Consider the following 57,671-nt stretch of genomic DNA (forward strand, 5'->3'; position numbering starts at 1 on the left):
ATGATGTATCCCGTTGAAATGCTGATCCATATCCATAGACGGTTTATCGCTGTCAGGCTTGCCGACGATGCGCGCTGGTACGCCTGCGGCGGTGGTATGCGGCGGTACGGGCTGTAGCACGACCGAACCTGCGCCAATCTTCGCGCCGCGCCCGACTTCAATGTTGCCGAGAATTTTTGCTCCCGCGCCGATCATCACGCCTTCACGAATTTTCGGGTGGCGGTCACCGCCGGCTTTACCGGTCCCGCCCAGCGTGACGGATTGCAGAATAGAGACGTCATTTTCAATCACCGCGGTTTCACCGACCACAATGCCGGTGGCGTGATCGAGCATAATCCCACGACCAATTTTTGCCGCCGGATGAATGTCTACCTGGAAGGTAACGGACACCTGATTTTGCAGGAATATCGCCAGCGCCTGACGCCCCTGATGCCACAGCCAGTGACCGATACGATAGGCCTGAAGCGCATGAAAGCCCTTCAGATACAGCAGTGGAGTGGAATATTTATCGACAGCCGGGTCACGCGTGCGTACTGCCTGAATATCGCAGGCCGCTGAGGCAATCATTTCAGGATCGGCCGCGTAGGCCTCTTCTACGACTTCGCGAATCGCAATGGCGGGCATGATTGGAGAAGCGAGTTTATTCGCCAGCATATAGCTTAGCGCACTGCCGAGATTTTCATGCTTGAGCAGCGTTGCGTGGTAAAAACTGGCCAGCATTGGCTCACATTCCGCCAGTGCCCGGGCTTCCGCTTTAATGTTTTTCCAGACGATATCCAGTTCTTCACACGGCATTGCGTACTCCAGAAGGTAGCAAAACGACCGATCCGTTCTTCGCGGATCGGGTCGTTATATTCAACAGTTCCTTACAGCTAGTGGCGACTCAGCTCGTCCTTGCGTGCACGGCCTAATAACGTCAATGCTGCCTCGCGCGCGTTTTTTCCGCAATACAATACTTGATAAATTTCCTCGGTTATTGGCATCTCAACACCAAAACGGTGCGCCAATTCACGAACTTCTTTCGTATTGCGATAGCCTTCAACCACTTGGCCAATTTTGTCCTGCGCACCCTGCACGTCCATCCCCTGGCCGAGCATCATGCCAAAACGACGGTTGCGCGACTGGTTGTCGGTACAGGTCAGCACCAGATCGCCTAAACCCGCCATCCCCATAAAGGTGGCAGGATCGGCCCCCAGCGCCGCACCAAGACGAGACATTTCGGTCAGCCCACGGGTGATCAATGCGGTTCGTGCATTCGCGCCGAAACCGATGCCGTCAGACATCCCTGCGCCAATGGCAATGACGTTTTTCACCGCACCGCCAAGCTGTACGCCAATGAAATCCGGGTTGCTGTATACGCGGAAGCTTTTGCCGCAGTGCAGCAACTGCTGGAGATCGTCAGCAAAGGTGTCGTCCGTCGAGGCCAGAGAAATCGCCGTCGGCATGCCCGCAGCCAGCTCTTTGGCAAACGTCGGGCCGGAAATAACCGCCAGTGGAATTGAGTCCCCCAGCGCTTCACGCGCGACATCCTGCAGCAGACGCCCTGTTTCCGCTTCCAGACCTTTTGTCGCCCAGACCAGTCGTGCGTCAGAACGCATCAATGGTTTGATGTTACGCAGCACTTCGCCAAAGACGTGGCTCGGCACCACCACCAGAATATTACGACTGGCGGCCAGCGCTGTGGCTAAATCACTTTCCAGGCGCAGCGTGTCGGGAAAAGGCACATCAGGAAGGAACGCGACGTTGCAGCGATCGTGCTCGAGAGTCGCGATATGTTTAGGATCATGGCCCCACAGGACAACCTGATGGCCATTTCTTGCCAGGGTGATGGCAAGAGCGGTGCCGTACGAGCCGGCACCAATCACAGTCATTGAAGCATTACTTTGGTTCATCAGGCATCCTGATGTTCTTCAGTACCTTCGCCAGCCTGCTGCTGTAAATAGTTCATGAACAGCGCATCAAAGTTGACCGGCGCAAGGTTCAGTTGCGGGAACGTACCGCGTGAAACCAGGCTGGTGATGCATTCGCGGGCATACGGGAACAGAATGTTCGGGCAGTATGCGCCCAGGCAATGCGCCATTTGAGTCCCTTCGATACCACTGATGGAGAAAATACCGCCCTGCTGAACTTCGCACAGGAACGCAGTTTCTTCACCCAGGGAAGCCGTTACGGTGACACGCAGCACTACTTCATACACGTCATCTGCCAGTTGGGTAGATGCGGTATCAAGATCCAGTTTAACCTCTGGCTGCCAATCTTTCTGGAAAACATGCGGTGCATTTGGCGCTTCGAAAGACACATCCTTGGTATAAATACGTTGGATCTGGAAAGCCATTTCAGTGTTATTTTGTTCTGACATGTTGAGAAAACCCTTTAGTGTTGTCCTTTAAATACTTCGGTACGCCTTAACGCAGCAGCGGATCCAGTCCACCACGCGCATCCAACGCATACAAGTCGTCACAACCACCAATGTGCTGTGCATCAATAAAAATCTGCGGAACCGTAGTACGGCCACTGCGCTTGATCATCTCTTCACGCTTCACGGCATCACCGTCAATCGGAAGCTCCTGGAAACTCACACCCTTGCTGTTTAACAGCGCCTTTGCGCGATGGCAAAACGGGCAGGTTGCTTTGGTATAGATCTCAATATTGGCCATGACTTATCTCCAGTGTTCTTTTTACCCTGCGGCATGAAAGAAGACGGGTAAATTACTTGCCGCGAACCAGTGGCAGATTCTCACCACTCCAGCCCGCTACGCCATCTTTCAGTACAGACACCTGCTCAAAACCGGCTTTGATCAGCGCAGTTGCTGAATCCTGGCACTGCATGCCTGAACCATCAACCACAATAACAGGTTTGTTTTTGTGTTTTTCCAGTTCGCCAAAGTTGTTGGCTTTGATTTCGCTCGGCAGCAGGTTAGTGGAGCCAGCGATATGACCTTTGCGGAAGTCGTCGCGCTGACGTAAATCCACGACAACGGCGTCTTCTTTATTGATGAGACGTGTGGCTTCTCCGCGCGTAATCACCTTCACTTTGGAAGTCAGGCTCTTAAACGTGGTAAATAATACAGCCGCCAGTAACGCAATCCAGGCGATACTCAATACAGGGTGGCGACTAACAAATTGCATAATTTCTTGCATGGGGGGTAACAACTCCCGACTCAGTGATTAAAAAAACCAGGAAAGGAGTATACCTGCGCGTTGGCGCAAATACAGCCAGAGCGTGCATTGGATTGCATTTTTGCGGGGCGCTACGGAAAAAAAAACCTAAAACCACGCCCTCTGCGGCGCGCTCTGGTCGATTATTTGATCTTCCGGGGCTACTTTATCGATTCAGCTGTAGTAAAATTACGCAATTATTTTTTATCTATTAAGTGTGAGGTTGTCGCAATGTCGGTTTCTAAAAAACCTATGGTACTGGTGATTCTGGATGGCTATGGCTATCGCGAAGACAGCCAGGATAACGCCATCTTTAATGCCAAAACCCCGGTAATGGATGCCCTGTGGGCAAAACGTCCGCATACCCTGATTGATGCGTCTGGCCTGGAAGTTGGCCTGCCCGATCGCCAGATGGGCAACTCCGAAGTCGGTCACGTCAACCTGGGCGCGGGCCGCATCGTGTATCAGGACCTGACCCGTCTGGATGTAGAAATTAAAGAGCGTACTTTCTTCGCTAACCCGGTGCTGACCAATGCGGTCGACCAGGCAAAAAATAGCGGCAAAGCGGTACACATCATGGGTCTGCTCTCTGCGGGCGGTGTTCACAGCCACGAAGATCACATCATGGCGATGGTAGAAATGGCTGCTGAACGCGGGGCTGAGAAAATCTATCTGCACGCTTTCCTTGATGGCCGTGATACTCCGCCACGCAGCGCTGAACATTCACTGCAAAAATTCGAAGAGAAATTTGCCGCGCTGGGCAAAGGCCGCGTAGCGTCCATCATCGGTCGTTACTACGCGATGGACCGCGACAACCGTTGGGATCGCGTTGAACAGGCTTATGACCTGATGACGTTGGCCAAAGGCGAGTTCCAGTTCGCTACGGCGGTTGAAGGCCTGCAGGCTGCTTATGCCCGCGACGAAAACGATGAATTCGTGAAAGCGACCGTGATCCGTGCTGAAGGCCAGGCTGAAGCCGCCATGGAAGACGGCGATACGCTGATTTTCATGAACTTCCGTGCTGACCGTGCGCGTGAAATCACTCGTGCGTTTGTTAACGCTGATTTCGACGGCTTCGCCCGTAAGAAAGTCGTTAACCTCAACTTTGTGATGCTGACCGAATACGCGGCCGACATCAAAACTGCGGTTGCTTACCCACCAGCATCTCTGGCTAACACCCTTGGCGAGTGGATGGCGAAGCACGACAAAACGCAGCTGCGTATTTCCGAAACCGAAAAGTATGCGCACGTAACCTTCTTCTTCAACGGCGGCGTAGAAGAGCCATTCAAAGGCGAAGATCGCATCCTGATCAACTCGCCGAAAGTTGCGACCTACGATCTGCAGCCGGAGATGAGCTCTGCTGAGCTGACCGAAAAACTGGTTGCGGCGATTGAGAGCGGAAAATACGACACCATCATTTGTAACTACCCGAACGGCGACATGGTTGGTCATACCGGGGTGATGGAAGCAGCGGTTAAAGCGGTTGAAGCGCTGGATCACTGCGTTGAACAGGTCGCGAAAGCGGTTGAATCCGTTGGGGGTCAGTTGCTGATCACCGCAGACCACGGTAACGCAGAGCAAATGCGCGATCCGTCCACCGGTCAGGCGCATACTGCGCACACCAACCTGCCCGTTCCGCTGATTTATGTCGGTGGCAAGAACGTTAAAGCAGTCGAAGGCGGCAAACTTTCTGATATCGCCCCGACGATGCTGACGCTGATGGGTATGGAAATCCCGCAAGAGATGACTGGTAAGCCGCTGTTCATCGTGGAATAATCCCTCCCCATGAGGGGAAAGGCGATTAATACCATCACTCGGGCCGTGAAACCGCGTAAGTTTTCAGTCAGGCCCTTGTTCTACGCCAGCGCGCTTAGCGCTGGCGTATTGCTGTGCGCCTTTTCCGCCCACGCGGACGAACGCGACCAGCTCAAATCTATTCAGGCCGATATCGCGGCAAAAGAACGCGCGGTACGTCAACAGCAACAACAACGCGCCACCCTCCTCGCTCAGCTTAAAGCTCAGGAACAAGCCATCGCCGTTGCCGCAAGGCAGTTGCGCGAAACGCAAAACTCACTGGCGCAGCTGAATGCACAAATCGCAGAGATGAACGCAGCACTCGCGAAGCTGGAAAAACAGCGGGCCGCACAAGAACGCAGCCTGGCAGCCCAACTCGACGCAGCTTTTCGCCAGGGCGAACACACCGGCATTCAGCTCATTCTTAGCGGTGAAGAAAGCCAGCGCGGGCAACGCCTGCAGGCCTATTTCGGCTATCTGAACCAGGCGCGACAGGAAACTATCGCGCAATTGAAACAAACCCGCGAAGAGGTCGACTCGCAAAAAGCCGAGCTGGAAGATAAGCAGAGCGAACAGCAGACGCTACTGTACGAACAGCGCGCTCAGCAGGCTAAGCTGGAACAGGCACGTAACGAACGCCAGAAAACGCTTTCGAGTCTGGAATCATCGATTCAACAGGGTCAACAGCAACTGGGCGAAATGCGCGCCAACGAATCCCGTCTGCGCAACAGCATTGCCCGCGCCGAAGCCGCAGCCAAAGCGCGTGCGGAACGTGAAGCACGCGAGGCGCAGGCAGTACGCGATAAGCAACAGGATGCGTCACGAAAAGGCTCAACCTATAAACCGACCGAAAGTGAAAAATCACTGATGTCGCGTACCGGCGGTTTGGGTTCGCCACGCGGTCAGGCATTTTGGCCCGTTCGTGGTCCAACTCTACATCGTTATGGCGAACAGCTGCAGGGTGAGCTACGTTGGAAGGGGATGGTTATTGGCGCATCCGAAGGCACCGAAGTTAAAGCCATTGCCGATGGTCGCGTCATTCTGGCGGACTGGCTGCAGGGCTATGGCCTGGTGGTCGTCGTTGAACACGGTAAAGGCGATATGAGCCTGTACGGTTATAACCAGAGCGCACTGGTCAGCGTCGGTACGCAGGTTCGCGCCGGGCAGCCTATAGCACTAGTGGGTAGCAGCGGCGGTCAGGGCAGGCCGGCACTCTATTTCGAAATTCGTCGCCAGGGTCAGGCGGTCAATCCACAGCCGTGGTTGGGAAGATAAGTTTTGCCACAACAATTTCGTCGTCTACTACTCTCTCTCGCCAGTCTGCTGGCCTTCGCAACACCTGTATTTGCTGGCAAACTCGCCATCGTCATTGATGATTTCGGCTATCGCCCACACACTGAAAACCAGGTACTGGCGATGCCTTCTACCATCTCCGTTGCCGTTCTGCCTAACGCCCCACATGCGCGTGAAATGGCAATCAAAGCGCATAACAGCGGGCATGAAGTCTTAATCCATCTGCCAATGGCACCGCTGAGCAAGCAGCCGTTAGAGAAAGACACGTTACGCCCTGAAATGAGCAGCGAAGAGATTGAGAGGATCATTCGCGACGCGGTAAGCAAAGTACCGAATGCGGTCGGTCTGAACAACCATATGGGCAGCGCGATGACCTCCAGTCTTTTCGGCATGCAGAAGGTGATGCAGGCGCTGGAACGCTACGACCTCTACTTCCTGGACAGCATGACCATCGGTAACAGCCAGGCAATGCGCGCAGCGTCAGGTACCGGTGTGAAGGTCATCAAACGCAAAGTCTTCCTGGATGACACGCAAAACGAAGCCGATATTCGCCGTCAGTTTAATCGTGCCGTCGAGCTTGCGCGCCGCAACGGTTCCGCAATCGCCATTGGCCACCCTCACCCGTCTACGGTTCGCGTTCTGCAGCAGATGCTGTATAGCCTGCCAGCCGACATCACGCTGGTTCGCCCAAGCAGCCTGCTCAATGAACCGCAGGTGGATACCTCCAGACCAAACCTCACGCCACCGAAGAACGGTACGCCTGATGAGCCGCGTAATCCTTTCCGTGGGGTGAAATTATGCAAACCGAAGCAGCCGTTAGAGCCGGTGTACGCCAGCCGCTTCTTCAGCGTGCTCGGCGAAAGCATCACCCAAAGCACGCTGGTGCAGTATATGCGCTTGCAGTGGCAGGGCTGGCAATAATCAGTCTTTACTATCCAGCGTTAAATGGGCCAGGCGGCGCGGCGTCAATGATTTATCGCGCCACTGGCTAAAACGGATAGCCCACAACAGCACCTGATAACCCAGCTTTACGCTGCAGATATTACTCACCATACGCTTGAACATACCCGATACAAATACTTCAGCAATCATGCGCTGGCGGATCTGTGGATCGGGTTCTTTACGAATACAATGACATACTCGCAGTCCCTCATAAATCACTTGTTGCTTAAACTCAGGATAGATAGTGATGCGGTTAGCGTAGCTATGATTAAGTTCGTCCAGCAGGCGAGTGATCTTTATATAGTGCCGTTGATAGTTTAAATTCGCTTCACCCTGCCGCTTCATGTGACTAATTGAGCCATCGTGTTGGTAGTATTTATATAATGGTTTTTCCGTATATTTCGCACGAGTGGCATTAAACATAAACACCGTACTCCACATGACATCCTGATGATGTAATCCAGGGATAAATCTTATATTGTGTTCTTTAATAAGGTCATTTCTATATACCCCCATCCAGAGAACATGCGTCCAGCGGCGCGAAGCAAGCCCCATACGCAACCAGTCTGGGCCGGAGAGAATACCGGTAGAACGCAGACGATCTGTTGGAATGGATACCCAGACTCGGGATGTTTCCCGCGAACTCCAGTCTGCGTTGCTTTGTACAACGTCAAGGTTGTCCTGCAAGGCCATTCCCATCAATGTCTCATACATCTCCGGATAGACTTCATCATCAGCATCAACGAATGCGATGTAATCCCCCACAGCGACATCCAGGCCAAGGTTTCGCGCGACAGAGACACCCTGGTTGGCCTGATGCAGCAGCCGAACATGGGGATATTTTTCTGCATAGTATTGCGCAATATCGACTGAGCAGTCCGTAGAACCATCATTTACAATAATAATTTCAAGATCTTTCCAGGTCTGCGCAATTAACGACTCCATACAGTCACGAAAGTAACTACCGGCATTATATAACGGGATAATAACGCTTAATTTATATTTACTTTGCATCGTAGGGTAATCATCTAATCTATGGGATTGTCGTTACTCTATCACCCAATTATTAAGATATTATTAAGGCTTAACAAGAGGTACAATTTCCAGAGAAATAGGCCAGCATTCCTATAAATTTATATTAGCTAGATTGATAACCTATTTACTTACACGTCCGAGAAACAAAAAACAGCACGAATAGCCAACTTAGTTGTTACCTGTGTATGACAAAGGATTTTGTTATACTAACTTGATCTCTATCACAAAATGAACAGTGCAAATGTAATGATGACCAAAGCACTCTTGCTACATTGATGCTTTAAGTCATGAAATTTTCATAACGTAAAGCAATTAATCAATTACTTTCAATTAGATAGAGCATAACACTGTTGTTTATGTGTCTTTTACATAAAAGCATGTATTAACTAACCACCGTCGATACAATTTTGTATAATACAGAGCATAACTATCCACAACAGATTAATATACGAAGGCGAATTTAATGAACATTAGTAAGGTTGAATTAAATGACTTTAATGTTTATTTCAAGAAAGAAAAAATTAATTTCCCTTTGTTGATGAAAAAAATATCAAATAATGAAATAAAAGGGAAACAACTGAATGCTGAAAATGGTTTTCGCAGCGTCCATCTTGTCGAATATGAAAATAAAAAGTTTATTGTCAAGAACGATCGTGAAATAGACAATCGCTTTGAAAAAAAAGCGCTAAACTTTATTTCCGGGCCTTTTTATTCACATATGATTAAACGGCTGGCACGCTTAACTCCAGAGCAACGCGCCTGTACTGCAGATCTGTACTACGTTGCCGAAAAATGTCACTTTCGTCAATGTGTTGAAGTGTCAACCGTGCATGAATACATTGATGGAAAACCCCTTGCCGAAATCAACGAAAGTAATGCCGAAGAGGTGAAAAACTGTATTATTAAACTTCACAATGCAGGTCTTGCATCGAATGACATTCACCCTGGAAATTTTATTAGAACGCCATCTGGTGAACTTAAAGTTATCGATCTTTCATGCAAAGGCATTATGAAAATATGCCAGGCGAACGATATCCTCACGCTCCGGAATAAATACAATATCGATATTCAGGGTCATGGCTTCGTTTATAACCTGATTTTATTGAAAGAAAAGCTTCGCCGACTTTCACGAAAAATTCGCGGCAAGTAAAAAATAGCCAGATATTAATCATATCTGGCTATTCATTCTTACCGGCTTAATACTAATCCCAGCTCAGGATCACTTTCCCTGACTGGCCTGAACGCATCGCGTCAAAGCCCTGCTGGAATTCATCGATGGAGAATCGATGGGTGATGATCGGCGACAAATCCAGTCCAGACTGGATCAGTGCAGCCATTTTGTACCAGGTTTCAAACATCTCACGACCGTAGATACCTTTAATAAACAGCCCCTTAAAGATAACTTTGGTCCAGTCGATGGACATATCAGATGGCGGAATACCCAGCATAGCAATACGGCCACCGTGGTTCATGGTGTCCAGCATGGCGCGAAACGCTGGCGGCGCCCCGGACATCTCCAGGCCCACATCAAACCCTTCGGTCATACCCAGTTCAGCCATCACGTCGGTCAGATTCTCTTTCGACACGTTGACCGCGCGTGTGATACCCATTTTGCGTGCCAGCTCAAGGCGATACTCATTAACGTCGGTGATCACCACGTGGCGTGCGCCAACATGCTTCGCGACCGCCGCCGCCATAATACCGATTGGACCCGCACCGGAAACCAGCACATCTTCCCCAACCAGATCGAACGACAGCGCCGTGTGCACTGCATTACCGAACGGATCGAAGATAGACGCCAAGTCGTCGGAGATATTGTCCGGGATTTTAAATGCGTTAAATGCCGGGATCACCAGGTACTCCGCAAAGCAGCCAGGGCGGTTTACACCGACACCGGTCGTATTGCGGCACAGGTGAGTACGTCCACCGCGGCAGTTACGGCAATGCCCGCAGGTGATATGACCTTCGCCTGAAACGCGATCGCCGATTTTAAAGCCTTTAACTTCCTGACCGATGCCAACAACTTCGCCGACATATTCATGCCCAACGACCATCGGTACCGGGATGGTTTTTTGCGACCATTCATCCCAGTTATAAATGTGAACGTCAGTCCCGCAGATGGCTGTTTTACGGATTTTAATCAGCAAATCGTTATGACCGACTTCCGGTTCAGGAACGTCGGTCATCCAAATGCCCTCTTCCGCTTTCAGTTTGGATAACGCTTTCATTTCACATCCTCAGGCAATAACGCCCAGTTGTTTACCAATGCGTGTGAACGCCTCAACAGCACGCGTAATCTGCTCAGGGGTATGCGCCGCAGACATCTGGGTACGGATACGCGCCTGGCCTTTTGGAACCACCGGATAGAAGAATCCGGTAACGTAAATCCCCTCTTTTTGCAGCTCGCGGGCGAACGCCTGCGCCACTACTGCATCACCCAGCATGACCGGGATGATCGCGTGATCCGCACCGGCTAACGTAAAGCCTGCGGCAGACATTTGCTCACGGAACTGACGTGCATTCGCCCACAGACGATCGCGCAGGTCGCTGCCAGCTTCAACCATTTCCAGCACTTTAATGGAAGCCGCAACAATCGCCGGTGCCAGTGAGTTGGAGAACAAATAAGGACGGGAACGCTGACGCAGCCACTCAACAACTTCTTTGCGCGCTGCGGTGTAACCACCGGATGCGCCGCCGAGTGCTTTACCCAGCGTACCGGTGATGATGTCCACGCGACCCATCACGTCACAGTATTCATGGGAGCCACGACCATTTTCGCCGACAAAACCGACGGCATGGGAATCATCAACCATGACCAGCGCGTCGTATTTATCCGCCAGATCGCAAACGCCTTTCAGATTAGCGATCACACCATCCATAGAGAACACGCCATCAGTGGCGATCAGGATATGGCGAGCGCCTGCTTCACGCGCTTCTTTCAGGCGAGCTTCCAGTTCCACCATATCGTTGTTGGCGTAACGGAAACGTTTTGCTTTACACAGACGCACGCCATCAATGATAGAAGCGTGGTTCAGGGCATCGGAAATAATTGCGTCTTCTGCGCCCAGCAGCGTTTCAAACAGACCGCCGTTGGCGTCGAAGCAGGAAGAGTAAAGGATGGCATCTTCCATTCCGAGGAATGCCGCCAGTTTTTGCTCCAGTTGCTTATGGCTGTCCTGGGTACCGCAAATAAAGCGAACCGAAGCCATACCAAATCCGTGAGAATCCATACCCGCTTTTGCCGCTGCAATCAGTTCCGGATGGTTAGCCAACCCCAGATAGTTGTTCGCACAAAAGTTAATAACGTGGCTTCCATCCGCCACGGTAATATCCGCCTGCTGGGCAGATGTAATAATGCGTTCTTCTTTAAACAATCCTTCCGCACGTGCGGTTTCGAGATCGTTCGTTAACTGTTTGTAAAAATCCCCACGCATTTCAATTCTCCAGACTGGGCAAATTTCAGCACATATTACCCAAAGCTATACGTTGATACGAGATGACGCATCATCACTTCTTCAAAATGAAGCATAAATCACGTGTACCCGCACGGCTTATCGGTGAATGGCTGAAGCCTAAGCCATGTAGTGATATGATAGAAGTATTCGTGTCTGAGATTGTCTCTGACTCCATAATTCAAAGGTTACATTTATGATCATCGTTACCGGCGGCGCGGGCTTTATCGGCAGCAACATCGTTAAGTCTCTGAATGATAAAGGTATCACCGACATTCTGGTGGTGGACAACCTGAAAGACGGCACCAAGTTTGTTAACCTGGTGGATCTGAATATTGCTGACTACATGGACAAGGAAGACTTCCTGATCCAGATTATGGCCGGGGAAGATTTCGGCGATATCGAAGCGATTTTCCACGAAGGCGCATGCTCTTCAACCACCGAGTGGGACGGCAAGTATATGATGGATAACAACTATCAATACTCCAAAGAGCTACTGCACTACTGCCTGGAACGTGAAATCCCGTTCCTGTACGCATCCTCTGCCGCCACCTACGGCGGTCGCACTTCTGATTTCATCGAGTCTCGTGAATATGAGAAACCGCTGAACGTCTACGGCTACTCAAAATTCCTGTTCGACGAGTACGTGCGTCAGATCCTGCCAGAAGCCAATTCTCAGATTGTTGGCTTCCGCTATTTCAACGTCTACGGACCGCGTGAAGGCCACAAAGGCAGCATGGCAAGCGTTGCTTTCCACCTCAACACCCAGCTTAACAATGGCGAAACACCAAAACTGTTCGAAGGCAGTGAAAACTTCAAACGTGATTTCGTTTACGTAGGCGACGTAGCTGCGGTAAACCTGTGGTTCCTGGAAAACGGGGTTTCCGGCATCTTTAACCTCGGTACAGGTCGTGCGGAATCTTTCCAGGCCGTTGCCGATGCTACGCTGGCGTACCACAAAAAAGGCAGCATTGAGTACATTCCATTCCCGGAAAAACTGAAAGGCCGCTACCAGGCATTTACCCAGGCAGATCTGACGAACCTGCGCGCAGCGGGCTATGACAAGCCGTTTAAAACCGTCGCCGAAGGCGTCACGGAATATATGGCCTGGCTGAACCGCGACGCGTAAGTATGAAAATTTTGGTGGTTGGCCCGTCTTGGGTGGGCGACATGATGATGTCGCAAAGTCTCTATCGCACGCTCAAGGCGCGCTATCCCCAGGCGATAATCGACGTGATGGCACCTGCATGGTGCCGTCCGTTATTGTCGCGCATGCCAGAAGTCAACGAAGCTATCGCCATGCCGTTGGGGCACGGCGCGCTGGAGATCGGCGAGCGCCGTAAACTCGGCCACAGTCTGCGTGAGAAGCGCTATGACCGCGCTTATGTGCTGCCTAACTCGTTTAAATCCGCTCTGGTGCCGTTCTTTGCGGGTATTCCCCATCGTACAGGTTGGCGTGGCGAGATGCGCTACGGTCTGCTAAACGATGCGCGCGTACTGGATAAAGAAGCATGGCCACTGATGGTCGAGCGCTATGTGGCTCTGGCTTATGATAAAGGCGTGATGCTGACGGCCAAAGATTTGCCGCAGCCTCTGCTATGGCCACAGTTGCAGGTCAGCGAGGGTGAAAAATCGCTAACCTGTAGCCAGTTCTCCCTTTCAGCTGAACGCCCCATCATCGGTTTTTGCCCAGGTGCGGAATTTGGCCCAGCGAAACGCTGGCCACATTACCACTATGCAGAACTGGCAAAGCAGCTGATCGATGAAGGCCATCAGATTGTGCTGTTTGGCTCAGCAAAAGACCATGAAGCCGGCAATGAGATCCTGGCGACGCTGAGCGTTGAACAGCAGGCATGGTGCCGTAATCTGGCGGGCGAAACACAGCTGGAGCAGGCTGTCATCCTTCTCGCAGCCTGCAAAGCGGTGGTCACCAACGACTCTGGATTAATGCACGTGGCCGCAGCGCTGAACCGTCCACTGGTCGCATTGTATGGTCCAAGCAGCCCGGATTTTACGCCTCCGCTTTCCCACAAGGCGCGTGTCATTCGCCTGATTACGGGTTATCACAAAGTGCGTAAGGGCGATGCGGCAGAAGGCTATCATCAGAGCCTGATTGACATTACACCCCAGCACGTACTGGAAGAACTCAACGATCTGTTGTTACAAGAGGAAGCCTGACGGATGCGGGTTCTGATCGTTAAAACGTCGTCTATGGGCGATGTACTGCATACGTTGCCCGCATTAACCGATGCTCAGCAGGCTATTCCGGGTATTCAATTTGATTGGGTGGTGGAAGAAGGGTTCGCTCAAATCCCCTCCTGGCATTCAGCCGTTGACCGGGTTATTCCAGTGGCGATCCGTCGCTGGCGTAAAGCCTGGTTTTCAGCGCCGATTAAAGCCGAGCGTAAAGCGTTTCGTGATGCGGTGCGTTTACAGCAGTATGACGCGATAATCGATGCTCAGGGTTTGGTTAAAAGCGCGGCGTTGGTGACACGTCTGGCACGTGGCATCAAGCATGGTATGGACTGGAGCACAGCCCGCGAACCGCTGGCAAGTCTGTTTTATAATCGCAAACATCACATAGCCAAACAGCAGCACGCGGTAGAACGTACGCGTGAATTGTTCGCCAAAAGCTTGGGATATGTTAAACCGCAGTCGCAGGGTGATTACGCGATTGCGCAGCATTTTGTAAAACAGCAAACGTCCAATTCGCAGCCCTACGCTGTATTTTTACATGCGACCACGCGAGATGATAAACATTGGACAGAAGCACACTGGCGGAACCTTATTACGCTGATACCGAAGACAGGGATTCGCATTAAACTTCCCTGGGGAGCAGCGCATGAAGAGGAAAGAGCAAGAAGAATTGCGAAAGGATTTGATAATGTCGATGTATTGCCAAGGATGAGTCTTGAGGAAATTGCGCGTATCCTCGCCGGTGCTGAATTTGTAGTTTCGGTTGATACTGGCCTTAGTCATCTGACCGCCGCGCTCAATCGCCCAAACGTTACGCTGTATGGTCCCACCGACCCAGGGCTCATTGGTGGCTACGGTAAGAATCAGTTAACGTGCATTGCTCCGGAAGGAAAACTATCGTTACTCACCGCTCAGCAAGTACTAACACACCTACCGTCCGACGTATAACCCCCCGACTCGGGACGGGGGCTCTGCACGCTTATCAGAACATGCAGAGCATCGGTAAGCTTACTACAGGAATGGTTTTACATGCGCCATGATCTCTTCGCAACTCACCTTCTCTAGCGCTGAACGATACTTAATTTCATCCAGCGTCGTATAGGCTTTGTAAACCACCTTGTGCAATTGAGGGTCCTGATAGGGGCCATAAAGATAAGGTGAGGTGATCACATACATACTCACCGTCGGTACCCGCATTGCCACGGCAAGGTGCATAGGTCCTGTATCAGATGTTACCAGCAGGTCCATATTCTTCACTTCCTGAATAAGCCCTTTAAGCGTCGTTTTACCGATAAGTGGCTTCACGCGGTCATGAAAGCGGCTATCCAGCTTTTGCAAAAATTCGTCCTGCAGAGGCACTTCATTCGGCGCACCAATCAGGACGACACGCACATCATCATGAGCAAAAAGTTGGTTTGCGAAAGTGACAAATCGCTCAACAGGCCAGCATTTCTTAAAGGATGATGCTCCCATTTGAAAACCAATCCAACGCAGCTTTGAATCTTCCTCGCTCACCGTACGTTCGACAGGAAACGGCAGGTGCATACTGTTGTCTGGCTTTTCATTCAGCAACGGCATGATAAGCTCCAGCTTTCGCTGAATAGTATGCCCAACGAATTTACTGATTCTGTTGGTTGCCCATTTACTTACGAGTGGGATGTCCTGCTTATCGTTATCCACAAAGACATACTTTGTGCCAGCAATAATGGCGCTAAGGAAATCATAAGGTGTATGTGAGTGAAGAATTACCGTCAGGTCTGGCGTTCCACGTTTCTTGATCTCTTTAACCAATGCCGGGAGGGTAGTGAGTTTATTATCCCATGAGATAAGATCGTCCCAGTCACTCCCCCCTTTGAGGAAGTCATACATCTTTTTGTGGCAAATCAGGGTGATTGTCGCAGAAGGATATGTCTGGCGGAGCGCATGAATTGCTGGAGAGTTCATCATGAAATCACCCAGCGCCGTTGAAGAATAAATCAGGATATTCTTCAGCTGATTTTTATCCTGATTTTCAAATTCTTGCTGACTAAAAGAAAAATCTTTCTTACGGGTGTATATCATTAAAAAAAGATTAACCAGTAATAGCTGAATTTTTTTTCTCAATGCTCTAATCATTAAATAAAACCTATTTAATCTATCGCCAGATAGAGATCAATATATCAACTTATCTATAGCAATAAGTAAACTTATGCTTCATCCATTGCCGTATTTTTACGCACTTGCTCCTGCAGACTTACAAACCGCGTAAATACATCATCGACGCTAATATTGCGAGCATCATAATCTTTTCCTTGCAGCATTTCGTACGGCACACCCCATGGCGTCCATAGCCATGCAGCCTTGTTGCCGAACAGCGCCACCACTGGTTTACGCACCCCAGCAGCAATATGCAAGGCACCGCCGTCGCTGGTCACAATCTGATCGCATAGTGACATACCGGCCATCAGCTCACGAACGCTATTCGTTCTTACTGGAATAATCGGCAGATCGGCACATTGCGCGCTGATAAAATCAGCCTTATCATCATCACCGGGATGTAATTTATTATCTGATTTTCCTGGAGACCAGAATAACATAATATGGCACGCCTGTATGGCTGCAAGTTTATGAGCAAGCTCAACAAACTTTTCTTTTTGCCATTGTTGTTCTTCTCTTCGGGAACTTATCTGCAACCCATAAACAGGTAAATTGTCCTGTGGAAATTCTATCTTTGCTTTTATATCAGCCAGTTCTTGTGGTGTGACATACAGCTCCAGCGGACCTGGTTTAGAAGTACAGCCTAGCGGTCCCGTTAATCTATTCAATAAATTGACCAGATGAAGCTGCTCCTGAGTTTCAGGAATAGCATCGGTGACAATGTCCGGGCAGTCATTACCAATAGCGATAATTCTTTTAGCACCCGCTAATTTTGCCCACTGTAAAGGTCGTTTATCCCAATGCTCTTTGGCAATAATCGCGACATCATATTTAGCACGACGCAGATCGATAATCGTCTTCAGGCGCTGAAACAATACCTTAAGGCTAGATGTGCCTTTAGAACGGTGGTGCAGCTTGCTGTATAAGAAAACTTTACCTACATGAGGATTATTTTCGATAATCGATTGATTGTAGGTGTTAACCAACAAATCAACTTTACAATTCATGTCTTTTGCAATAGTCGAGATCAGCGGCGTTGTCAGTATCAAGTCGCCAATGTTATCTCTACGAATAATTAAAACTTTCATTTTTTAGCCCGTGATATTTTATTACTCGTAAAGATCAGACCCAGCATTAAACCTGATAACGCAAGGTTTTGCTCAAGGTAGTGATCACGCATCATGTTATCTACACCACTACGGAACAAGAAGCTCACCGTGAAAAGAGACAAGTACAGACCCGGAATTATTAAATCACGAGAGAATGCACGCCAGCCAATAAGGATCATCAACATGACGAATGCCACCCAGTTGATAAGCCCAAGGACACCGTTCTGAAGCGCGACATCAATCAACCCGTAATGGCTGTTAGATTGCTGAATAATAGGGTCGTGATATTTTTCCTGCAGAAGCACTAAGAATGCATCTTTTCGCGGACCCGCACCAAACGGATATTCAGCGATCAGTTCGTTCCCCTGACGGAAAAACGATGCCCGGCAACTATTCGAGTCATCCATTATGCGGCCAGTGCTGTCCTGCATCAACGGGCCATCAAAACCGTTATAGCAACGACTGTGCATACCCAGATCCCAGCCAGCAACCATATCCATGCTTAGGCTTTTCCAGCGGGAGTCCTGATGCCAGGAAGTGTAGCCTATAATGCCTACTACTATCGTAACGACCAGTGCAGCCAGACAGAGCTTCAGCAAGTTCTTTCGGCTAATCGCTTTTAAGGCAATAAATACGCAGATAGAAATCGTACTGCCAATCAGACCAATAGTGCCCCAGCGGGTCTTCGCTAATGCTGAACAGATGAAGCACAGCAAAATAAAGGCAGCCATCAATTTGTTGCTGAAAATTAGATACTTACGACCCAGGAACAGTCGACAGGCAAGTTCTGCCAGTAAAATTCCCGAAACCATGTTTATCTGGAAGCTCATCTCGGTACGAGTTGGCACAATCCACGTCTCACCCCAAAGTATCGTTCCTGTCTTGATATAAAAATAGATATTCTGCAGCAGGTGAATAAATATTACCCCTAGCGAACACAGAACAACTAAAGACAATACCTTATTGGCCGTTACGTTTTTAAAATGATACTTACAGATTGGATACAAAAAGAGTCCAACAAAGAATAATAGCCCCGCACGCAGGTACTGTCCCTGCCAGCTGCGCAGCATTTTCCCCACATCAACTGCAACAAATAATCCATTGGCCAGTGTAAATACGAGAAAAATAAGAATTAAAGCTATAGCATATTTCGCCAGTTGACTAAGCTCAATAGATACATATTTTCTACAAACGCAAAAGTATAAAGTTAGAGCTGCACTTAAATATATGGAGAAATTCCTATTGGCTGGCAAGATAGAATTCTGTATAGGCCAAACAAAACATAGAACACAAAATGAAATTAACAACAAATAAACTGCAATACCTTTACACGAGGCTTGCATTTGTGTATTTGAATTCATATAAACCCTATTGAAACAAAACCCGACACATATTTATAAATAAAAAATGCAAAAAGAGACATAGTATGAATTCATTCCATGAAATACAAATTCCATTTACAACATATTTTTACAGTTAAAATCACAATGATTTGCGAATTGTTCTTTCGCGAATAGATCTGGCTTTTCCTTCAACCTGTTCAATGAACACACCCTCATTCTTAATAATATCTTTCAGGCTACGATTGAAGTATACTTTTAAAAATCTATAATAATCTCGAGTCGTCAATCCAATATTATCGGATGAAAAATAAAGTCCAGTAAGATCCTTATTACGCCAACGTAATGGCACTTTATTTCTAATTTGTGCCCGATGCAGATCGATCACCGAAATTTTTAGACTATCTTCATTTTTATCATCAAATGGAAGATGAAGTAAGAAATGGCAAATATAACAATCACGATGGTTAACACCGCCAAGATGCATCGCGCGAACCATATCGGCTACGCGTTGAATCAGCATTCTTTTTACGTGCGGATGCGGGGGTTCAACACTCCAATTCGCACAATAATCTTCCAGGCTAATAGTTGGCGTTAAATCTTCGGTAATGATAAAAGAGGTTTTCTTTACCGGATTCCAACCCGTTTCGCCAAATGCAACGCCATGCATCGTATCAACGCCTAAGGAGGCTAAACGATGTATGGCATTCCACTCACGGTCGGCACCCAGTACCGGCATACGAAGTGACAGTAGGTTTTTAATGACTTCTTTATAAGTGGTACCTCGGTGCCACTTCAAAAAATAGCTCTTATCAGCAACGCTAAAACGAAGTGTGCGACGGGTTTCTAGTTCCCGAAAGACCTCACCCTGAAGCTTTCTAACCTCGATGAATGGGTCTTTTCCCTTCCACAATGTGGCAAAGGGTTCATTTAACTCAACCATGCAATTCACCTGTAATAATATCCGCTACATGTTCTGGCAAACTATAAAGATCCTGCGTATCCGCATAATGCCGCGCATTTTTCGCCCACTTTTCACGAAGAGAACTATCCGCCAGGACCTTATGCAAATCGTCATCAAGCGCATGTTGCTCAAAAGGTTCACTCAATACAACACCGCATCCTGCCGCCGCTACGTGAGGTGCGTAACCGCAGACCTCCGTCACGAGCACAGGCAAACCCGCCGCGATAGCTTCAACCAGTACAATTCCCGCAGCTTCCTGCTTCGCCGGATGTAATAACACGTCCGCAGCCGCCATCAGATGTGCAACATCATCACGCCCAGCAAAGAAATGGACGTTCTCTTTCACACCCATTCTTTCTGCCTGTGCAGCGAATGCGCGAGGTTTATCCTGACCAACAACAAAGAGCTGGGTTTGACGACGGATAGCCTCAGGCAGTGCGGCAACAGCAGCAATTGAGCGGCCGACCCCTTTTCGTGAAAAATCAGAACCAACCTGCAACAATAAGAAGTGATCCGGAGTGATGCCGATGGCTTCACGGTAGCGTTCGCGGCTACCGGGGGCCTGGCTACTGTATTTTCTATCGGGATAGATGCCGGGCGGAAGAAGCTGAAAGCGCTCGTCTTCCGTATGGTAATACATTTTAAAATCAAGGATTTGTTTTGTAGTCAGCATCAGCAACTTTGTCTTCATCCCTGGTTTAAACACAGCTTGCTCAAAGGCTGCGTAGTGACGGTATCGCGCCGTTAAGCGATACAAGAACCCCTTTTCTTTCGCTACCTTCGCCGCATAACACACATCCGCTGCGTAGTAATAATCCAGCCCCGGCATTTTATTAAAACCCAGGACACGGTCTGCCGGGTACTGAGTTAAATGCTGCTGAACCCACGTCTGATACTGTTTATCTCTTCCATGGTTGGAATGTGCGGTAACCGGGACATCAACGCACTCAAATTCCGCCGGGCGCTCCCCTTGCCAGGCTCGTGTATAGACTCGGACATGATGCCCGCGCGCCGCGATCGTTTTAGCGATACGCATAAAGTCACGCTGTAGCCCACCATAGGGAAAATATTTGTACAGACAGAGGGCAACAATCATTGTGCATTCACCTCAATTTCTGGCGCGTCGCCATTAAGCACTTGCCAGGCGGCGTTAATAACATCCTCCGCAGGGATAACTGACGGATATTTATAACTGCGGTCCAGCTGCTCTCTTGGCGGTACTGGCTGATAGTTTCCAGCCCATAGCAACGTGACATTTTCCGCCCATGGCCGCCATGCGATATGATCCGTCGCGCCAAACAAACAAATGATAGGGGTCTTCACCGCTGCGGAAATATGCATAGGCGCGGAGTCAACACCGATAAACAACGCCGCATGATCAATGAGAGCAGCCAATTCAGGAAACGTCGTTTTACCCGCAAGCGCGGTGACGGGAGATAATTTGCATCCCTCAGCAATATCATGGATACATTCCTGGTCTTCCTTCCCAGGTCCAGAGGTCAGCACAACCGGATAACCTTGTTCCTGTAAGGCATCAATAACCTCACAAAATTTCTCGTTATCCCAACATTTAAAGATCTGACGTGCGGTTGGCTGAATAACCACATAGCGCTCACCCACGCTGAGCTGTTTTAGCTGTTCATGGATATTTTTCCAATGGGAAGGAGCGTAGTGCATGGACAGTTCGTGATTGAGTGTTTTAAGCCCAAGTGGATTCAGAATCGACAGGTTACGCTCGACGATATGGTCGCCAGTAATCGGCACAAGATGCGTAAAGCTCTTCTGCCAGAAAGGCTTCTGACGGTGCGGGAAATCAGGAGAAAGTTTTGTATCAGCGGACAAAAAGCGGACCAATAGTGCAACCAGCCACTGATCGGTCAAGTTGATTACTAAATCATATTGGTTTTGGCGTAATTTTTTTATTAATGAAATGAAATTAGCGATTTTCTTTTTTGTCGTGGCGTTTTTCTTACTGATTCCATATAGCGCATTAATTTCCGGATTTTCAGATAAAATCGGCTTTGTGTCTTCGTAAAGGAGCACATCGATTTTGGCATCAGGATAGTTACGTTTTAATGTACTGATGACGGGGGTTGTCAGCAGCATATCGCCATGAAAACGCATTTTAATGACCAGGATATTTCTGAATAACTTTTCCACAAGCGGCTCTTTTGTTGAGAGTGTCCGATACCGTTAAGCAAAAAAAAGCACGCTACCGCCCCAAGCTCAACAGTTGCCTGATTACTGATATCGCACTAAAATTTTGCGCGCTAGTGTACCACTTCTTTAGTGGCAATCCGATACGAATAAAAGTTAAGCACATTTTTCTTTTCGTCTTTCCAATCAATTCATTAGCGCAGATTAATGTCAACTTTAAAACCAATTTCGTTATCCTCTCTAGCCCCTGACTTTAATTTCAAAGAGTTACGCCAGAATGTAACTTAATGGTCTATCACACGTCAGATTGACCACTTTAGCGTCTAATTGGTCCCTGAATGGCAAAAGTAATAGCAAAGCACCGGGTAAATACATAGAATCCACAGCACATCCATTAGCCAGCTAACGCCCATGCTTGAGTTGCTTTACACCACATTGCTCTACCTTATTCAGCCTTTGATCTGGATACGGCTTTGGGTGCGCGGACGTAAGGCTCCGGCCTACCGTAAACGCTGGGGCGAACGCTACGGCTTTTATCGCCGCCCGCTAAAACCCGGCGGCATCATGCTTCATTCGGTCTCTGTGGGCGAAACGCTGGCTGCAATCCCATTAGTCCGCGCTCTGCGCCACCGTTATCCCGACTTGCCGATCACGGTCACCACCATGACGCCAACCGGTTCCGAGCGGGTACAATCTGCTTTTGGCACTGACGTTCAGCATATTTATCTGCCTTACGATTTACCGGATGCCCTGAACCGTTTTCTGAATAAAGTTGACCCCAAACTGGTGTTAATTATGGAAACCGAGCTGTGGCCAAATCTGATCGCGGCACTCCATAAGCGCCACATTCCTCTGGTCATTGCCAACGCACGGCTTTCTGCTCGTTCAGCCGCTGGTTATGCGAAATTAGGTAAATTTGTTGGCAGACTACTGCGTCGAATTACGTTGATTGCCGCACAAAACGAAGAAGATGGCGCACGTTTTATTACGCTTGGCGCCAGAAGCAATCAAGTCACCGTTACTGGCAGCCTGAAGTTTGATATATCCGTCACACCGCAACTGGCCGCAAAAGCGGTGACATTACGTCGTCAATGGGCGCCTCACCGCCCGGTATGGATTGCAACCAGCACCCACGACGGTGAAGAAAGCATCATCATTGCCGCTCATCAGGCGTTATTAAATCAGTTCCCGAATCTTTTATTGATTCTGGTTCCCAGACATCCAGAACGGTTCCCGGATGCCATTAACCTTGTACGCCAGGCTGGACTAAGCTATACCACTCGTTCTTCGGGTGAAGTTCCATCATCAGGCACTCAGGTTGTGATCGGCGATACCATGGGTGAGCTGATGTTGCTGTATGGCATTGCCGACCTTGCTTTTGTCGGCGGTTCACTGGTTGAACGTGGTGGACACAACCCGCTGGAAGCGGCAGCGCATGCTATTCCGGTGTTGATGGGACCACATACGTTTAATTTTAAAGATATTTGCGCCCGTCTCGAACAGGCAAGCGGATTGATCACCGTCACCGACGCAACTACGCTGGTGAAAGAGGTCTCTTCCTTACTGACCGATGCAGATTATCGTAATTTTTATGGCCGTCACGCAGTTGAAGTTCTGTATCAAAATCAGGGCGCGCTACAGCGTCTGCTGCAACTGCTGGAACCTTACCTGCCACCCAAAACGCATTGAGGCAAGTCATGCAAAAACGGGCGATTTATCCAGGAACCTTTGATCCTATTACTAACGGCCACCTTGATATCGTGACGCGTGCTACAAGCATGTTTGATCACGTAATTCTGGCGATTGCCGCAAGCCCCAGTAAAAAGCCGATGTTTACTCTGGAAGAGCGCGTTGAGCTGGCACAACAGGCAACGGCGCATCTTGGCAATGTGGAAGTGCTGGGATTCAGCGATCTGATGGCAAACTTTGCCCGTGATAATCAGGCGAACATTCTGATCCGTGGCCTGCGCGCGGTAGCCGATTTTGAATATGAAATGCAGCTGGCCCATATGAACCGCCATCTTATGCCGCAACTGGAAAGCGTTTTTCTGATGCCATCTAAAGAGTGGTCTTTTATCTCATCGTCACTGGTGAAAGAAGTTGCCCGCCACCAGGGTGACGTGACACACTTTTTGCCGGAAAACGTCCATCAGGCGTTAATGAGTAAACTGAAGTAATGCACCTGGCCGGATGCAGCATCCGGCCAGCAATGACACTATTTCTGACAGCGACGGCAATAGAACGTTGTACGCTGGGCGTGTTTTGTCGCAACAATCGGTGCGCCGCATGCACGACACGGTTCACCTTCTCTCCCATAGACCTGCAGCTCCTGGGCAAAATAGCCAGGCTTACCGTCACTTTGCAGAAAGTCTTTCAGCGTCGTCCCGCCCTGCTCGATAGAACGCAGCAACACCGCCTTGATAACGCGTACCAGCAATTCACACTCATCTTTCGACAGCGATGACGCAAGACGGTCAGGATGAATCCCAGCCGCAAATAGCGACTCGCTGGCGTAGATATTACCCACACCCACCACCAGCTTGTTATCCATCAACCAGGGTTTAATCGCCGTTTTCTTCTTTGCACATTTCTGCTGTAGATAATTGGCGTTGAAATCGTCGCTCAGCGGCTCAGGGCCAAGATGGGCGAGGACATTATGTCCATCCAGTTCTTTAGTCCACAGCCAGGCGCCAAAGCGGCGGGGATCGGTATAACGCAGAACTTTGCCGTTGCTCATCACTAAGTCAACGTGGTCGTGCTTGTCTGCCGGAAGCTCTTCAGGAAGGATACGCAAGCTACCCGACATCCCCAGATGAATGATTATCCAGCCATCCGCCAGTTCTAGCAGCAGGTATTTCGCGCGCCGCTGTACGCTGAGGACAGGTTGATCACTCAGACGATAGATTTCCTCAGATACTGGCCAACGCAAACGACCGTTACGCACCGTCGCGTGCATAATCGTTGCTCCCACCAGATGCGGCTCAATACCACGGCGGCTGGTTTCGACTTCAGGTAATTCAGGCATAGTATCTCCGGCGGTATGTCAGGTCTCATTAATATGGGGACGGCCAGAAAACAAAAAACCCCGCCGAGGCAGGGTTTTTCTTTACATCAAAACGAAAATTATTTGATTTTCGCTTCTTTGTATAAAACGTGCTGACGAACAACTGGATCGAACTTTTTCAGTTCCAGTTTTTCCGGCTTAGTACGTTTGTTCTTCGTAGTGGTATAGAAGTGACCAGTACCAGCAGAAGAAACCAGCTTGATTTTCTCACGAATACCTTTAGCCATGATTTATTTCCTCTTAGTACTTAGTACTTTTCGCCACGGGCACGCAGTTCAGACAGAACTGTTTCGATGCCTTTCTTATCAATAACACGCATACCTTTAGCAGATACACGCAGGGTGACAAAACGCTTCTCGCTCTCAACCCAAAAACGGTGAGAGTGCAGGTTAGGCAGGAAACGGCGTTTAGTCGCGTTCAGTGCGTGGGAACGGTTGTTACCGGTCACCGGACGCTTGCCAGTAACTTGGCAGACTCGGGACATGTCTATTCTCCAAAAATCAAATTAGCTCGAGCTTCGTATGGGGTATTGGCGCCTCGTCAGGCTTCTCAGCCCGGTTATCGCAGTTCAATACACTTAATCTTTCAATGTTGCCTCGTCATTGGACGCAACAAGAATGATTTTGCGTATTTGCGAACTCTCGATTGCCAGGCCCAAATGCCAAACCCGAGATTCTCAAAGGTGGCGTAGTATACGCTGAGTCAGCGATGTGCTCAAGTCCCGAACAGACAAAGATCCCGATGGATCGCGTAAAGTGCGTTAAATCCAACCGCGTTCCGCAAAAGAAACGTACTCTCCGCGCCCAATGACCAGATGATCAAGCACCCGGATATCCATGAACTGACAGCATTTCACAACACGCTCGGTGATGAGTTTATCTGCTTTACTCGGCTCTGCACACCCCGAAGGGTGATTATGCGCAAGGATCACCGCAGAAGCATTCATTTTTATCGCTTCCCGGACAATTTCTCTCGGATGTACCTCGACATGGCTAAGCGTACCGGAAAAAAGTTTGCTGTGTTTAATCACGCGATGTTGAGAATCCATAAAGATCACCAGAAAGATCTCGCGTTCCTCTTGCGAAAGCTGGCTTTGCAGAAATTCTCGCGCCATTTCCGGACTAAGTAGAGCACGCTCCTCTATCACTCGCACTTTGTAGTAGCGTCTTGCCAGCTCCGCAATCCCCTTCAACTGTGCGTACTTCGCGATACCGATTCCCTGAACATAGCTAAAATCCATGTAATCAGCAGACAACAGGCCATACAGCGACTCAAAATGCTGAAGCATCTCTTTCGCCAGCGTAAGCACATCTTTACCCTGCATGCCGGTACGTAAAAAAAGAGCCAAAAGCTCAACATCGGTCAGAGAACTGGCCCCCTGCGCCAACAGCTTTTCCCGGGGCATCATACTTCCTGTATTTTCCATGCTTCTCCCTCCTCTCGCGTCCGCATAGTGGCATAACACCGACGGTGAATCGACGTGCTGTTTTCACTTCTTCGTAGCGCCTCGCAAAGTGGAGTACGGTCAAAAGCACGACAAATTGCGGATTGTGATAAAATATCCGCCTTCTGGTGAAACCCAACAGGAAAGATCATGATGAGCCTGGCCGGTAAAAAAATCGTACTTGGCGTCAGTGGCGGTATTGCTGCGTACAAGACCCCTGAGCTGGTGCGTCGTTTACGGGAACGCGGCGCTGATGTCCGCGTGGCGATGACCGAAGCGGCAAAAGCATTTATTACTCCCCTGAGTTTACAGGCGGTTTCAGGTTATCCCGTTTCCGACAGCCTGCTTGACCCCGCAGCCGAAGCCGCGATGGGCCACATTGAGCTGGGGAAATGGGCCGATTTGGTCATCCTGGCACCCGCTACAGCAGACCTGATTGCTCGTGTCGCCGCAGGTATGGCCAACGACCTGGTGTCAACGATTTGTCTGGCAACGCCTGCTCCTGTTGCTGTACTGCCAGCCATGAACCAGCAGATGTACCGCGCTGCCGCGACCCAGCACAATCTGGGTATTCTTGCCTCACGCGGTTTACTCATTTGGGGTCCTGACAGCGGTAGTCAGGCATGTGGTGATATCGGCCCTGGGCGCATGCTGGATCCGTTAACGATTGTGGATATGGCGGCAGAACATTTTTCACCTGTCAACGATCTGCAACATCTCAACATCATGATTACGGCAGGTCCGACGCGTGAACCGCTTGATCCCGTGCGTTATATTTCCAACCACAGTTCCGGGAAGATGGGGTTTGCGATCGCGGCCGCTGCCGCAAAGCGCGGGGCAAACGTCACACTGGTATCGGGTCCGGTTTCGTTATCCACACCACCATTTGTTCAGCGGGTTGATGTGATGACCGCGCTGGAAATGGAAGCCGCTGTGCAATCTGCAGTGCAACAACAGCATATTTTTATCGGTTGCGCTGCAGTCGCTGATTATCGCGCTGAAACTGTCGCCCACGAAAAAATAAAAAAACAAGCGACGCAGGGTGATGAATTAACAGTAAAAATGGTCAAAAACCCGGACATTATCGCCGGTGTTGCCGCACTGGATGTTAACCGTCCTTTTGTCGTTGGGTTTGCCGCCGAAACAAATAATGTGGAAGAATATGCCCGGCAAAAGCGCATCCGCAAAAACCTTGATGTGATCTGTGCGAACGACGTTTCACTGTCAACTCAAGGGTTTAACAGCGATAGCAACGCATTACACCTTTTTTGGCAGGATGGAGACAAAGTCTTACCGCTTGAGCGTAAAGAACTCCTGGGCCAATTATTACTCGACGAGATCGTGACCCGTTATGATGAAAAAAATCGACGTTAAGATTCTGGACCCGCGCGTAGGGCAACAATTTCCGCTCCCGACGTACGCCACTTCTGGTTCTGCCGGACTTGACCTGCGTGCTTGTCTTGATGACGCCGTAGAGCTGGCGCCGGGCGCAACAACGCTGGTGCCAACCGGGTTAGCTATCCACATTGCCGATCCTTCTCTGGCAGCGGTAATGCTCCCGCGCTCCGGGCTGGGCCATAAGCACGGTATCGTGCTGGGCAATCTGGTTGGTTTGATTGATTCCGACTACCAGGGCCAACTGATGGTGTCCGTCTGGAACCGTGGTCAGGACAGCTTCACTATTGAGCCGGGCGAACGTATCGCGCAAATGGTATTTGTACCGGTCGTGCAGGCTGAATTTAATCTGGTGGAAGAGTTTGAAGCCACCGATCGTGGCGAAGGTGGCTTCGGCCATTCCGGGCGCAAGTAACCCGCAGAAAAGTATCCCATAGCGTAATAACGCAATAACACACCGCAAACATCAGTTTGCGGTCGCTGTGTGGATGCCTGCCTGGCAAGAGCTTATTTTCAGGGGTATTTTGTAACATGGTAGAAAAGCAAACTGCGAAAAGGAATCGTCGCGAAGAAATACTTCAGTCTCTGGCACTGATGCTTGAGTCCAGCGATGGTAGCCAACGCATCACCACAGCAAAGCTGGCAGCCTCAGTTGGCGTATCCGAAGCGGCATTGTATCGCCATTTCCCCAGCAAGACCCGTATGTTCGATAGTCTGATTGAGTTTATCGAAGATAGTTTGATTACGCGTATCAATCTGATTTTGAAAGATGAAAAGGACACCAACGCGCGTCTGCGCCTGATCGTTCTGCTGATTTTAGGGTTTGGTGAGCGTAATCCTGGCCTGACACGAATTCTGACCGGACACGCGTTGATGTTCGAGCAAGACCGTCTGCAAGGTCGCATTAACCAACTTTTTGAGCGCATTGAAGCGCAGTTGCGCCAGGTTCTACGAGAAAAAAGAATGCGTGAAGGTGAAGGCTACACCGTGGATGAAACGCTGCTGGCCAGCCAGTTACTGGCTTTCTGCGAAGGTATGCTGTCCCGGTTTGTACGTAGCGAATTTAAATACCGCCCAACGGATGATTTTGACACCCGCTGGCCGTTGGTTGCCGCTCAATTGCAGTAGCGATTTCGTCTTGTCCGGCCTACGGGGTTACGTAGGCCGGATAAGCGCAGCGCCATCCGGCAGTTATTAAACGCCGTACGTTTCGCGATAGGCCCGTACTGCCACCAGATGCTCCGCCATCTCTGGTTTCTCTTCCAGATACGCAATCAGATCTTTCAGGGTAATGATAGAAATCACCTTGCAGCCATAATCACGTTCCACTTCCTGAATCGCGGAAATCTCGCCGCGACCGCGTTCCTGACGATCGAGAGAAATCAGTACCCCCGCCAGAGTGGCGCCATTCGCCTGGATAATTTCCATCGACTCACGAATCGCCGTACCTGCGGTGATAACATCATCCACCAGCATCACGCGTCCCTCTAGTGCGCTACCGACCAGATTCCCGCCTTCACCGTGGGTCTTCGCCTCTTTACGGTTAAAGCAGTACGGCAAATCTTTATCGTGGTGTTCCGCCAGCGCAACGGCCGTTGTGGTCGCAATCGGAATACCTTTGTAGGCAGGACCAAACAGCAAATCGAACTCGATACCGGAATCCACCAGCGCTTCGGCATAAAAACGGCCTAACAGTGCCAGGTCGCGCCCGGTATTAAACAGCCCGGCGTTGAAGAAATAGGGGCTTTTGCGCCCGGATTTCAGCGTAAATTCGCCAAACTTTAGTACCTGCTTGCTAAGCGCAAACTCAATAAACTGGCGCTGATACGGTTTCATGGATTCGCTCCTCATCTCACTTTATTACAGACAAAAAAAAGGCGACTCATCAGTCGCCTTTAAAATCAATTTTCTAACGCCGCCTTCTGCGTCGCTACAATGGATTCGATTCCCCCTCGAGCCAATGCCAGTAGGGTGAGAAGTTCTTCATGGCTGAACGGTTCGCCTTCCGCCGTGCCCTGAACCTCTATAATGCGACCGTCCTCAGTCATCACTACGTTCATGTCGGTTTCAGCAGCAGAGTCTTCAACATACTCAAGGTCACAGAGTGCTTCACCATTCACAATGCCCACGGAAACCGCGGCGACCATCCCTTTCATCGGGTTAGTTTTCAGCTTACCGCTCGCCACCAGCTTGTTCAGCGCATCAGCCAACGCAACGCATGCGCCGGTAATTGAAGCGGTGCGCGTACCACCATCGGCCTGAATAACATCGCAGTCCAGCGTAATTGTGAATTCGCCGAGCGTTTTCAGATCAACAGCTGCGCGCAGCGCGCGGGCGATCAGACGCTGGATTTCCATGGTACGACCGCCCTGCTTACCTTTTGCCGCTTCACGGGCGTTACGGGTGTGCGTAGCGCGTGGCAGCATGCCATATTCTGCGGTGATCCAGCCCTGGCCCTGACCTTTCAGAAAACGCGGTACGCCTTCATCAATAGAGGCGGTACACAGCACTTTGGTATCACCAAATTCGACCAGCACGGAGCCTTCAGCATGTTTTGTATAATTACGGGTCAGGGTGACGGGACGCACCTGATTGGCACTACGACCTGCTGGACGCATGATAAAATCTCCGGCTTGAAACGAATGTGGCTGCGCATTATACGGACTTCCGACTGTTATTCCTATCCTGACAAGACGCTGATGGCTATAATCCTCCCATCTCATCTTTAAAAACAGGAACGTCTATGATCCGCAGCATGACCGCCTACGCCCGGCGTGAAATCAAGGGTGAATGGGGTAGCGCCACCTGGGAAATGCGCTCGGTAAACCAGCGTTATCTGGAAACTTATTTTCGCCTGCCGGAGCAGTTCCGTAGTCTCGAACCCGTTGTTCGCGAACGTATTCGCACGCGTCTGACGCGCGGTAAAGTCGAATGTACGCTGCGTTTTGAGCCTGATGCCAGCGCGCAAGGCGAGCTGATTCTGAATGAAAAACTCGCTAAACAGCTCGTTAGCGCTGCTAACTGGGTCAAAATGCAGAGCGATGAAGGTGAAATCAACCCGGTTGATATCCTGCGCTGGCCAGGCGTAATGGCTGCCCAGGAGCAGGATCTGGACGCCATTGCCGCCGAAATCCTCGCCGCGCTTGATGGTACGCTGGATGACTTCATCGTTGCGCGTGAAACCGAAGGTCAGGCGCTGAAAGCGCTGATCGAGCAGCGTCTGGAAGGCGTCAGTGCTGAAGTCACAAAAGTGCGTGCTCATATGCCGGAAATCCTGCAATGGCAGCGCGAGCGTCTGGTTGCCAAACTGGAAGACGCCCAGGTGCAGTTGGAGAATAACCGCCTTGAGCAAGAACTGGTGCTGATGGCGCAGCGTATCGATGTGGCAGAAGAATTAGATCGTCTGGAAGCCCACGTCAAAGAAACCTACAACATTCTGAAGAAAAAAGAGGCCGTTGGCCGTCGTCTGGACTTCATGATGCAGGAATTCAACCGTGAGTCGAACACTCTGGCATCCAAGTCTATCAATGCCGAAGTGACGAATTCCGCGATTGAACTGAAGGTACTGATCGAGCAAATGCGCGAGCAGATTCAGAACATCGAATAAGTAGTCATTCAACGTAGCCCGCCAATAAATGGCGAGGCTACGTGTTTTTCCCGCCGCTTTAGTACTCTCCCCATTCAGTCCGAATTATATTTTCTCATCATTCATTATCACTACCCATAACACAAAGCGCATATCACCACGTATTTTCAGCACAGTCGCATTAGCTGTAGTTATTAAAATCACTTCACCTTAGAAAATCTCAATCGTGACAATGCGCACAAATCGCTAACCTTAGCCCCCAGCAAATCAGGGGGAATACATGCTGTTACACGTTTTATATTTAATTGGTATTACTGCCGAAGCCATGACCGGTGCGCTTGCAGCTGGGCGTCGTCGTATGGATACATTTGGCGTCATTATCATTGCCACCGCGACGGCCATTGGCGGCGGATCGGTACGCGACATTCTTCTCGGCCACTATCCGCTTGGCTGGGTAAAGCACCCTGAATACGTCATTATCGTGGCGACCGCTGCGGTACTCACCACCATTATTGCTCCCGTCATGCCCTATCTGCGCAAAATATTCCTCGTACTGGATGCGCTGGGCCTGGTGGTCTTTTCTATTATCGGTGCTCAGGTGGCACTGGATATGGGCCATGGACCGATTATCGCCGTGGTCGCTGCGGTCACCACCGGCGTCTTCGGTGGCGTATTACGCGACATGTTCTGCAAACGCATCCCGTTAGTGTTCCAGAAAGAGCTGTATGCCGGAGTTTCATTCGCCGCTGCAGTGCTGTACATCGTGCTACAGCACTATGTCTCCAGTCATGATGTGGTGGTTATCTCTACCCTACTCTTCGGCTTTACCGCCCGATTACTGGCACTGCGCCTGAAGTTAGGTCTGCCGGTATTTTACTATCGCCATGAAGGCCATTAAGATATAAAGCCCGCTATCCGCTGAGCAGCCAACCAGTTGCTCAGCGCTGTGACCTCCCGATCCTCCAGCCACTGAATAACCTGCCGTGCCCGCCGTTCTCCCATGAAAGGGAGCTGCCGCCAGCTTTGTTCATCACGTTCTTGTAATTGCTGCCACGAACTATCCCTGCTGGCATTCAGCGTTGCCTGTGTTAACGGTATTCCCATGGCAATCACCCAGCGCGTGAACGGGAGATGGCGCGACAGGTTGAACTGATGCCACAGCTTCTTCCCTTTGTTCACGCCGAAGGTGGACTGTAGCTGCGCCTGGGTTAATCCTAGCCAGGAAAAGATATGTTCAAAGCGATACGCCTGATGGAGCTTTCGCCATCCCGCCTCGCCGATCCCCTCCAGCCCCAGCACCTCTTTGCCACCCAGCCAGACCAGTCTGGCAACAAACTGTTCCTGGCACTCCGCTGCAGCATAAAAACAGGTTAATGAATTGAAGCGCCCCTCGGGGGGTATTGGCTTAGTACGCTGAGTGCTGCGCCAGACCACCTCGTCTATACGGGGTATCCCTTGTCCGGCCAGGCTCACCAGAATCTGATCGCCAGGCGCGATATCCCATTCATTCCAGCGTCGGACGGAGCCAATATTGACGCGCTGTACGCGTTTATCATCCAGCATGACGGGAGTCAGCAATGCAACCACCGCAATTTTCCCGCTTTTACCAACGGAGAACTGAATACCCGTTACCTCAGATACCCTCGTCACGGGAGGATGTTTCCACGCCGCCAGCCAGTCACCCTGTCCGGGTAGCCAATACTGTGCCCGTGGTTCTTTTGCCGTTCGCACCACGACACCATCCGTCACAAAAGGTAATGCTGAACTCCACCACCTGATGCGCGACTTTTCGACGTCATCCGCATTATTCACGGCCTGAGTATAGCGTTGCGTGTAACTGAACCCGGCAGCCGTGAGCTGCTCCAGTCTTTCAGACATGACCGCCGGACCATCAGGCCAGGCCCAGATAAAAATTGCCAGCGAGCGTAACATTTCCGGATTGCCCTGGCGCATCATCAATCCAGCAACCTTCGAGCGGGCATTCATTCCCCCGCTCTGCTTCTGAATATGCCCCTCTTGCTGCAAAAATATCTCACCCTGCAACGTACTGTTAGCGAGTTTCCCCCTGGTGGAATGTGGTACGGAAGGGATCTGTAGAACCTTTTGCGTCCAGTCTTCGCCTTGCAGGCCATTACCACGGCTAATCGCCCGTACCAGATTGCCATTGCGATAGACTAACGTCACCGCCACGCCATCCACCTTCGGTTGCACCCAGAGATTGCTGCGAGCGTGCATCCATTGCTGTAGCGCTTGCTTATCAGCAAGTTTTCGAACGCCCGTATGGGGAACAGGATGCGAGACGGTGCCACTTATTGGGGGCGCAGAAAGATCTGATGGGGCTTCATCGCCAAAACAGCGCTGCCATTGAATTAGTTGCGCATTGAGCTGGTCATAAACGCCGTCGTCTACGGCACTTTCCCCTTGTTTCCAGTAACTGTCATTCCACTGTGTAATCTGCTGCTGTAGTCGTGAAATTTCCTCGTTTGCCCTGGCAGGCGACCAGACGGGGCATACCGCCCATGCGGGTAGATACCCCATTAGCAAAACCAGCCCTATGCATTTCCATAATCCCATGCTATCTCCGCTGAACGATACGTTTCCCGGCAGGTATAGCGCGAAGTGAAATAGAAACAGAGCGGCAAAAATTCATCCTGCGAACAGCTTTCCGGACATTTACATGTATTGCTGCAAATCATCGATAAAACAGGAAACTGGTACGCAAAACGCAATAAACATGCGCAAAAAGTGTGACAAGGGCTACGTCACATAGCGGCTACGTGTATAATAAGCCCGTATGTAGGCTCTCTTTCGACAATCACATACATTAAGATACTCATGGCTCAAGGCACGCTTTATATTGTTTCTGCCCCCAGTGGCGCGGGTAAATCCAGCCTGATTCAGGCTTTATTAAAGACCCAACCGTTGTATGACACCCAGGTTTCTGTTTCGCACACCACGCGCGCACCGCGCCCGGGGGAAGTGCACGGTGAACACTATTTCTTTGTGAACCATGATGAATTCAGAACCATGATTGGTAGAGACGCGTTCCTGGAACACGCGGAGGTTTTCGGTAATTACTACGGCACCTCGCGTGAAACCATTGAGCAAGTATTAGCATCCGGCGTAGACGTCTTTTTAGATATCGACTGGCAAGGTGCGCAGCAAATTCGTGAAAAAATGCCGCATGCGCGCAGTATTTTTATTTTGCCACCGTCTAAGATTGAGCTGGACCGCCGCCTGCGTGGCCGCGGTCAGGATAGCGAAGACGTGATCGCGAAACGTATGGCGCAAGCTGTTGCAGAAATGAGCCATTACGCCGAATATGATTATCTTATTGTGAATGATGATTTCGACACCGCCCTGGGCGATTTGAAAACCATCATTCGCGCCGAACGTCTGCGCATGAGCCGCCAAAAGCAGCGTCATGACGCTTTAATCAGCAAACTGTTGGCAGACTGAACCCACATTCAGTATCATGCCCAGTCATTTCTTCACCTGTGGAGCATTTTAAGTATGGCACGCGTAACTGTTCAGGACGCTGTAGAGAAAATTGGTAACCGTTTTGACCTGGTACTGGTCGCCGCGCGTCGCGCTCGTCAGATGCAGGTAGGCGGAAAGGATCCGCTCGTACCGGAAGAAAACGATAAAACTACCGTTATCGCACTGCGCGAAATCGAAGAAGGTCTGATCAACAACCAGATCCTCGACGTGCGTGAGCGCCAGGAACAGCAAGAGCAGGAAGCCGCTGAATTACAAGCCGTTACCGCTATTGCTGAAGGTCGTCGTTAATCACAAAGCGGGTCGCCCTTGTATCTGTTTGAAAGCCTGAATCAACTGATTCAAAACTACCTGCCGGAAGACCAGATTAAGCGTCTTCGGCAGGCGTATCTCGTTGCACGTGACGCTCACGAGGGCCAGACACGTTCAAGCGGTGAACCCTATATCACGCACCCGGTAGCGGTAGCCTGCATTCTGGCCGAGATGAAACTCGACTACGAAACGCTGATGGCTGCGCTGCTGCATGACGTGATTGAAGATACCCCAGCCACCTATCAGGACATGGAACAGCTTTTTGGTAAAAGCGTTGCAGAGCTGGTAGAAGGGGTATCGAAGCTTGATAAGCTTAAGTTTCGCGATAAGAAAGAGGCGCAAGCTGAAAACTTTCGCAAGATGATTATGGCGATGGTGCAGGATATCCGCGTCATTCTCATCAAACTTGCCGACCGCACCCACAACATGCGCACGCTGGGCTCATTACGCCCGGACAAGCGTCGCCGCATCGCCCGCGAAACCCTCGAAATCTATAGTCCGCTGGCACACCGTTTAGGTATTCATCACATTAAAACCGAGCTGGAAGAGCTGGGTTTTGAAGCGCTGTACCCAAACCGCTATCGCGTGATTAAAGAAGTGGTTAAAGCCGCTCGCGGCAACCGCAAAGAGATGATCCAAAAAATCCTCTCGGAAATCGAAGGGCGTTTGCAGGAGGCTGGTATTCCGTGTCGCGTAAGCGGGCGTGAGAAGCACCTGTACTCTATTTACTGCAAAATGGTGCTCAAAGAGCAGCGTTTTCACTCCATCATGGATATCTACGCATTTCGCGTCATCGTTCATGATTCCGATACCTGCTATCGCGTACTCGGCCAGATGCACAGCCTGTACAAACCACGCCCTGGTCGCGTGAAAGACTATATCGCCATTCCGAAAGCGAACGGATATCAGTCTTTGCACACCTCAATGATCGGCCCTCATGGCGTCCCGGTTGAAGTACAGATTCGTACTGAAGACATGGACCAGATGGCAGAGATGGGTGTCGCAGCGCACTGGGCTTACAAAGAGCACGGCGGCGAAAGCAGCACCACTGCGCAAATCCGCGCTCAGCGCTGGATGCAAAGCTTGCTGGAACTGCAGCAGAGCGCCGGTAGCTCGTTTGAATTTATTGAAAGCGTTAAATCTGATCTCTTCCCGGATGAGATTTATGTTTTCACACCGGAAGGGCGCATTGTCGAACTGCCTGCCGGTGCAACACCTGTCGACTTCGCCTACGCTGTGCATACCGATATCGGTCACGCCTGCGTCGGCGCACGCGTAGACAGACAGCCTTACCCGCTTTCACAACCGCTCTTTAGCGGTCAGACAGTTGAGATTATTACCGCGCCGGGCGCACGTCCGAATGCCGCGTGGCTAAACTTCGTCGTCAGTTCGAAAGCGCGCGCCAAGATTCGCCAACTGTTGAAAAACCTCAAGCGCGATGATTCCGTCAGTCTGGGGCGTCGACTGCTCAACCATGCCCTGGGCGGTAGCCGTAAACTGGCTGAGATCCCGCCAGAGAGCATTCAGCGTGAGCTTGAGCGCATGAAGCTCGCCACGCTTGACGATCTGCTCGCAGAAATCGGTCTGGGTAACGCCATGAGCGTGGTGGTAGCGAAAAACCTCCAGCAGGGCGAAGCAACAGCGAACGTACCAGCACAATCCGGCCATGGTCATCTGCCGATCAAAGGCGCTGACGGCGTACTGATCACCTTCGCGAAATGCTGTCGTCCAATTCCAGGCGATCCAATCATTGCCCACGTCAGTCCGGGTAAAGGTCTGGTGATCCACCATGAGTCCTGCCGTAATATTCGTGGCTACCAGAAAGAGCCAGAGAAGTTTATGGCGGTGGAATGGGATAAAGAGACGGAGCAGGAATTCATCACCGAGATTAAGGTGGATATGTTTAACCACCAGGGTGCTCTGGCGAACCTGACGGCGGCAATCAACACGACCACCTCCAATATTCAAAGTCTGAATACGGAAGAGAAAGATGGCCGCGTTTATAGCGCCTTTATTCGCCTGACCGCTCGCGATCGTGTGCACCTGGCGAATATCATGCGCAAAATCCGCGTCATGCCGGACGTGATAAAAGTCACCCGTAACCGAAACTAGTCTTATGAATGAACAGCGCTATGCACGTATCCGCGAGATGCTCGCACGTCGTCAGCCCGATCTGACCGTCTGCATGGAGCAGGTTCACAAACCTCATAACGTTTCTGCGATTATTCGTACTGCAGATGCGGTCGGCGTGCATGAAGTCCACGCCGTCTGGCCGGGTAGCCGCATGCGCACTATGCTCTCTTCTGCCGCAGGCAGTAACAGTTGGGTGCAAGTCAAGACCCACCCGACTATTGGCGATGCGGTCACACATTTAAAAAGCCGGGGCATGCAGGTCCTGGCAACCCATCTGTCAGATAAAGCCGTGGATTTTCGCGAGATTGATTACACGCACCCTACCTGCATCCTGATGGGCCAGGAGAAAACCGGCATCACTCAGGAAGCGTTGGATCTGGCTGATCAGGACATCATCATTCCCATGACTGGCATGGTGCAGTCGCTGAACGTTTCTGTCGCCTCTGCGCTGATTCTGTACGAAGCACAGCGCCAGCGGCAAAACGCAGGGATGTACCGCCGAGAAAACAGCATGCTGCCACAAGATGAGCAACAGCGCTTACTGTTTGAAGGCGGTTATCCGGTGCTGGCGAATGTCGCTAAGCGCAAAGGTCTTCCCTACCCTCACGTAAACACGCAGGGCGAAATTGAAGCCGATGCAACGTGGTGGGCCACTATGCAATCTGCGAGATAAACGCGATGAAAGGCCGTTTACTGGATGCCATCCCACTCAACTCTCTGACCGGCGTTGGCGCAGCGCAAAGCAGTAAACTGGCGAAAATTGGCCTGCACACCGTGCAGGACCTCCTGCTCCACCTTCCTCTGCGTTACGAAGACCGTACCCATCTGTACCCAATTGGCGAACTGCTGCCGGGTGTCTATGCCACCGTTGAAGGCGAAGTGCTGAACTGCAATATCACCTTCGGCGGCCGCCGGATGATGACCTGTCAAATCAGCGATGGCTCGGGGATTCTCACCATGCGCTTTTTCAACTTCAGTGCAGCGATGAAAAACAGCCTTGCTACCGGGCGTAGGGTTCTGGCCTACGGCGAAGCCAAACGCGGGAAATACGGCGCAGAGATGATTCACCCGGAATACCGCGTACAAGGCGATCTCAGCACGCCAGAATTGCAGGAAACACTCACACCAGTGTATCCAACCACCGAAGGTGTGAAGCAGGCCACGCTGCGCAAGCTGACCGATCAGGCACTGGATCTGCTCGATACCTGCGCCATTGCCGAACTGCTGCCGCCAGAGCTGTTACAGGGCATGATGAGCCTACCCGAAGCACTGCGCACATTGCACCGCCCCCCACCGTCGCTGCAACTCAGCGATCTGGAAACCGGACAACATCCGGCGCAGCGACGTCTGATTCTCGAAGAACTGCTGGCGCATAACCTCAGCATGCTGGCGCTACGCGCCGGGGCACAGCGTTTTCACGCCCAGCCGTTAAGTGCTAACAACGCGCTAAAAGATAAGCTGCTGGCAGCATTGCCGTTCAAACCTACTGGCGCGCAGGCCCGCGTTACCGCTGAGATTGAACGCGATATGGCGCTGGATGTGCCGATGATGCGCCTGGTGCAGGGTGATGTCGGCTCCGGTAAAACGCTGGTTGCCGCGCTGGCTGCGCTGCGGGCTATCGCACATGGTAAACAGGTTGCGCTAATGGCTCCTACCGAATTATTGGCTGAACAGCATGCAAATAACTTCCGCAACTGGTTCGCGCCACTGGGCGTTGAAGTGGGCTGGCTGGCGGGCAAGCAGAAAGGTAAAGCGCGTCTGGCGCAACAGGAAGCTATCGCCAGCGGTCAGGTGCAGATGATTGTCGGCACGCACGCGATTTTCCAGGAACAGGTGCAGTTCAACGGGCTGGCGCTGGTTATCATCGACGAACAGCACCGCTTCGGCGTACATCAGCGTCTGGCACTGTGGGAGAAAGGTCAGCAGCAGGGTTTCCATCCACACCAGCTAATCATGACCGCCACGCCGATTCCGCGCACCCTGGCGATGACAGCCTATGCTGACCTCGACACATCGGTTATCGATGAACTCCCTCCGGGGCGTACGCCGGTCACCACAGTCGCCATTCCGGATACCCGCCGCAGCGATATTATTGATCGCGTGCGCAACGCCTGTACCCACGAAGGACGTCAAGCATACTGGGTCTGTACGCTGATTGAAGAGTCTGACTTGTTGGAAGCTCAGGCGGCAGAAGCGACGTGGGAAGAGCTTAAACTGGCGCTGCCAGAACTCAATATTGGCCTGGTACACGGGCGCATGAAGCCCGCTGAGAAGCAGTCAGTAATGGCGGCCTTTAAGCAGGGTGAACTGCATCTGCTGGTTGCCACCACGGTGATTGAAGTGGGCGTGGACGTACCCAATGCCAGCCTGATGATTATTGAAAACCCGGAACGCTTAGGTCTGGCCCAGTTGCACCAGTTGCGTGGTCGCGTAGGCCGTGGCGCGGTGGCCTCCCACTGTGTCCTGCTTTACAAATCACCGCTATCTAAAACCGCGCAGAAACGCCTGCAGGTTCTGCGAGACAGCAACGATGGATTCGTGATTGCGCAAAAAGATTTAGAGATTCGCGGCCCCGGCGAGCTGTTAGGTACTCGCCAGACCGGAACGGCAGAATTCAAGGTCGCAGATTTACTGCGCGATCAGGCGATTATCCCGGAAGTTCAGCGCATTGCCCGCCATATTCACGAACGTTATCCGCAACAGGCCTTGGCACTGATAGAGCGCTGGATGCCGGAAACCGAACGCTACTCCAACGCGTAGTTAATTCATAGCTGCGGCGGATGTTACTCCGCCGCACAGCCGTTATTGCGCGAAAATCGGTAACAGCAGATACAGCTTAATCACCAGCGCGTTGACGATATCGATAAAGAACGCCCCCACCATCGGCACCACCAGAAACGCCATATGGGATGGTCCAAAACGTTCGGTAATCGCCTGCATGTTGGCAATCGCCGTCGGCGTCGCGCCGAGGCCAAAACCACAGTGTCCGGCAGCCAGCACGGCGGCATCGTAGTTCTTACCCATCATGCGCCAGGTGACGAATATCGCGTACAGCGCCATGAAAATAGTCTGCACAACCAGGATTGCCAGCATCGGCAAGGCCAGTGAAGCCAGTTCCCACAACTTCAGGCTCATCAACGCCATCGCCAGGAACAGCGACAGACTTACGTTACCCAGCACCGAAACTGCACGTTCGAACACCCGATAAAAACCCAGTAGCGCCAGACCGTTACTGAGGATCACCCCAACAAACAACACGCAGACGAAGGTCGGCAATTCCAGCACTGTTCCAACCAGCATTTGCGCAACGATTTTACCCACCGTCAGACAGATAGCGATCAGAGCAATGGTTTCAATCAGCACCAGCGAGGTGATCATGCGCCCAACGTCCGGCTTTTCAAATGCGGTCGGCACGGCCTGATCGTCCGGCATACCGTCTGGCGTGGTGGAGTGTTTGACCAGATAGCGTGCCACCGGGCCGCCAATCAGTCCGCCCAACACCAGACCAAACGTTGCGCAAGCCATCGCCACTTCAGTCGCATTGGTGAAGCCATAACGTTCAATAAACAGCTTGCTCCACGCGGCCCCGGTTCCATGTCCACCAGAGAGGGTGATCGAGCCAGCGATCAGACCCATCAGCGGGTCCAGACCCAGTAGGGTCGCCATACCAATACCGATGGCGTTTTGCATCAGCAACAAGCCAACAACCACAATCAGAAAGATACCCACCACGCGGCCACCAGCACGCAGACTGGCGATATTGGCGTTCAGGCCGATAGTGGCGAAAAAGGCCAGCATCAGCGGATCGCGCAGGGTCATATCGAAGTTCACTTCCCAACCCATGCTTTTTTTCAGCACCAGCAGCGCAATCGCCACCAGCAATCCACCTGCAACGGGTTCGGGAATGGTGTATTTTTTCAGGAAGGAAACAGACTGGACGAGCTTACGTCCCAGCAGCAACACAAGGGTTGCCGCAACCAGCGTTGATAACGTATCGAGATAAAACATTTACAGCTCCATTAGTGCGTTTAGCACAATCACGCACGATGCATTCCAGACCGATTTTTAGCTCTTATTGAGTTTTCGGAGTGGATTTTAAGCAGAAAATGATGAAAAGTTATATAAAAATGTTTGTTTATCCGTTTTAAATATTAAGAATACCTGCTAGCAAACGTTTGCTTTTCTGCCCTGGTCAGATAAAATCACCGCTTTTCCACCATGGGATTGCCTCTGATGTCCGTTAACGCCGTAGAGTCAACAAATGCGCAACCGGTTGCGCAGACTCACAACAGTGAACTGATTTACCGTCTTGAAGATCGCCCCCCGTTAGCCCAGACCCTGTTTGCCGCCTGTCAGCATCTACTGGCCATGTTCGTCGCGGTGATCACCCCTGCTCTGTTAATTTGCCAGGCGCTTGGTTTACCGGCTCAGGATACTCAACACATTATCAGTATGTCGCTGTTCGCCTCCGGCGTAGCTTCTATCATTCAGATCAAAGCCTGGGGACCAGTAGGCTCAGGGCTGCTATCCATTCAGGGCACCAGCTTTAACTTTGTTGCGCCACTGATTATGGGCGGTACGGCGCTAAAAACCGGTGGCGCAGATGTCCCAACCATGATGGCGGCGCTGTTCGGTACACTGATGCTGGCAAGCTGCACCGAGATGGTTATCTCGCGTGTCCTGCACCTGGCGCGTCGTATTATTACTCCGCTGGTCTCAGGGGTGGTAGTGATGATTATCGGCCTGTCGTTGATTCAGGTGGGTCTGACATCGATTGGCGGTGGCTATGCCGCAATGAGCGACAACACCTTTGGTGCGCCGAAGAATTTACTGTTGGCAGGCGTGGTGCTGGCGCTAATCATCCTGCTTAACCGTCAACGCAACCCTTACCTGCGCGTTGCGTCATTGGTGATTGCGATGGCGGCAGGCTATCTGCTGGCCTGGTTTATGGACATGCTGCCGCAAAATACCGCACCGGTAAGTCAGGACCTGCTGATGGTGCCAACGCCGCTGTATTATGGCCTGGGCATCGACTGGAGTTTACTGCTGCCGCTGATGCTGGTCTTTATGATCACTTCACTGGAAACCATCGGCGATATTACGGCCACCTCTGATGTCTCCGAGCAGCCGGTTTCTGGTCCGCTGTATATGAAGCGCCTGAAAGGCGGCGTGCTGGCGAACGGTCTGAACTCGTTTGTTTCCGCCGTGTTCAACACCTTCCCGAACTCCTGTTTTGGCCAGAACAACGGGGTTATTCAGTTAACGGGCGTCGCCAGCCGCTACGTTGGTTTTGTGGTGGCGCTGATGCTGATCGCGCTGGGCCTGTTCCCGGCAGTCAGCGGTTTTGTACAGCATATTCCTGAGCCGGTACTGGGCGGCGCAACGCTGGTAATGTTCGGTACTATTGCAGCATCCGGTGTGCGTATCGTGTCCCGCGAGCCGCTGAACCGCCGCGCGATTCTGATTATCGCGCTGTCGCTGGCAGTTGGTCTGGGTGTTTCCCAGCAGCCGCTGATTCTCCAGTTCGCCCCGGATTGGGTGAAAAACCTGCTCTCTTCCGGTATCGCCGCTGGCGGTATTACCGCAATCGTTCTGAATCTGGTATTCCCGCCAGAAAAGCAATAAGCAAAATGCGGCGTTGGTTCTGAATCAACGCCGCTGTAACGCTCTTTCACCATTCCCGCCTTGAGCATTGCGCCTAAATCGTGCATAACTTGACTATGTGCACTTCGCGGGATGGAAGACCATGAAATTTATTGGAAAGCTGCTTCTTTACGTGCTGATCGCCCTTGCAGTGGCGATTCTCGGCCTTTATTTTCTACTGCAAACCCGCTGGGGGGCAGAGCACGTCAGCGCCTGGGTTTCGGAGAACAGCAGCTACCATCTGGCGTTTGATGCCATCGATCACCGGTTTTCTTCCCCTTCCCATATTCTGCTGGAAAACGTCACCTTTGGCCGGGATGGTCAGCCCGCAACGCTGGTCGCTAAAACGGTCGATATTGGGCTGAGTAGCCGCCAAATCACCGACCCGCTGCACGTAGACACCATTTTGTTGCAAAACGGCACGCTGAATCTTTCCCAGCAAACAGCGCCGTTGCCGTTCCAGGCCGATCGCCTGCAATTGCAGGATATGGCGCTTAACAGCCCCGGCAGCGAGTGGAACCTCAGCGCCCAGCGCGTTAACGGCGGCGTCATTCCCTGGAGCCCTGAGGCAGGTAAAATTCTCGGGAGCAAAGCGCAAATTCAGCTCAGCGCCAGTTCGTTGACGCTCAACGATGTTCCAACTACCAACGTCTTGATTGAAGGCAGCATCGACCATGACCGGGTGACGCTAAGCAATATTGGCGCTGACGTGGCGCGTGGGGCATTAACCGGCGTAGCGCAACGCAATGCAGACGGGAGCTGGGTTGTGGAGAATCTGCGCCTGAACGATATCCGGCTGCAAAGCGACAAATCGCTGGCCGACTTTTTTGCCCCGTTAAGCACTATTCCTTCCCTGCAAATTGGTCGTCTGGAAGTGACGGATGCCCGTCTGCAAGGCCCCGACTGGGCGGTGACGGATCTCGATCTGAGCTTGCGCAACATGACCTTCAGCAAGGACGACTGGCAAACTCAGGAAGGAAAATTGTCGATGAACGCCAGCGAGTTTATTTACGGCTCTCTGCACTTCTTCGATCCGATTCTGAACGCCGAGTTCTCACCTCAGGGCATTGCGCTGCGCCAGTTCACCACCCGCTGGGAAGGCGGTATGGTCAGAACATCCGGAAACTGGATGCGCAGCAACAAAGCACTGGTCCTTGACGATGCCGCTATTGCTGGTCTGGAATACACGCTGCCGGAAAACTGGAAGCAGCTGTGGATGAAACCCCTGCCAGCGTGGTTAAACAGCCTGACGCTGAAGAAATTTAGTGCCAGCCGTAATCTGGTGATAGATATCGACCCCAATTTCCCGTGGCAGCTCACCGCGCTGGACGGCTACGGTGCTAACCTCGGGCTGGTACAGAACAATCAGTGGGGGATCTGGAGCGGTAGCGCCACCCTCAACGCCGCTGCCGCTACCTTTAACCGTACCGACGTGCGTCGCCCTTCGCTGGCGCTGACGGCAAACAGCAGCACCATCAATATCAGCGAACTGAGCGCCTATACGGAAAAAGGACTTCTGGAGGCCACTGCCAGCATTTCGCAGCTACCTCAACGCCAGACGCAGGTCAGCCTGAACGGGCGCGGCGTGCCAATGACGATCCTGCAGCAGTGGGGCTGGCCCGCACTGCCGCTTTCCGGCGATGGCAACATCCAGCTTACCGCCAGCGGCAATATTCAGGCCGATGTGCCGCTCAAGCCAACGGTCAACGGTCAGCTGCATGCGGTGAACGTGGAGAAACAGCAGGTAACGCAAACCATGCAGACGGGCGTGGTTTCGGGGAGTGAAGTCACTGCACCACCACCTGCACAATGATTTATTGCCCGGTGGCGCTTCGCTTACCGGGCCTACTCACGCTCATAAGCGAATATATTCACTGCACAACAGCCATTTCACCGGCTCGTCTTCTTCAATCAACGGGAAGCGACCGCCAGGTTCCAAAAAGTGGTTGTCATGCTGGTCGTCATTGACCATCGAGATTTCCCAGCCCAGCACAAACGCCTTCTCCGCCCAAAAGCGATGATACAAGCGCGGTGGCAGGCACACTCCTTGTCCCGGTTTCAATACCAGCGTCTCGCCAGCGTTAACTGTACGCCGCTGACCATCCACACTAACCTCAACAACGCGTCGGGCGTCATACTCATCATCAGGCGTGGCCCACGCCAGTTGCATACACAAATCACCGCCGCCGCGATTAACGATATCTTCCATTTTATGGCGATGAAAATGCCATGGCGTTTGCTGATCCTGCTGAATTTGCAACATCTTTTCGGCGTACGGTTTGGGGTAGTCCGCTGACCCCATCAAACCATTGCGCAACGTTAGTAACGTCAGCCCCGTTTGCGCAAAATCTCCGTGCCCGAAGTCGGTAATATCCCAGCCCAACTGGAGATCGCGCACTTCACGCCACAGAGTTTGATCCTGTTGCCGCCAGGCATCGACCGTAAAATACGCAAAATCAGGCAGACAGACCCGAAAAGTCTCAGCGATGGCATGCGCTTTATCGACGGCATAATTAATGTGTGAACGCTTCATTCCACTTTTCCTTGTTGCGAAAGAGGCGGGTCGCCCCGCCTGCATGCCGTTAGTAAAGTGATGCTTTGCCGGTTGAACCGAACAGTTTCATTTTGTGGCGGATAACGTCCCGCGCGGCGCTAATGGCTTCCGGATAGATTACGTTCGGGTCCCACCAGGTTTCTTTCGCCAGGATTTCGCGGACTTTCTGGAAGTAAGCGTATTTCATATCGCTGGAAATGTTGATTTTGCCAACGCCCAGCGTCACGGATTCGGCAATTTCCGCATCCGGGTTCGCGGAACCGCCGTGCAGCACCAGCGGAATATCCACACGTCCGGCGATATCGCGCAGGATGTTCATTTGCAGCTCTGGCTGCATCCCTTTCGGGTAGATCCCGTGCGCGGTTCCAATCGCCACCGCCAGCGTGTCTGCACCGGTTCGGGCGATAAAATCCTCTGCCTGAGCAGGATCGGTATAAGTAACCTTCGACACGCCGCCTTCCACTGACGTCCCGGTCTGGCCAATCGTTCCCAACTCCCCTTCCACCGAAACACCTACCGCATGCGCCAGTTTGACCACTTCGCGGGTCAGCGCCACGTTCTCTTCATATGGCAGCAGCGAGCCATCAATCATCACCGAGGTAAACCCACACTGAATCGCCCGCAAGACATGCTCAACCGAAGCGCCGTGGTCCAGATGCAGAGTAAAGGGAACCGGGCTACGCATGGTGATATCACGGACGTAGCTAAAAAACGCATCGCCGACAAAATCATGTTCGCTGGGGTGAATGGAGATAATCGCCGGGGTGTTGGTCGCTTCCGCTTCTTCCACTACTGCGCGTACAAAGCAGCTGTCCGCCACGTTGAATGCGCCGATGGCAAAACCGTGCTGACGGGTAGGTTGCAGTAATTCTTTCATCGAAACTAACATGTTAATTCTCCAGTTTCAGGGTGTAGAAAGCCCTGCCAGTGCGTCATCGCAGAGGCATAGAAGGCGTTACAGAAAATGAATCAGGCTTTGCCGATAGCGCCGCTGGCCTGCAGGTACGGAATAATGGCTTCCTCGCAGGCCTGTTCCATCAGGGCCAGGGCATCAACGAGTTCACCGGATGTGTCGCGACACAGGGTATGCAGTAGCGCAGCCTTTCCGGCTTCGAAAACCGCCGCACCAACGTTTATCTTGGCGACACCAAACGTCGGGCAGCGCTGTAGCTGGTCAAACGGCGTTCCGCTGCCGCCATGCAGCGCCAGCGGCACCGTTGATAACCGGGCTATTTCCTCCAGCCGCAGGAAATCAATAGCAGGTGTGATGCCCGGCGCGTACATGCCGTGTGCTGTACCCACCGACACCGCCAGCAAATCGATCCCGGTCTGTTGGATGAAGGGTTCCACGTCGGCGGCCTGGGTCATCAAATCAGCGTTAGCGGCGTGGTCATAGCACGGAGCATCGGCCAAATGACCCAGCTCGCCTTCCACGCACAGAGAAACGCTGGCTGCAAGCTCAACCACCGCCCGGGTCTGGCGAATGTTCTCCTCCAGCGCAAAGGCGGAGGCGTCGATCATTAAGCCGCTGAATCCGGCGCGAAAAGCCTGGCGAATGCGTACAGGATCCTTTCCATGATCCAGCGCCAGCGCGACCGGTACCGAGGCTTCCTCTGCCAGCGTTTTGACCACCGCTGCCGCTATCGGGGCTGGAAAATGCTCCAGATGCCCCTGATACAAATTCAGAATGATGGGCGCACGGTGTTTCTCCGCCACTCGCACCGCTGCGCGGGCGCTTTCCAGGTTCATACAGTTGATGGCCAACAGCGCGTACTGCTCGCGCCAGGCTTTGGTCACCATGCTTTTCATATCGGCAAACATACGGCCTCCGGTTATTCCAGGGTGAAGGTGATTTCTTCGTCTTTCAGCTTTTGATCGCTGAGTTCGTCAAACTCTTCATCACGCTCGGTTACCGGTTTCTTCCACAGCGACAGCATGACGCCGCAAATCACCGTACCGATCCCCAGCGCCAGGCAAAACAGCAGCGGATGCGTAAAGAGCGGAACCACAAACATGCCGCCGTGCGGTACCGGGCTTTCGACACCCCACACCATAATCAGGCCACCCGCAATCGCCGATGCCACCACGCAGGAGCCCACCACGCGCAGCAGGTCGCGTGCCGCAATCGGAATGACCCCTTCGGTAATCATGCAGATCCCCATTGGGAATGCGGCCTTCAGCGCCTCACGTTCCGCACGGGTGTACTTGTGACGCGTCAACAGGAAAGAGAGCGTAATGCCAAATGGAGGGATCATCGAACCGACAAACTTCACCGCTTCCGGACCGTACACGCCGCTGACCAGCATGCCGTCAGCAAACAGCGACATGGTTTTATTCACCGGCCCACCGAAGTCGAATGTCGCCATCGCACCGAGGATAGCGCCCATCAGAAAGCGGGATCCGCCCTGCATAGACTCCAGCAGATGAATCAACGCGTCCTGCAGCCAGGCAATCGGCTTGCCAATCAGCGTCATCATCAACAGGCCGCCGATAACGGTACTCAGTACCGGCAGCACCATGATGGGCATCAACCCCTGCATCGACTGCGGCAAACGGATATAGCGCTTGAGCAGTAGGACGGTATAACCGACCAGAAATCCGCCCAGCATCCCGCCGATAAAACCGGTATGGATTTCTCCGCAGACGAAGCCGACAATCAGACCCGGCGCGAATCCCGGACGGTCAGCAATGGAGTACGCAATCGCCGCACTAATCAGCGGTACGATTAACCCCATCCCCCAGCCGCCAATCTGGTTGAGCATCCAGGGAATGGTTCCTGTTTTTTCACCGACGTTAGTGCCGCCAAGTATTTGCCCGAGAGCAATACAGATCCCGGCGGCGACAATTAACGGGATCATCCACGAAATTCCCGTTAATAAATGTTTTTTTATTTCCTGAGATAGCGGAATTTTATTTTCACTCATGTGAAACCCCTCCAGAATGAGGATCGCTACTGGTTATTATTAACTAATGATTTTTCGACCTTTTCAAGAAACTGAATGGGCGATTTTATGACGATTTCAGTTTTTACTCGCACAATACGTTTGTTTGAAAATCGCTCTTCCCCTTTTATTTTTACATCGACAGCAAGAATCACGACATCAGCCGCAGAAATATCTTCTGTCAGCAGTTCGTTTTCTGTGCCAATGGTGCCCTGGGTTTCAACTTTTATATTATGACCAAGCGCTTTGGCACCTTTAATTAACTTCTCACGGGCAATATAGGTGTGCGCAATACCCGCCGTACAGGCGGCAACACAAACAATATTCATAACATGCTCCACATTTTATTTAGCAGACATTGGATTCAGCATATTGGCTAAAAAGCTCAATAATTTTTTGTGGACTACTTTCAACTAATAGTTGTTCAATAATGTCGTCATCTGCCAACGCGCCAGCAACCTGCGAAAGCAGACGAATATGGGTGGTGTTTTGATCTTCAAGACGTACGGCAAACAGAATAATGCACCGTACATTGCTGCCGTCCAGGGTTTCCCAGGGAATCTCCTGGCGGGTACGCCCAATCGCCAGCGTGGTATTGACCACCGCCGAGGATTTCCCGTGCGGGATCGCAATATGGTTTTCGAAGCCGGTCGAGCCTTCTGACTCACGTTGCCAGACATCCTGAATAAACGTTTCGCGACAGCTAATTGCTCCATCTTTTTGCAGAATATCCGTCAGTTCCTCAATAGCCTCCGTTTTGCTTGTAGCCTTCATGTCCAAAATAACGCGATTTGTATTGAGTATTTTCGTGATGTCCATCAATCATACCTCATGGAGTTCAGACATTAATTTTCAACGACCAGCGACGTCGCCCGATGTAATTTTTCCGTAATAACCGTTTCTGTTACCCGCTTAATATCCGCATCATTGAAGAAGGCAGTGACATACACGACCGGCATGGCAACCGCGGGTAAATTAATCGTCGATACCACCAGTTCAATATCGTCCGTCAGTACAGAGGGCAGGCTGCCTGCCGACACCACGCCGACGATAGTCCAGTCCGGAAAGGCGCGTAGAATACGGCTTTTGAGTAAGTGAGAAGTGCCGATACCCGTTGAACAGACCAGTAGTACGCGTTTACGCGCTATCTGACGCTCCATTGCGGCCTGAAAATGCACGGTTAAATATCCCACTTCATCTTCCGACACGGCCCGCTCGCCCCAACCGCTAAACACCCGATTTACCGCACACTGGGTCAGACGCCACACGTCCTGCAACTCGCCTTTGATATCCTCCAGCAACGGATTACGAATGCGGATCTGGTAGTTCAGTCGGTTAATCAGCGGCTTAATGTGGATCAGCAATCCGTCATACAGCGCCGTGTCCTGGCTAAGATCGCTGTCGACCATCTCGGCGAAGGTGGCAATCAACCGATGGGTAATCAAACGCGCTTCGTCGCTGGAGTGCATATGACCAATCACACTCACGTCATTATGCTCTTCAATCACCACACCCGAGGAGATAATGTATTGATATATAAACCAGACTTCGTCTTCAGGCAGCGGGTGGGCAATGCGTTTTTCGATATGCTGAATCATGCGACTGGCAATGGAAAATATGTTCTCATCACAGGTAGTGATGCTCTCTTCTTTTCTCGGAAGCGCATTGCCACGCGTGATGCGGTACATCATGATCAGAATATGGGTAAAGATATTGACGTAATAAGGCTCGCCGAGCGACCAGCACAGGTCGTTCTCCATTTCCTGTAATAACGTCTGGACAAATAAAACATCTTCTTCGCCAAAGTAATGCACTAAGGCTTTATAACTGCCCGGGTCAAGGCGTGAATAAACCACGTTACCAGGTTCATTATGGTTAATCACACCGTTAATCAGCGATGCCATCGCCTGGCGCACACCGCTCTCGCTACCTTCGATGTGCGTGCCGCTCTGACTGCGAATCAACGACAGGCCCAGTGGGGTAATCCAGGATTCAATTACTTTCAAATCGTTCACAATCGATGCGCTACTAATAAAATAACGTTCGGATAATTTACTGATCGACGTTTCATGCGGCGTTTCGCTTAATAATTGTGAAGCTATCTTTACTCGCCGTGAATTATTCATCATGCCGTCAGCATCATCACCCTCCGTTCCTAATAACTGGTCCATATATAAAAGGTCGGTAATATTATCGGCACTTAATATCACCCCAGCACCAGCACGTTTATCGATGGCTATTTTCCATTCTGATAACCATGGTTCCAGTAAGCGCAGATCGCGCTGCACAGTTTTCTCTGAAACAGATAAATACTCGGCAATTTTCAGCAGCGTGACATATTCCTTCTTAGACAGAAGAAATTTTAATAATCTGTTTTGTCGCGAGGTAATCATTTGCATTATTTACCCTTATTACATACCAGATTAAATATCTATACCCGTCATACTTCAAGCTGCATGTGCGTTGGCTTTCCTCGCTCACCCCAGTCACGTACTTATGTACGCTCAGGGGATTCGCTGCGTCGCCGCCTTCCTGCAACTCGAATTATTTAGGTTATAAAGAAGCATTGATGCTCCACGTGTAATCCGTGATGATAAATATAAGAGGACTACGATGCGCCAACAATACTAAATCGTGTCCAGTAATCCGGACAGAAATAAGACAAAAACGGGAAATAGTGAGATATTTACGGCGCAGATCACATTTTTCGTGGGAATCAGAGTGACACCGCTCGCAAATATGGGGAGTTAAAAATTTAATTCAGGATGTTTTAGATTTTCAGATCTGGAATGCTGCTCGCAGCGTGGGCCGGATAAAACGCATTGCGTCGCCATCCAGCCCACGTTGAGATTTACTTACAGGGTAATCGTCAGCACAATCGCATCCGGCGTGACAACCGTTCCCCACTCACTGCCCACAGACGAGCCGCCCTTCACGCCGCTAACCTGCGTAATATTACGCAGACACAGCGTCCAGTTACGCGCTTCGCCACTTCCTTGCACGGTGATGGTATTACCCGTGCGCGTCGCTTTCAGCGTGAAGATAACCGAACCGTCAGCCGCCGGGACTTCACAAATCGCCTCCCGGCCCTCCTGCAGATGGAACAGCTGGAACGCCGTCCCTTCGTGCCAGGCGTAATCCGGCTTCTGGTTATTGCAGCCCAGCGCCAGCAGTGTATTGTCGCGCACATAAACCGGCAGACTCAGGAAGTCATGCTGCTGCTTATGCCAGCGGCTGCCCGCCACCTCGTCGTTACGCCACAGATGCGTCCAGCGTCCTTCCGGCAGATAGAACTGCACATCACCCGCCTCGCTAAACACCGGCGCAACCATCACGCTATCGCCCAGCATGTACTGGCGGTCGAGATAATCACATGCCGGATCGTCCGGGAACTCCAGCATCATTGCGCGCATCATCGGCGTTCCGAGTTCATTGGCGCGCGCCGCTTCGCGATACAGGTACGGCATCATGCGGCATTTCTGCTCAGTAAAGTAGCGCACCACGTCGCAGGATTCATCATCGTACGCCCATGGCACACGGTAGGATTTACTACCGTGCAGGCGGCTGTGGCTGGAGAGCAGCCCAAACGCACACCAGCGCTTGTAGACGTGCGCAGGGGCGGTATTCTCAAAGCCGCCAATATCGTGACTCCAGAAGCCAAAGCCGGACAGGCCGATGGACAACCCGCCACGCAGGCTTTCGGCCATTGATTCATAGTTGGCATAGCAGTCACCGCCCCAGTGCACCGGGAACTGTTGCGCGCCGACCGAGGCCGAACGGGCGAACAGCACTGCCTCTTCTTCACCGACGGTCTCTTTCAGCACGTTCCATACCAGTTCGTTGTAGATGTACGCATAATGGTTGTGCATTTTCTGCGGATCGGAACCGTCAAACCACTGCACGTCAGTAGGAATGCGTTCACCAAAGTCAGTTTTGAAGCAGTCAACGCCGATATCCACCAGACCTTTCAGCTTGTTGGCATACCACTCGCAGGCTTCAGGATTGGTGAAGTCATAAATCGCCAGGCCCGGCTGCCATTTATCCCATTGCCACAGGGAGCCGTCCGGGCGCTTGAGCAGATAACCTTTCTCTTTCAGTTCATTGAACAGCGGGGATTTCTGGCCGATATAGGGGTTTATCCATACGCAGACCTTCAGCCCTTTCTCTTTCAGGCGGCGGATCATGCCTTCCGGGTCAGGGAAGGTCACCGGATCCCACTCAAAGTCGCACCACTGGAAGGCTTTCATCCAGAAGCAGTCGAAATGGAAGACGTGCAGCGGCAGATTGCGCTCGGCCATCCCGTCGATAAAACTGTTCACCGTCGCTTCATCGTAATTAGTGGTGAACGATGTAGTCAGCCACAAACCGAATGACCAGGCTGGCGGCAGCGCCGGACGACCAGTAAAGCGGGTATAACGATCCAGCACCGCTTTCGGCGTAGGGCCGTCGATGACGAAATATTCCAGATACTCGCTTTCAACGCTGAACTGCACTTTTGACACTTTCTCAGAGCCAATTTCAAACGACACGCACTGCGGATGGTTTACCAGCACGCCGTAACCACGGTTGGTGAGATAAAACGGGATGTTCTTGTAAGACTGCTCGGTACTGGTGCCGCCATCGCGGTTCCATGTTTCCACCGTCTGACCGTTACGTACCAGCGCAGTAAAGCGCTCACCCAGACCGTACACCATTTCGCCAACGCCCAGATCCAGGCGTTCAAACATATAGTTTTTCCCGCTGTTGGTGTCCTGCACGTAGCCGTTATTTTTCAGCTGGCTGCCGGTAATACGTTCGCCGTTACGCAAGAAATCCAGCGACCAGAACTCACCTTTAGTGACTCGCACGCTCAAATTTCCGCTTTTCAGTTCGGCAAATTCAGCGGTGTTTTGTATCTTTACATTGACGTCCTGCAGCACGTTCAGCGGATAGTGTGGACCGTTATCCAACGCGCCCTGGAAGTGTTCCATACGCACCCCAACCACGCCTTCCTGCGGCGAGAAAAAGCGCAGGGTGAAGAGTGGAGTATCCAGTTGCCAGGTACGTTCACGCACATCGCGCGGCGCAACGTAGACAATCATCTCGTTACCCTGCTGTTCGACCTCGAACACCTGAATCGGGTGAGTTAAATTCAGGCCAGGCTGCGTCAGCCAGTTTCCGTCGCTAATTTTCATCGTTGGTTCCTTAGTTCTGTAATTCTTTCGTCGAAAAATCCTGCTGATTGCGGTGCGCACCGTGAGCCAGCTGACTCATGATTTCCGTCAGATACGGCGTTTTCAGGGTATAGAAGCGTTTGGCAATCACGGCACTCAACAGGTAACAAATAGCTGGGACAATCGTGAACAATGCGATAATGATGCTAATGGTGGCGCTGTTCTGGGTTTTCGCTGCGGCATCGTAACCGCCGCCCGCCAGCATCCAGCCAATCATCGCCCCGCCGAGCGCCAGACCCAGCTTCAGCACGAACAGCGTGCCCGCGAAGCTGATCCCCGTCAGACGTTTTCCGTTACACCACTCGCCGTAATCAACGGTATCGGACATCATCACCCACTGGATTGGCGTCACGAGCTGATGCAGTACGCCAATCACGAAGATGAAGGCAAACATGGTGAGGTTGGCGTGCATCGGCACGAAGAACATCGCCAGACTGACGACCGCCAGCAGGGCGTTCGTCCACCAGAAGACGCTGACTTTGCATTTCCAGTCGGTCAGCGGTTTTGCCAGCGCAGAGCCGATAAGATTGCCGACGCAATAGGTGGTGAGGAAGGCGACAAACACTTCCGGGGTACCCAGAATCCAGGTGACGTAATACATCATCGCCCCGCCGCGTACGCAGACGGCCAGGATGTTGAGGATGGTCAGCAGGCCGACGATGCGCCATTGGTCGTTCTGCCAGATGTCGCGCAGGTCCTCACGCATTGAGTTGCTGCTCGGCGGCGCTTCCACGCGTTCTTTGGTAGTAAAGAAGCAAAACGCCAGCATCAGGAACGCCACAACCGAGAGCACGGCAATCCCGCCCTGGAAGCCCAACGCTTTATCTTCGCCGCCAATCAGATTCACCAGCGGCATCATCAGCACGGTGGAGAGCATGCCGCCCGCCGTCGCCAGCACAAAGCGCCATGACTGCAGAGAGATACGCTGCGTTGGGTCATTGGTTATTACACCGCCCAGCGCGCAGTAGGGAATATTCACCACGGTATAAAGCAGGGTCAGCAGCGTGTAGGTGATTGCGGCATAAATCATTTTGCCGTGCAGGCTGAGATCCGGCGTGCTGTAGGCGAGCACACAGACCAGACCAAATGGCAGAGCACCAAACAGCACCCACGGGCGGAATTTCCCCCAGCGTGAACGGGTGCGGTCGGCGAGCAGTCCCATGCAAGGGTCTGAGATAGCATCCAGCGCGCGAGCCAGTAAGAACATCGTGCCGACAAAACCGGCCGGGATACCAAAAATATCGGTATAGAAGAACATCATATATAACATAACGTTATCAAAGATGATGTGGCTGGCGGCATCGCCCATGCCGTAGCCAATCTTCTCTTTAACGGACAAAATCTCACTTTTCATTACGCATCCTTGTTAGCACTTTCACACGCACTGATACCGGTTACAGTTCTTGTAAACCATCCCTGTGAGCGCGGGTATTCCGATATCTCGTTATCAAATTACGATTCTTGTTTTCTGTGATCAGGGTAGCGTCTGAAAATGTGTCTAAGTGTAAGTAATGGATTTTGCGGGGATTTATTTGAAACTGGTCATGGTATGGAGAAACGGAAGTTAAAAAAGTGAGTGAGGGGGTGTGGAAACGTTTGGAAGTAGCTATAATGCGCCCCGCCTCCATGTAGCAATCGAGGCGCGGAAGATCGTCATCTCCGGTGAGGTGGCTGGACTTCAAATCCAGTTGGGGCCGCCAGCGGTCCCGGGCAGGTTCGACTCCTGTGATCTTCCGCCAAAATTCCTCCGCCGTCATCCAACAACGTCTAAAAACCCTTTATTTTCAAAATACATAGTAAACCACTCATCCGTAACCGTCCGACAAGTTCTCCCTGAATCCATGAAAAATATGTATAGTGATGTGTATAGATTTTTTATACACATTTTTGACTTATACACATGGCACTTACAGACATACAAATCAAACGAGCAAAGCCTCAAGACAAACCCTACACAATGAACGATGGACAGGGGCTGTCATTACTCATCAATCCAGACGGTTCAAAAGGCTGGCGCTTCCGCTTTCGTTTTGCAGGTAAAGCGCGGCTAATGTCATTTGGCAGCTACGACCTTGTGAGCCTCGCAGAAGCACGTGAGAAACGCGATACGGCTCGTAAGCAGGTTGCAAACGGCATAGATCCAGTGGAAGAACGTAAAGCTCAAAAGCTGGCACAGCAGCTCTCAACAGAAAGATCATTCGAAGCTATATGTCGGGAGTGGCACTCAAATAAAGCCGATCGCTGGACGGTGGCCTACCGCGAAGAAATCATTAAAACATTTGAGCAAGATGTTTTCCCGTTCATCGGTAAGCGTCCGATAAATGAGATCAAACCTCTGGAACTGCTTGAGGTACTACGACGAATAGAGAAGCGTGGAGCACTGGAGAAGACCAGAAAAGTGCGCCAAAGATGTGGCGAGGTCTATCGCTATGCAATCATAACTGGCCGCGCTGAATACAATCCAGCACCTGATTTAGCTATCGCACTGGCCGTTCCGAAGCAAAAACATCATCCATTTTTATCTGCCGAAGAATTGCCTCATTTTATTGGGGATCTCGAAGCCTACACCGGTAGCATCATCACCAAAAATGCTACAAAGATAGTCATGCTAACTGGTGTAAGAACGCAGGAGATGCGCTTTGCTACTTGGGATGAGGTAGACCTTGAGAAAGGTATATGGGAAATCCCAGCAGAAAGGATGAAAATGCGCAGACCTCACATCGTGCCGCTTTCTACTCAGGTAATCGATCTCTTCAAGCAACTCAAGCCTATTACTGGCCACTACCCTTATATTTTTATTGGCAGGAACAACCGTAGTAAGCCAATCTCGAAAGAAAGTGTGTCACAAGTGATTGAGTTACTTGGTTACAAAGGACGTGCTACAGGTCACGGTTTTAGACATTCATTATCGACCATCTTACATGAACATGGATTTGATAGTGCATGGATTGAGATGCAATTAGCTCATGTTGATAAAAATAGTATAAGAGGTACTTATAATCATGCTCAATATTTAGAGAGAAGATTACATATGTTGCAGTGGTATAGTGACTTACTTTATCCAAAAATAAAAAATTTATAATGGAGCTTTAAAAGGAGCGTTTTATGACCAAAGATACCATAATCTCTGTTCTGATTCGTATATTGAAAGAAAAACGTGATGGTCTTATATTAATAAATGGGGAGTGGGGTGTAGGTAAAACATACTTTCTTCAAACTGAATTTAAACAATTTTATTCAGATGCGAGTCATTTTTATTTGTCTGTGCTTGGGTTAAATAGTTTACAAGATTTCAAAGATAGGATGCTAAGCATAACGTATCTAAACAATCCTTCTGAGATAAAAAAACTTGGAGACTTAACCTCAAGTGCTGCATCAGCATTAACCCAAGAAGAAAGCACTGGAAAGTTGACAGAACAAATTATATCAACCTTTTCAGGTGCGATGAGAGATTATGTACTCAAGGATCTTTCAGGGGTTTTTGTCATTGACGATTTAGAAAGAATCCCTCAATCTTTGAGAGATGAAATAGCAACTTTTTGCCTGCAAAGTTATCAAAATGATAATCGATTAGACTTTATTTTAGTGGGTAATTTTTCAAAGCAAAGTAATGAGGTATTAAGTCATAAAGAAAAAGTTGTCAGTGATGAAATATATTTCTCCATTAACAACCTTACCGATATATTAGAACAAAAGCTGGACTCATTAGAAGAGAGACATAGACATTTAATCACTCAAGTTATTATGGGATTCGAAGAAACAAATCTACGAATCATTAATAGAGTAATTTCAAAATTGATACCTCTTTTTGAAAAACAAAAATCTGGGCAAGAAATCTCTGATATAGACATAAAAAATTTGGTCACTTCACTTTGTGCTCATATAATACTAAAAGAGAAATTTTCATATCAAGAAAATGATTTCCATGATAATTATGTCACATCCTCTCTCAAAACACTTACGGCTTCATCTGAGAATGATCCAGATAAAATAAGCAAAGAAGAGAGTAACCTTTTAAATATCACAGCTTACAGAACTTATAATGATTTAATGATTCCATATTGTTTTAATGTGATATCTCAAAAAGATATCATTCCATATACATTCAATTTACAAGAGCCTTTAAAAAAAAGTGATTACGCTACGTTAAAACAACCGGAATGGTATAATATACCTGAAAATGATTATTTGGATGAAATTGAAAAAGTAATACTAAAAACCTCATCACCGACACTATCTACTTGGCTAATTGCTACAAACAATTACCTAAGACTCTCAAAATCAAAATACATCCCGCGAATAAAAGGATT

General features: G+C 50.9%; 54 protein-coding genes and 1 tRNA gene (2 of these 55 only partly in view). 24 read left to right on the forward strand and 31 right to left on the reverse strand.

Annotated features, from left to right (window positions below; translation table 11 throughout):
- The 5 genes from cysE to OGY71_RS15440 form a co-directional block, all read right to left on the reverse strand.
- A protein-coding gene (gene cysE / locus OGY71_RS15420; RefSeq protein WP_003024160.1) for a serine O-acetyltransferase crosses the window boundary here: on the reverse strand, positions 1 to 795 show its 5' portion. It extends 27 nt beyond the left edge of the window; only the first 795 of its 822 coding nucleotides appear in the window; it begins with the start codon at positions 793 to 795; the stop codon falls past the left edge of the window.
- Positions 796 to 872: 77 nt separating this feature from the next.
- Positions 873 to 1,892 (reverse strand): NAD(P)H-dependent glycerol-3-phosphate dehydrogenase, encoded by a 1,020-nt coding sequence (gene gpsA, locus OGY71_RS15425; RefSeq protein WP_003827328.1) that lies wholly within the window; start codon positions 1,890 to 1,892, stop codon positions 873 to 875.
- On the reverse strand, positions 1,892 to 2,359 hold the full coding sequence (gene secB / locus OGY71_RS15430; RefSeq protein WP_003024155.1) for a protein-export chaperone SecB: 468 nt from the start codon (positions 2,357 to 2,359) through the stop codon (positions 1,892 to 1,894). The genes gpsA and secB overlap by 1 nt, the downstream gene beginning before the upstream one ends.
- Positions 2,360 to 2,405: 46 nt before the next feature.
- The gene (grxC, locus tag OGY71_RS15435; RefSeq protein ID WP_003024152.1) at positions 2,406 to 2,657 is read right to left on the reverse strand and encodes a glutaredoxin 3; all 252 of its coding nucleotides are present in this window, start codon (positions 2,655 to 2,657) and stop codon (positions 2,406 to 2,408) included.
- 52 nt (positions 2,658 to 2,709) lie between these two features.
- Entirely contained in the window at positions 2,710 to 3,141 is a 432-nt protein-coding gene (locus OGY71_RS15440) for a rhodanese-like domain-containing protein (RefSeq protein WP_003024148.1), read from the reverse strand.
- 249 nt (positions 3,142 to 3,390) lie between these two features.
- Between OGY71_RS15440 and gpmM the strand changes: the two genes are divergently transcribed.
- From gpmM to OGY71_RS15455, 3 genes are read left to right on the forward strand one after another with little or no spacing between them, the layout of a single operon-like run.
- Positions 3,391 to 4,935, forward strand: coding sequence for a 2,3-bisphosphoglycerate-independent phosphoglycerate mutase (gene gpmM, locus OGY71_RS15445; protein ID WP_003827325.1), 1,545 nt, complete (start codon positions 3,391 to 3,393; stop codon positions 4,933 to 4,935).
- A gap of 33 nt (positions 4,936 to 4,968) precedes the next feature.
- Positions 4,969 to 6,228: a murein hydrolase activator EnvC gene (envC, locus tag OGY71_RS15450; protein WP_231504629.1), complete on the forward strand. Its 1,260-nt coding sequence runs from the start codon at positions 4,969 to 4,971 to the stop codon at positions 6,226 to 6,228.
- Positions 6,229 to 6,231: 3 nt separating this feature from the next.
- On the forward strand, positions 6,232 to 7,167 hold the full coding sequence (locus OGY71_RS15455; protein ID WP_003827321.1) for a divergent polysaccharide deacetylase family protein: 936 nt from the start codon (positions 6,232 to 6,234) through the stop codon (positions 7,165 to 7,167).
- Here OGY71_RS15455 and OGY71_RS15460 read toward each other — a convergent pair whose 3' ends face one another.
- On the reverse strand, positions 7,168 to 8,202 hold the full coding sequence (locus OGY71_RS15460) for a glycosyltransferase (RefSeq protein WP_003827319.1): 1,035 nt from the start codon (positions 8,200 to 8,202) through the stop codon (positions 7,168 to 7,170).
- Between the two features lie 484 nt (positions 8,203 to 8,686).
- Here OGY71_RS15460 and OGY71_RS15465 point away from each other — a divergent pair, with 484 nt between their 5' ends.
- Entirely contained in the window at positions 8,687 to 9,373 is a 687-nt protein-coding gene (locus OGY71_RS15465) for a lipopolysaccharide core heptose(II) kinase RfaY (protein ID WP_003827317.1), read from the forward strand.
- Positions 9,374 to 9,425: 52 nt separating this feature from the next.
- Here OGY71_RS15465 and tdh read toward each other — a convergent pair whose 3' ends face one another.
- Positions 9,426 to 10,451, reverse strand: a complete 1,026-nt coding sequence (tdh, locus tag OGY71_RS15470; protein ID WP_003024132.1) for an L-threonine 3-dehydrogenase — start codon at positions 10,449 to 10,451, stop codon at positions 9,426 to 9,428.
- Positions 10,452 to 10,460: 9 nt separating this feature from the next.
- Positions 10,461 to 11,657, reverse strand: a complete 1,197-nt coding sequence (gene kbl, locus OGY71_RS15475) for a glycine C-acetyltransferase (RefSeq protein ID WP_003827313.1) — start codon at positions 11,655 to 11,657, stop codon at positions 10,461 to 10,463.
- A gap of 214 nt (positions 11,658 to 11,871) precedes the next feature.
- On the opposite strand from kbl, the gene rfaD reads away from it, so the two are divergent.
- The 3 genes from rfaD to rfaC are packed head-to-tail and all read left to right on the forward strand — an operon-like array spanning position 11,872 to position 14,819.
- Positions 11,872 to 12,804, forward strand: a complete 933-nt coding sequence (gene rfaD, locus OGY71_RS15480; RefSeq protein WP_003827312.1) for an ADP-glyceromanno-heptose 6-epimerase — start codon at positions 11,872 to 11,874, stop codon at positions 12,802 to 12,804.
- 2 nt (positions 12,805 to 12,806) lie between these two features.
- Entirely contained in the window at positions 12,807 to 13,853 is a 1,047-nt protein-coding gene (gene rfaF, locus OGY71_RS15485; protein WP_003827310.1) for an ADP-heptose--LPS heptosyltransferase RfaF, read from the forward strand.
- Between the two features lie 3 nt (positions 13,854 to 13,856).
- Complete coding sequence (rfaC, locus tag OGY71_RS15490) at positions 13,857 to 14,819, forward strand: lipopolysaccharide heptosyltransferase RfaC (protein ID WP_003827307.1); 963 nt, start codon at positions 13,857 to 13,859, stop codon at positions 14,817 to 14,819.
- Positions 14,820 to 14,882: 63 nt separating this feature from the next.
- Here the strand turns inward: rfaC and OGY71_RS15495 are convergent, their stop codons facing one another.
- From OGY71_RS15495 to rfaQ, 6 genes are all read right to left on the reverse strand, one after another.
- Positions 14,883 to 15,986 carry a glycosyltransferase family 9 protein gene (locus OGY71_RS15495; RefSeq protein ID WP_003827305.1) on the reverse strand — a complete coding sequence of 368 codons (1,104 nt, stop codon included), beginning with the start codon at positions 15,984 to 15,986 and terminating at the stop codon, positions 14,883 to 14,885.
- Positions 15,987 to 16,057: 71 nt separating this feature from the next.
- Positions 16,058 to 17,095, reverse strand: a complete 1,038-nt coding sequence (locus tag OGY71_RS15500) for a glycosyltransferase family 9 protein (RefSeq protein WP_003827303.1) — start codon at positions 17,093 to 17,095, stop codon at positions 16,058 to 16,060.
- Positions 17,092 to 18,477, reverse strand: a complete 1,386-nt coding sequence (locus OGY71_RS15505) for an O-antigen ligase family protein (RefSeq protein WP_003827301.1) — start codon at positions 18,475 to 18,477, stop codon at positions 17,092 to 17,094. Before OGY71_RS15505 ends, OGY71_RS15500 begins: the two co-directional genes overlap by 4 nt.
- Before the next feature lie 121 nt (positions 18,478 to 18,598).
- The gene (gene rfaP, locus OGY71_RS15510) at positions 18,599 to 19,399 is read right to left on the reverse strand and encodes a lipopolysaccharide core heptose(I) kinase RfaP (RefSeq protein WP_126317226.1); all 801 of its coding nucleotides are present in this window, start codon (positions 19,397 to 19,399) and stop codon (positions 18,599 to 18,601) included.
- Entirely contained in the window at positions 19,392 to 20,516 is a 1,125-nt protein-coding gene (locus OGY71_RS15515; protein ID WP_003827294.1) for a glycosyltransferase family 4 protein, read from the reverse strand. The genes rfaP and OGY71_RS15515 overlap by 8 nt, the downstream gene beginning before the upstream one ends.
- Positions 20,513 to 21,580, reverse strand: a complete 1,068-nt coding sequence (rfaQ, locus tag OGY71_RS15520; RefSeq protein WP_003827293.1) for a lipopolysaccharide core heptosyltransferase RfaQ — start codon at positions 21,578 to 21,580, stop codon at positions 20,513 to 20,515. Before rfaQ ends, OGY71_RS15515 begins: the two co-directional genes overlap by 4 nt.
- A 408-nt stretch (positions 21,581 to 21,988) precedes the next feature.
- Between rfaQ and waaA the strand changes: the two genes are divergently transcribed.
- Together waaA and coaD are read left to right on the forward strand one after the other, a co-directional pair.
- The gene (waaA, locus tag OGY71_RS15525) at positions 21,989 to 23,266 is read left to right on the forward strand and encodes a lipid IV(A) 3-deoxy-D-manno-octulosonic acid transferase (RefSeq protein WP_003827291.1); all 1,278 of its coding nucleotides are present in this window, start codon (positions 21,989 to 21,991) and stop codon (positions 23,264 to 23,266) included.
- 8 nt (positions 23,267 to 23,274) lie between these two features.
- Positions 23,275 to 23,754 (forward strand): pantetheine-phosphate adenylyltransferase, encoded by a 480-nt coding sequence (gene coaD, locus OGY71_RS15530; protein WP_003024099.1) that lies wholly within the window; start codon positions 23,275 to 23,277, stop codon positions 23,752 to 23,754.
- Positions 23,755 to 23,792: 38 nt separating this feature from the next.
- Here the strand turns inward: coaD and mutM are convergent, their stop codons facing one another.
- From mutM to radC, 4 genes are all read right to left on the reverse strand, one after another.
- Complete coding sequence (gene mutM / locus OGY71_RS15535; RefSeq protein WP_003827288.1) at positions 23,793 to 24,602, reverse strand: bifunctional DNA-formamidopyrimidine glycosylase/DNA-(apurinic or apyrimidinic site) lyase; 810 nt, start codon at positions 24,600 to 24,602, stop codon at positions 23,793 to 23,795.
- 98 nt (positions 24,603 to 24,700) lie between these two features.
- A complete protein-coding gene (gene rpmG, locus OGY71_RS15540) occupies positions 24,701 to 24,868 on the reverse strand; it encodes a 50S ribosomal protein L33 (protein ID WP_003024094.1) in 168 nt (55 codons plus the stop codon).
- 20 nt (positions 24,869 to 24,888) lie between these two features.
- Complete coding sequence (gene rpmB / locus OGY71_RS15545; RefSeq protein ID WP_003024071.1) at positions 24,889 to 25,125, reverse strand: 50S ribosomal protein L28; 237 nt, start codon at positions 25,123 to 25,125, stop codon at positions 24,889 to 24,891.
- A gap of 276 nt (positions 25,126 to 25,401) precedes the next feature.
- The gene (gene radC / locus OGY71_RS15550) at positions 25,402 to 26,067 is read right to left on the reverse strand and encodes a RadC family protein (protein WP_063941160.1); all 666 of its coding nucleotides are present in this window, start codon (positions 26,065 to 26,067) and stop codon (positions 25,402 to 25,404) included.
- 171 nt (positions 26,068 to 26,238) lie between these two features.
- Here radC and coaBC point away from each other — a divergent pair, with 171 nt between their 5' ends.
- From coaBC to slmA, 3 genes are all read left to right on the forward strand, one after another.
- On the forward strand, positions 26,239 to 27,459 hold the full coding sequence (gene coaBC / locus OGY71_RS15555; RefSeq protein ID WP_122973903.1) for a bifunctional phosphopantothenoylcysteine decarboxylase/phosphopantothenate--cysteine ligase CoaBC: 1,221 nt from the start codon (positions 26,239 to 26,241) through the stop codon (positions 27,457 to 27,459).
- Positions 27,437 to 27,895 carry a dUTP diphosphatase gene (gene dut, locus OGY71_RS15560; RefSeq protein ID WP_003827259.1) on the forward strand — a complete coding sequence of 153 codons (459 nt, stop codon included), beginning with the start codon at positions 27,437 to 27,439 and terminating at the stop codon, positions 27,893 to 27,895. The genes coaBC and dut overlap by 23 nt, the downstream gene beginning before the upstream one ends.
- Before the next feature lie 116 nt (positions 27,896 to 28,011).
- The gene (slmA, locus tag OGY71_RS15565) at positions 28,012 to 28,608 is read left to right on the forward strand and encodes a nucleoid occlusion factor SlmA (protein WP_003827257.1); all 597 of its coding nucleotides are present in this window, start codon (positions 28,012 to 28,014) and stop codon (positions 28,606 to 28,608) included.
- A 66-nt stretch (positions 28,609 to 28,674) separates the two neighbouring features.
- Here the strand turns inward: slmA and pyrE are convergent, their stop codons facing one another.
- The gene (gene pyrE / locus OGY71_RS15570; protein ID WP_003827256.1) at positions 28,675 to 29,316 is read right to left on the reverse strand and encodes an orotate phosphoribosyltransferase; all 642 of its coding nucleotides are present in this window, start codon (positions 29,314 to 29,316) and stop codon (positions 28,675 to 28,677) included.
- A 65-nt stretch (positions 29,317 to 29,381) separates the two neighbouring features.
- Positions 29,382 to 30,098, reverse strand: a complete 717-nt coding sequence (gene rph / locus OGY71_RS15575) for a ribonuclease PH (RefSeq protein WP_003024054.1) — start codon at positions 30,096 to 30,098, stop codon at positions 29,382 to 29,384.
- Between the two features lie 125 nt (positions 30,099 to 30,223).
- On the opposite strand from rph, the gene OGY71_RS15580 reads away from it, so the two are divergent.
- Together OGY71_RS15580 and OGY71_RS15585 are read left to right on the forward strand one after the other, a co-directional pair.
- Positions 30,224 to 31,087: a YicC/YloC family endoribonuclease gene (locus OGY71_RS15580; protein ID WP_003024052.1), complete on the forward strand. Its 864-nt coding sequence runs from the start codon at positions 30,224 to 30,226 to the stop codon at positions 31,085 to 31,087.
- A 259-nt stretch (positions 31,088 to 31,346) separates the two neighbouring features.
- On the forward strand, positions 31,347 to 31,964 hold the full coding sequence (locus OGY71_RS15585) for a trimeric intracellular cation channel family protein (protein ID WP_003024049.1): 618 nt from the start codon (positions 31,347 to 31,349) through the stop codon (positions 31,962 to 31,964).
- Here the strand turns inward: OGY71_RS15585 and ligB are convergent.
- Entirely contained in the window at positions 31,961 to 33,640 is a 1,680-nt protein-coding gene (ligB, locus tag OGY71_RS15590; RefSeq protein WP_003827252.1) for an NAD-dependent DNA ligase LigB, read from the reverse strand. The two genes, OGY71_RS15585 and ligB, sit on opposite strands and share 4 nt — an antisense overlap.
- A 261-nt stretch (positions 33,641 to 33,901) precedes the next feature.
- On the opposite strand from ligB, the gene gmk reads away from it, so the two are divergent.
- From gmk to recG, 5 genes are read left to right on the forward strand one after another with little or no spacing between them, the layout of a single operon-like run.
- Entirely contained in the window at positions 33,902 to 34,525 is a 624-nt protein-coding gene (gmk, locus tag OGY71_RS15595; RefSeq protein WP_003024042.1) for a guanylate kinase, read from the forward strand.
- 54 nt (positions 34,526 to 34,579) lie between these two features.
- Positions 34,580 to 34,855 (forward strand): DNA-directed RNA polymerase subunit omega, encoded by a 276-nt coding sequence (rpoZ, locus tag OGY71_RS15600; protein WP_000135058.1) that lies wholly within the window; start codon positions 34,580 to 34,582, stop codon positions 34,853 to 34,855.
- Positions 34,856 to 34,873: 18 nt separating this feature from the next.
- The gene (gene spoT / locus OGY71_RS15605; RefSeq protein WP_003024038.1) at positions 34,874 to 36,988 is read left to right on the forward strand and encodes a bifunctional GTP diphosphokinase/guanosine-3',5'-bis pyrophosphate 3'-pyrophosphohydrolase; all 2,115 of its coding nucleotides are present in this window, start codon (positions 34,874 to 34,876) and stop codon (positions 36,986 to 36,988) included.
- Between the two features lie 4 nt (positions 36,989 to 36,992).
- Positions 36,993 to 37,682, forward strand: a complete 690-nt coding sequence (gene trmH / locus OGY71_RS15610) for a tRNA (guanosine(18)-2'-O)-methyltransferase TrmH (RefSeq protein WP_063941164.1) — start codon at positions 36,993 to 36,995, stop codon at positions 37,680 to 37,682.
- A gap of 5 nt (positions 37,683 to 37,687) precedes the next feature.
- The gene (gene recG / locus OGY71_RS15615) at positions 37,688 to 39,769 is read left to right on the forward strand and encodes an ATP-dependent DNA helicase RecG (RefSeq protein ID WP_003827244.1); all 2,082 of its coding nucleotides are present in this window, start codon (positions 37,688 to 37,690) and stop codon (positions 39,767 to 39,769) included.
- 42 nt (positions 39,770 to 39,811) lie between these two features.
- On the opposite strand, the gene gltS is transcribed toward recG, so the two are convergent.
- Entirely contained in the window at positions 39,812 to 41,017 is a 1,206-nt protein-coding gene (gltS, locus tag OGY71_RS15620; protein ID WP_003024029.1) for a sodium/glutamate symporter, read from the reverse strand.
- Between the two features lie 225 nt (positions 41,018 to 41,242).
- On the opposite strand from gltS, the gene xanP reads away from it, so the two are divergent.
- Both xanP and OGY71_RS15630 read left to right on the forward strand, forming a co-directional pair.
- A complete protein-coding gene (xanP, locus tag OGY71_RS15625) occupies positions 41,243 to 42,634 on the forward strand; it encodes a xanthine/proton symporter XanP (RefSeq protein ID WP_003024026.1) in 1,392 nt (463 codons plus the stop codon).
- Between the two features lie 121 nt (positions 42,635 to 42,755).
- Entirely contained in the window at positions 42,756 to 44,465 is a 1,710-nt protein-coding gene (locus tag OGY71_RS15630) for an AsmA family protein (protein WP_003827240.1), read from the forward strand.
- Positions 44,466 to 44,507: 42 nt separating this feature from the next.
- Here the strand turns inward: OGY71_RS15630 and OGY71_RS15635 are convergent, their stop codons facing one another.
- The 9 genes from OGY71_RS15635 to OGY71_RS15675 all read right to left on the reverse strand — a co-directional run bounded on the left by OGY71_RS15635 (position 44,508) and on the right by OGY71_RS15675 (position 54,715).
- The gene (locus OGY71_RS15635) at positions 44,508 to 45,185 is read right to left on the reverse strand and encodes a D-lyxose/D-mannose family sugar isomerase (protein ID WP_003827238.1); all 678 of its coding nucleotides are present in this window, start codon (positions 45,183 to 45,185) and stop codon (positions 44,508 to 44,510) included.
- 49 nt (positions 45,186 to 45,234) lie between these two features.
- On the reverse strand, positions 45,235 to 46,095 hold the full coding sequence (locus OGY71_RS15640; protein ID WP_003827236.1) for a ketose-bisphosphate aldolase: 861 nt from the start codon (positions 46,093 to 46,095) through the stop codon (positions 45,235 to 45,237).
- A gap of 80 nt (positions 46,096 to 46,175) precedes the next feature.
- Positions 46,176 to 47,027, reverse strand: a complete 852-nt coding sequence (locus OGY71_RS15645; RefSeq protein WP_003827234.1) for a class II fructose-bisphosphate aldolase — start codon at positions 47,025 to 47,027, stop codon at positions 46,176 to 46,178.
- Between the two features lie 11 nt (positions 47,028 to 47,038).
- Positions 47,039 to 48,130 (reverse strand): PTS fructose transporter subunit IIC, encoded by a 1,092-nt coding sequence (locus OGY71_RS15650; RefSeq protein WP_003827232.1) that lies wholly within the window; start codon positions 48,128 to 48,130, stop codon positions 47,039 to 47,041.
- A gap of 26 nt (positions 48,131 to 48,156) precedes the next feature.
- Complete coding sequence (locus OGY71_RS15655; protein WP_003827230.1) at positions 48,157 to 48,477, reverse strand: PTS fructose transporter subunit IIB; 321 nt, start codon at positions 48,475 to 48,477, stop codon at positions 48,157 to 48,159.
- A gap of 19 nt (positions 48,478 to 48,496) precedes the next feature.
- Positions 48,497 to 48,967 (reverse strand): PTS sugar transporter subunit IIA, encoded by a 471-nt coding sequence (locus OGY71_RS15660; protein ID WP_063941167.1) that lies wholly within the window; start codon positions 48,965 to 48,967, stop codon positions 48,497 to 48,499.
- Positions 48,968 to 48,993: 26 nt separating this feature from the next.
- Positions 48,994 to 50,547 (reverse strand): BglG family transcription antiterminator, encoded by a 1,554-nt coding sequence (locus OGY71_RS15665; RefSeq protein ID WP_063941168.1) that lies wholly within the window; start codon positions 50,545 to 50,547, stop codon positions 48,994 to 48,996.
- A gap of 456 nt (positions 50,548 to 51,003) precedes the next feature.
- A complete protein-coding gene (gene yicI / locus OGY71_RS15670) occupies positions 51,004 to 53,322 on the reverse strand; it encodes an alpha-xylosidase (RefSeq protein WP_286605694.1) in 2,319 nt (772 codons plus the stop codon).
- A 10-nt stretch (positions 53,323 to 53,332) separates the two neighbouring features.
- The gene (locus OGY71_RS15675) at positions 53,333 to 54,715 is read right to left on the reverse strand and encodes a glycoside-pentoside-hexuronide family transporter (RefSeq protein ID WP_003827223.1); all 1,383 of its coding nucleotides are present in this window, start codon (positions 54,713 to 54,715) and stop codon (positions 53,333 to 53,335) included.
- A 290-nt stretch (positions 54,716 to 55,005) separates the two neighbouring features.
- On the opposite strand from OGY71_RS15675, the gene OGY71_RS15680 reads away from it, so the two are divergent.
- The 3 genes from OGY71_RS15680 to OGY71_RS15690 all read left to right on the forward strand — a co-directional run.
- A tRNA-Sec gene (locus OGY71_RS15680) sits at positions 55,006 to 55,100 on the forward strand.
- Between the two features lie 161 nt (positions 55,101 to 55,261).
- Positions 55,262 to 56,443 (forward strand): tyrosine-type recombinase/integrase, encoded by a 1,182-nt coding sequence (locus tag OGY71_RS15685; protein WP_061357464.1) that lies wholly within the window; start codon positions 55,262 to 55,264, stop codon positions 56,441 to 56,443.
- Between the two features lie 23 nt (positions 56,444 to 56,466).
- A protein-coding gene (locus tag OGY71_RS15690; protein WP_061357465.1) for an AAA family ATPase crosses the window boundary here: on the forward strand, positions 56,467 to 57,671 show its 5' portion. 562 nt of this gene lie beyond the right edge of the window; only the first 1,205 of its 1,767 coding nucleotides appear in the window; the start codon lies at positions 56,467 to 56,469; its stop codon lies off the right edge, out of view.

The sequence above is a fragment of the Citrobacter sp. Cpo109 genome, from assembly GCF_030332565.1.
Classification (GTDB): domain Bacteria; phylum Pseudomonadota; class Gammaproteobacteria; order Enterobacterales; family Enterobacteriaceae; genus Citrobacter; species Citrobacter portucalensis.

Coding starts and splice junctions, on each gene's coding strand:
- rfaD (WP_003827312.1), top strand. CDS start 11,872: ATGATCATCGTTACCGGCGGCGCGGGCTTTATCGGCAGCAACATCGTT.
- yicI (WP_286605694.1), bottom strand. CDS start 53,322: ATGAAAATTAGCGACGGAAACTGGCTGACGCAGCCTGGCCTGAATTTA.
- OGY71_RS15585 (WP_003024049.1), top strand. CDS start 31,347: ATGCTGTTACACGTTTTATATTTAATTGGTATTACTGCCGAAGCCATG.
- rpmG (WP_003024094.1), bottom strand. CDS start 24,868: ATGGCTAAAGGTATTCGTGAGAAAATCAAGCTGGTTTCTTCTGCTGGT.
- gmk (WP_003024042.1), top strand. CDS start 33,902: ATGGCTCAAGGCACGCTTTATATTGTTTCTGCCCCCAGTGGCGCGGGT.
- OGY71_RS15640 (WP_003827236.1), bottom strand. CDS start 46,095: ATGTTAGTTTCGATGAAAGAATTACTGCAACCTACCCGTCAGCACGGT.
- waaA (WP_003827291.1), top strand. CDS start 21,989: ATGCTTGAGTTGCTTTACACCACATTGCTCTACCTTATTCAGCCTTTG.
- gpsA (WP_003827328.1), bottom strand. CDS start 1,892: ATGAACCAAAGTAATGCTTCAATGACTGTGATTGGTGCCGGCTCGTAC.
- rpoZ (WP_000135058.1), top strand. CDS start 34,580: ATGGCACGCGTAACTGTTCAGGACGCTGTAGAGAAAATTGGTAACCGT.
- OGY71_RS15630 (WP_003827240.1), top strand. CDS start 42,756: ATGAAATTTATTGGAAAGCTGCTTCTTTACGTGCTGATCGCCCTTGCA.
- secB (WP_003024155.1), bottom strand. CDS start 2,359: ATGTCAGAACAAAATAACACTGAAATGGCTTTCCAGATCCAACGTATT.
- OGY71_RS15500 (WP_003827303.1), bottom strand. CDS start 17,095: ATGAAAGTTTTAATTATTCGTAGAGATAACATTGGCGACTTGATACTG.
- pyrE (WP_003827256.1), bottom strand. CDS start 29,316: ATGAAACCGTATCAGCGCCAGTTTATTGAGTTTGCGCTTAGCAAGCAG.
- tdh (WP_003024132.1), bottom strand. CDS start 10,451: ATGAAAGCGTTATCCAAACTGAAAGCGGAAGAGGGCATTTGGATGACC.
- OGY71_RS15465 (WP_003827317.1), top strand. CDS start 8,687: ATGAACATTAGTAAGGTTGAATTAAATGACTTTAATGTTTATTTCAAG.
- trmH (WP_063941164.1), top strand. CDS start 36,993: ATGAATGAACAGCGCTATGCACGTATCCGCGAGATGCTCGCACGTCGT.
- kbl (WP_003827313.1), bottom strand. CDS start 11,657: ATGCGTGGGGATTTTTACAAACAGTTAACGAACGATCTCGAAACCGCA.
- OGY71_RS15660 (WP_063941167.1), bottom strand. CDS start 48,967: ATGGACATCACGAAAATACTCAATACAAATCGCGTTATTTTGGACATG.
- recG (WP_003827244.1), top strand. CDS start 37,688: ATGAAAGGCCGTTTACTGGATGCCATCCCACTCAACTCTCTGACCGGC.
- dut (WP_003827259.1), top strand. CDS start 27,437: ATGATGAAAAAAATCGACGTTAAGATTCTGGACCCGCGCGTAGGGCAA.
- OGY71_RS15685 (WP_061357464.1), top strand. CDS start 55,262: ATGGCACTTACAGACATACAAATCAAACGAGCAAAGCCTCAAGACAAA.
- OGY71_RS15645 (WP_003827234.1), bottom strand. CDS start 47,027: ATGTTTGCCGATATGAAAAGCATGGTGACCAAAGCCTGGCGCGAGCAG.
- slmA (WP_003827257.1), top strand. CDS start 28,012: ATGGTAGAAAAGCAAACTGCGAAAAGGAATCGTCGCGAAGAAATACTT.
- coaD (WP_003024099.1), top strand. CDS start 23,275: ATGCAAAAACGGGCGATTTATCCAGGAACCTTTGATCCTATTACTAAC.
- grxC (WP_003024152.1), bottom strand. CDS start 2,657: ATGGCCAATATTGAGATCTATACCAAAGCAACCTGCCCGTTTTGCCAT.
- OGY71_RS15580 (WP_003024052.1), top strand. CDS start 30,224: ATGATCCGCAGCATGACCGCCTACGCCCGGCGTGAAATCAAGGGTGAA.
- rfaC (WP_003827307.1), top strand. CDS start 13,857: ATGCGGGTTCTGATCGTTAAAACGTCGTCTATGGGCGATGTACTGCAT.
- xanP (WP_003024026.1), top strand. CDS start 41,243: ATGTCCGTTAACGCCGTAGAGTCAACAAATGCGCAACCGGTTGCGCAG.
- rpmB (WP_003024071.1), bottom strand. CDS start 25,125: ATGTCCCGAGTCTGCCAAGTTACTGGCAAGCGTCCGGTGACCGGTAAC.
- rfaF (WP_003827310.1), top strand. CDS start 12,807: ATGAAAATTTTGGTGGTTGGCCCGTCTTGGGTGGGCGACATGATGATG.
- gltS (WP_003024029.1), bottom strand. CDS start 41,017: ATGTTTTATCTCGATACGTTATCAACGCTGGTTGCGGCAACCCTTGTG.
- ligB (WP_003827252.1), bottom strand. CDS start 33,640: ATGGGATTATGGAAATGCATAGGGCTGGTTTTGCTAATGGGGTATCTA.
- OGY71_RS15505 (WP_003827301.1), bottom strand. CDS start 18,477: ATGAATTCAAATACACAAATGCAAGCCTCGTGTAAAGGTATTGCAGTT.
- coaBC (WP_122973903.1), top strand. CDS start 26,239: ATGAGCCTGGCCGGTAAAAAAATCGTACTTGGCGTCAGTGGCGGTATT.
- radC (WP_063941160.1), bottom strand. CDS start 26,067: ATGGAAAATACAGGAAGTATGATGCCCCGGGAAAAGCTGTTGGCGCAG.
- OGY71_RS15655 (WP_003827230.1), bottom strand. CDS start 48,477: ATGAATATTGTTTGTGTTGCCGCCTGTACGGCGGGTATTGCGCACACC.
- OGY71_RS15675 (WP_003827223.1), bottom strand. CDS start 54,715: ATGAAAAGTGAGATTTTGTCCGTTAAAGAGAAGATTGGCTACGGCATG.
- OGY71_RS15635 (WP_003827238.1), bottom strand. CDS start 45,185: ATGAAGCGTTCACACATTAATTATGCCGTCGATAAAGCGCATGCCATC.
- OGY71_RS15515 (WP_003827294.1), bottom strand. CDS start 20,516: ATGATTGTTGCCCTCTGTCTGTACAAATATTTTCCCTATGGTGGGCTA.
- OGY71_RS15650 (WP_003827232.1), bottom strand. CDS start 48,130: ATGAGTGAAAATAAAATTCCGCTATCTCAGGAAATAAAAAAACATTTA.
- OGY71_RS15440 (WP_003024148.1), bottom strand. CDS start 3,141: ATGCAAGAAATTATGCAATTTGTTAGTCGCCACCCTGTATTGAGTATC.
- gpmM (WP_003827325.1), top strand. CDS start 3,391: ATGTCGGTTTCTAAAAAACCTATGGTACTGGTGATTCTGGATGGCTAT.
- OGY71_RS15460 (WP_003827319.1), bottom strand. CDS start 8,202: ATGCAAAGTAAATATAAATTAAGCGTTATTATCCCGTTATATAATGCC.
- rfaP (WP_126317226.1), bottom strand. CDS start 19,399: ATGGTTGAGTTAAATGAACCCTTTGCCACATTGTGGAAGGGAAAAGAC.
- mutM (WP_003827288.1), bottom strand. CDS start 24,602: ATGCCTGAATTACCTGAAGTCGAAACCAGCCGCCGTGGTATTGAGCCG.
- OGY71_RS15495 (WP_003827305.1), bottom strand. CDS start 15,986: ATGATTAGAGCATTGAGAAAAAAAATTCAGCTATTACTGGTTAATCTT.
- rph (WP_003024054.1), bottom strand. CDS start 30,098: ATGCGTCCAGCAGGTCGTAGTGCCAATCAGGTGCGTCCCGTCACCCTG.
- OGY71_RS15665 (WP_063941168.1), bottom strand. CDS start 50,547: ATGCAAATGATTACCTCGCGACAAAACAGATTATTAAAATTTCTTCTG.